The following is a 54,868-nucleotide window of genomic DNA, read 5'->3' as shown; positions in this document are numbered from 1 at the left end:
ATATCGGTCGGTTGGAATAATTGTGACCCGCAGCATTGATTCTGTAGTCTGTGCATTTGCCGGGTCAGCGGCTACGGTGGCGGAGCGTTTGCCGAGATAGAATGGCGTGTTTCGCAGCTCTGCAAACAAACCGAATTTAGCTGTATCCGATGCTCCGTAGTCCTCCCACGTAGCGCCCCCATCGTTGCTGTACTCAACTGTGATAGCTTCAGCAGGCAGTCCGAACGTCTTGTTGCTGGCCGCAGACCCTACCATCGCTGCTGCAATCGGGTCAAGCCCGGCTGCGGTGTACCCCTCGCGCACGATGTCTGACGGTGTGGGTTTCCATGTGCTGGGCCTGCTCGCCGCCTTTGCTTCTACAGCAGCATCGTCCGCATACTTAAATATGTCTCGGGACTTCCCGGCGGGGTCGTACACGCTGGCTGCCATGTCGCCGCTGCCCTCTCCGTCCCTGCCGTTGTACACCGCAAAGGTGGACGTGCTCCCGTCGCTCAGGGTAATGGTGTAGGTGTCCGTGGTCCCCGCTGCTCCGTTGCCGGCAGTCCGCTGGATGGACGAGATGGACACGCCCCGGTCGCCCGTGCTGCCCTTGTCACCCTTCGCGCCCTGCGGGATTGAGAATTTCAGCGTCACCGTTCCGTCTGACGCGACGACCTTTTCCACCGCCACCTGACTGCCTGCCGCCAGCGTTACACCCTGCACGCCCAGCGCCTCGATAGCCTGTCGGGCCTGTTCCGCAGCGTCCGCGCTCAGCCCTGCCGCCGTCTCGCTCTTCTTGGCGTTGGTCTCGGAGGTCTTGGCCGCTCCTGCGGATGTGGATGCTTCCCCTGCCTTTGCAATGGCGGTTTGAGCGCTGGCGGCGGCTGTTGTGGCGCTGGTACCGGCAGCGGTGGAGGAATCCGCGGCGTCTGCCGCGCTAACCCCTGCCGCATCCCGTGCGGCCTCCGCTTTACCTTGCGCAGTCTGCGCGGCGGTCTTGGCCGTCTCACTGGCTGTCCTTGCCGACTCAGCTTCGGTCTTTGCTGTCTGCGCCGCTGTCTTCGCGGCCTCTGCGTCTGTTTTGGACTTCGCCGCCGCCGCCGCAGACCCTGCCGCCGCCGTAGCAGAATTGCCCGCTTCTGTTGCTTTTTGGCCGGCCTCTGCGGCCTTGCCCCCGGCAAGGGTGGCCGAGGACTCGGCAGCCGTTTTTGCCGACTCTGCGGCCCGCTGCGCGGCCTGGGCGTCAGTCTTGGACTTGTCCGCAGCCGTGGCGGACCCGGCGGCATTGGTCTCGGATTTTCCTGCCGCCGTCTTGCTGGCCTGGGCGTCTGCCGCTGACTTCTGCGCTGCTGTAGCGCTCCCGGCGGCGGCAGTCTTGGACGCATCTGCGGCAGTTGCCGCACCCTGGGCAGTTGCCGCGTTCCCTGCTGACTGAGTGGCCGACTGCCCCGCCTGCTCCGCGTAAGCCTCCACGCCCTCGCGGGCTGCCTTCGCTGCGGCGGCGCTGACAGCCGCCTCATCAGCTGACTGTTTCGCCCCATCCACATACTGCCTTACGGAATCCTTAGCGTACTGCTTGATAAGCGCGCCCTCGATGCTCTTGGTCTCGCCGCCCTGATACACCGGCAGCAGCGCGTCGTCGGTCATCTGCTGAGCGATGCCGAGTTCAACAATCGATTTGTCCGCCATCTTCCTCCTCCTTCCCCGCCTCTGCGATAATCTGACTGGCTGTGCGGTAAATGCCGCTGAGCTGGACCCGGTTGTGCTCACCGGCCACGGTGATGCTCTCCGATGCCAGCATAATTTGCGTGGCTAACTGAGTAATTTTCTGCTTGTCCATAGTTCCTCCTTACGGGACGCTGTTCAAAAAGTCTTTCAGGCTGTTGAAATAGTCCGCTGTGATGGGGTCGCCGGGGTTGATGTACTTGGGCCGGGCGGCTGTCGTTATCGGCCCGATCGCCGCCCGCACCTCGTTTACGATTGCCGCAGATATCACCGTACCCTTGGAGACAGGCTTGTACAGCCCCCAGGCCCCTTGACCGGCGTAGATGCGGAATGCGTCGATACGGTCATAGAACGCCTTCCACTCATCCGCGCTGATGCTGATGGGCTTCCCTGCGGCTACCGCAGACCACCAGGACCAGTCTGCGGGCCTTGACTTGCCGCCCGTGGTAAATGTCTTTGCGCCGGCCCATTTGTCGGAGGTATTTCCAATCACGCCGCAGACATTGACCGTGTATTCCGTCTTTGGCTCAAGGCTGTCCATCTCGGCTGTAAATGCGGTGGTTTCGCTAAATGTCCAGTCATAGGACACATCATCCGGGTCGCTAGTCAACCGCGCAAACACCCGGTATCTGGTGTAGCCCGTGCCAGGACTTACATTGATATCGGCTCCGGTCTCCGTGATGTTGGTAATGGTGAATGTCGGGGCGGTGTAAACCGTCTGAGAGGATGACTCGCAGGAACCGCACTGAGAGCATCCCTGGGAACAGCTCTGCTTGCATTCAGACACTGTGCACTGACTGCCGCATGACTGCCCGCAGGTTTGCCCGCATTCCATATCGGCGGTCTCGCAGGCTACCTCCGCGCAGAAGTCGCACATCGGCATAATGCCGTAATCGCCCGTCTCCTCCGCCAGGAATGCCGGTATTCTTATCAGTTCATCGGACATATCCGGCCCACCTCGCTTTGAAACGCTCGTTCTCTTCCCCACCAAGGGTCTCCATGATGTAGACCGCCTCTCCAAACAGCATCCGGCTCCACTCGCAATAGATGCCGGGCACCTTGTGGACATCTCCGTTCAGAAGGTAGTTGTTCGCCACACACCCGCCGTCGCAGATACGGTCCAAGGGGCAGGACGCGCAGTCATCCCCTACCGCCGGGGCGCTGTCGTACTCCGATGCCAGCTTGACGCGGAGGTCATCGCGCACGCCGGTGTAGATGCTGCCAATGGCAGAGAATCCGTCACAGTGGGAAAACAGCTCCTGGCAGGCCACGATATCCCCATTGATGTTGATGCCCGCATACTTCCCGGCTCCCAGGCCGCACTTGCCGCAGGCGGCGCAGCTCGCGGATACCCGCCGTTCCTCCCGCTGGATTGCGGTATTGCGCAGAAGTATCTTGCGAAAATACTTTTCAAGCTGGGAGAAATAGATAGGGTCCCGTTCCCGCCGCATGAAATCTATGTAGTGCTCCGAGTACCGCCGAAGCTGTTCCCGCAAGGTGCTGGTATCCGTCCAGGGTTCAAAGCAATTCGGCATGGTGAAGAACTCTTTAAAGCCCTTCTCTTCCGCATACAGGATGTCGTGATAGAGGCTCTGGGCCGTGTCCTCCGTCACCGTGGAGCGGAACATCACGCCGGGGAAATACTCAAGGATGACAGGTATCTTCTCCTCCAGCGCATCGAAGCTGGACGCGCCGCTTCTCATGGGCCTGTTGTGCTCCTGGGTGGCCCTGCCGCCGTCCATGGAGAACAGCAGACCGATTCCATTGCCGCGCATAAACTCCGCTCTCTCGCGGTCCAGAAGTGTGCCGTTGCTGGTCATGGAGAGCTGAAACCCATCGCCGTATTTCTCATGGACATAGAGCGTCAGCGGAACAATAATTTCGTCCCACATCAGCATCGGTTCCCCGCCGAAGAAGTTGATGGAGGCTTGTCCATTCCCGGCCAGGAAGTCCGCCGCGTCCTTCGCGGTCTGGAGTGTCATAAACTCCGGCTTCTGCTCCACGAAGCAGTACCGGCAGGTGAGATTGCAGGAGTTGGTCAGGTTGAGAAATGCAGATGTGATTTTAGGCAGTTCCATGCGGAGTTCCTTTCATTGTGAAATGGGAAATTGTGTGTTATACTCTGCTCAAAGATAATAAGGAGGTCTCCCAATGAAACGGATTCCAACCTTCGTCGCGGGTATGCTCACCGCCGCAGTAATCGGCGGGCTCGGTGTCGGCGCCCTCGCCGCCTCCGGCGCTGTCACCTTCAACGCCTCGAACCTCATGTTCAACGGTACTCAGATATCCGCCAAGGGTGAGGGCTACACCCTCGATAACGGGTGTCAGGCCCCCGCCAGCATCACCTATACCGATGAGAAGGGCGGTGGTACCACCTACCTCCCCGTGCGCCGCATTTCGGAACTGCTGGACGTAGAGACCGGATGGGATGGGGCTACCGGGTCCGTGACAGTGGGTAAGACCGCTGATACCACCGCTGTCCCCGCAGGAAACTCTGAGTTAAATGTCAGTGATTATCAAACACCAGCCTTTGTCGGAGACATCTACACTTCCTATGTAAATCCACAAGCCTCTTTTGACGGGGAGAAAATTGTAGTTAATGAATACGACGCGAAGTATGACGCTGGCATGATTACAAGCAAGTCTGGAAAATACTCTAATATGGGTACAAATTATCTATTATCAGATATGATATTTACAGAGTTTCCCCAGTTCAAAGATGAGCTGATTTCGGAAATAAAAAATGGGTATATTAGTTGCATCAGCTACAACGGTTCAGTGTATATTGATGCAGTGAACGCTATCCAATTTTTTAGAAGCAAAGATATTGAAATATATGGTTCTGGAGGATATTTCTACGAGGTCCCAAACAACTAATTTATTTGAACACAGCCGTCAATCCATTTGTCTCAACGCCTGTAAAGTCCCAAATTCCCTTCGGCTTCACCGTACCGCGTCCATCGTAGAAGAGTACAGTATCTCCTGTACAAACAACCTCTACTTCTCCCAATCCATTGTCTGAAACTGAAAAGTAAGGGACATCCCCATAAAACAAGTTGTACAGGCGGAATACTCCGTACCTTCCGGCACTCCCCATCTCCATCCGATGTGTCTGGTCCGTATTCCAATATTCACCGCCGAAAATCTTCGACCCATACAGGTTCATGGTCACCATCCACTCGTCCGTGACAAGAGAATTGAACTTCGCGGAATCCGTATACGCCTTTACCCATGCGGGAACATTGGCCGCGCTCCCCTGTGGGCCGGTCTCTCCCTGTGCCCCGTCCTTGCCCTGGGCAAGCATGGGCTGTGTCCAGTTCTGACCGCCGTTGTAGGAATAGATAACCCACACCTGGGTTGAAGTATTGTCCCACGCGCTGTCCCACGCCTCCTGCCATTGACTTGGTATGGAGGCGTTTTTATTTGTGGAATACCGTGTTTGGAGCCAATTGGCGGAACCGTTCATAATCAGGCTGCCATTGATGGTCATACTGCCATTGGAGACCACATTCCCCAGCTTATCCACGATGAAGTTATCATTGACGTTCAGCGCCCCCCGGAACTTATAGACGCCCTCCGCCGGGTCGAAGTAAAGCTGTTCCTGCCCGGACCCGTCGTAGAACGCCAGCTTCTCGGCGTTCAGGACCACCCTGGCCTCCACGCTGTCCCCGTCGGTCTTCTCGATGACCAGCCCTTCCCGCCGGGAGATTTTGGTGCCGTAGTACTTCTGCTCCAGGCTCACCTTACGCCTGAGCTCCCGGCCCTGGGGGCTTTGGTAGGGGTACTCGTGGTCGACCTCCTCGTCGGCGGGCGCCGAAATATCGGAGAGGCACAGCGCGTCGAAATTGGTATCCATAGTTGCGAGCATGGAGTATACGCCGTTGACGGTGACGGCGTCGCCCAGCTCCGCCGCCGGGTCCAGCAAGGCCCCGGTACCGCTGAACGGCCGGTACACAAACCCGGAAACCGACGCCAGGATATTTTCCGCCATGGCCTGGGTCGCCCAGGGACAGGTGAGCTCCAGCACGCGCCCGCCGTCGTCGCCTGCGGCATAGGAACTCTCGTCGTCATACCAAAGGATTACCTTGGTGACCGGCTCGAAGGCCGGGCTGCTCTCAAACTCACCCAGCTTTCGGCCCACGTATACTCTGTCAGACAAGAAGCCTCACCTCCCCCAATAAAATAGCGCCGCCTGTTTCGCTCTCCACCAGAAAATTTGTCTCCGCCGGGAGCGCCGCGGTGGTGTGCAGCAGCAGCCTGCCCGCGTCGGTGATAATAAAGTTGCCGCCGTGTGCCGCCGCGATGAAGCCCAGCGCCTCCCGCATGGTGTAGTCGTTGGGGTACTCAACCGTATACGGGAGGATGGAGGTGCGCGGGTCCACCTCCACCCCCATGCGCGCGGCAATCCGGTTCACGGCGGTGCGCATGGCCATAGGCCACTCACCCGCGTCCTGAGTCGGGTCCAGCCAGACGGCCTCGGCCTTCAGCATGGCGTCGTAGCCGTGCAGCGTCAGCATATGGCTGACCGCCTCCTCGGCCCGGGTGTCGATGTAGAAGACGCCCGCAGGCAGCCATTCGCTTGCCCGCCCGCTCAGGGTCAGCCGCAGATACAGCCGTATTTCGCCCATGCGGGGGATATCTCCCAGCGGCGCCAGCTTGAGCTGAAGCTCCCGCGCCACGGCTCCGCCGATGGACCATCCGCTCTCCGCGAACAGTCCCCCGGTGACGCAGCAGGACGCGATCCGATCCTGGCCGTACTCCCTGCCCGCGATGACCGCCTTGATTTCCGTTGCATGGTTTTTGTCGGCCAGCAGGGATTTGTATAGTGCCGATGTGGCTTTCATACCGTCACCTCTCGATTAGGTCAAAGGCGGTGGACGACCAGTGGGTCTCACCGTCGATATAGACCAGCGTGGCCGCCTCCACGGCGGAGCCGTAGAAGGTTCTGGTGGTTACGCCGTCGATTGCGTCCAGGTATTTCACCTGGATAAAGGCCGGGAGCAGAGCGGCGTTCAGCGTCATCAGCTGCTCCGTCGTCATGCGCAGGCACGTGACAGACAGCTTCCGTTTGATTCCGATGCGGCTGCGCTGCATGGCTCCGTCCAGGGTGCGGCCGCTCTTGTCCGAGTCCAGGTCGTTTCTGGACCACTTGATGCCGCCCTCTTCGATGAGCCACGAAAAGTCCTTCCCGTCAATTTCAAAAACAGGTCTCATTTGTTCCTCCTATCATACGGGAATGACCGCCGCGCCTCTGGCCCGGGACTGGCTGGTCATGGCTCTGGAAACCACCCTGGCCAGGGTCTGCTCGCCCACCATCATCACCTTGCCCTCCCGGACGGCGGCCAGGATTTCCCGCAGTTCGGCGACGATCTCGTAGGAGCCTGCCTCCTCACGGGCTATTTGCCGCAGCAGGCGCTCCGGCGCCTCAATGTTGTTTCCGTGCCGCTGGTCGCCCAACACCGCCATGAATTCCCGGTTGGGCGGGATCACCGCGCCGGCGGCAAGACGGGGCAGTGAAATCTCCGAAATCTGAGGGATATGAAAGCCGACATGTGCCCCGCCCAAAACGTCCGGCAGTTTAAAGCCGATACTGTTAATTCCGCTGATAATGGAGTTGATGCCGCGAATGAAGAAGTTAATAAAGGATTCAACGCCCCTTATGAGGCCATTGATAAAGTCCTTGAAACCCGTCCTGACGGGGGAAATCACGTGCTCGTCAAACCAGGCTGCAACGGCCTGAAAGGTCTCCTTGATTCCGTCCCAGGCGCCGCTGGCGGCATTGCCGATATCCTCCCATAAGCCGGAGAAAAATGTGGCCACCGGCTGAACAACGTTAAGGTCAAACCATTCCGATACCGTTTCCCATACCCCGCAGATCGTGTCCCACACTGAGGATGCCGCGCTGCTGATGCCGTCCCAGAGATCGGAGAAAAAGGTGGATACCGGCTGGATCACGTTTGTATCAAACCATTCGGACACGGCCGCCCATACTCCGCAGATAGCGTCCCAGACCGAGGATGCCGCGCCGCTGATTCCCTCCCAGAGCCCGGAGAAGAACGTGGTCAACGGCTGAATAACATTGAGATCAAACCACTCGGATACGGCTGTCCACACCCCGCAGACTGTCTCCCAGGCAAGGCCTGCTGCGCCGCTGATGGTCTCCCACAGCCCGGTAAAAAAATCAACAATCGGTGCGATGACATTTTCGCTGAACCATTGGCTTACCACACCCCAAACCTCAACAATTTTATCCCAGCAGGCGAGAGCTGCGGCTTTGATTTCTTCCCAGTGGGTGACTAAAAGGACTACGATTGCAATAAGCGCTCCAATCGCGAGGAGCACGATGCCGATTGGCGAGGTCAAAAATGCAACAGCCGCACCAAAGGCAGTCGTGACTGCAGACGCAACCGTACAGACCACATTCCACGCAGCCGTTGCGGCGGTCATCGCTGCCTGTGCTACAGTATTGGCGATTTTTGCCGCAGTAGATGCAATCCATGCGGCGGCTTCTTTCGCTAGATTTACAATATTTTTGGCAAGGGACACCGCAAAGTCTTTGGCATACATGGCAACAAGCTTCACTGTCTCAGCGTTGTCCTTGAGTTTGGCCAAAGTTGCGTCATTGATGCTTTTGGTAAGAGACTTGAGCATGGAGGCAACGCCGCCTGCATTGATTACGAATTTGCCAAGCTCCACCGCAGCCCAAGCTGCTGCGAATACGCCCACGGCGATTGCCATCGCCCGGACGGCAGGCTCGTTTTTGCTGCACCAGTCTGCAACGTTGTCTAACACGTCAATAAGGCCCTCCAGCACGCTGATGACCACGCCGCCGGTCCATTCCACAATGGGCTCAAAGAAATTATCCCATAGCCAAATCAGGCCCGGCTGTATTTTGTCGACCACTTCAGCGAGTTTAGTCAGTGCCTGAATAACGGTGTCCACACAGGGCAAGGCCTCTCCCAGTGCAGGAATCAGGGCATTGCCGAACGTAGTCTGAAGCCCGAGAAAAGCGGTATTTAAATCAGCAATCTGAGTGGCGTATACGTCAGCGGCCCCCGCCGCAGTCAGCGATTCTTTTCCGAAGTCAACGAGATTTTTCCATGAAAAAGCGGAGCTGATGGACTTACCTAAGCTCTTTACGACCTTCTCCAGGCCGCCCAATGCGCCGGAGGCCTCTTTGGACTGCTTTTTTGCCGTATCTGCATTTACTTTTGTATCAACATTGATTGATCCATCTGCCATACTTCATCTTCTCTCTTTGTGCTTATTCGCCCAAACGCCGCTTCAGCCGCTCCTGCTCCTCCCGCTCCTCGTCGGTATACCTCTTTTTAAAATCCACCATTTCCCGGTGCTCCTGATAGAATTCCCGCTCCCATGCCTCCAGCTTTTTACCCCTTCTGCGCTTTTCCCGGATGGAGACCACCGTGGAGAGCTGCCCCTCCCCGATCCCCTGGAACCACGCAAGGAAGGTCCACCAGTGACAAAACTGCAGCGAGCGCACCTCGCACCCGGCCACCCGATTCACGTCCGCCACGATGAGACTGCCGTCCTGCTCCCAGTCGATGACCTTGGGCTGCGGACGGGCGGGGGCCTCGTCCCTGCCCCCGTTGATAAACCAGAACATCCGCCGGACAGCCTCCCCGTAGTCCTCCTGCGGCATCTGCGCCAAATCCTCGTAAAAGAGGGCCAGCGCGATATAGAGGCGGGTGCGTTCGTCCTCCTCCGGGCCGTTCAGCCGGGCCATCAGGTCCAGAATATCCCGGTAGTCGGCATTGACGCGGTATGCCCGCCCTCCGACTTCAAGCGAGAGCGGCAGATCCCACGCGGTCAAGTATGTTCCCCGCGCTGAACCCGGCGGGCCTTGGCCTCTGCCACCGCGCGATCCGCGGCCTCCTTGCGGTGCTGCGCCACGCCCTCCTCCAGGATGGGCTGCAGGGCGGTGATGACATTGGTCACGATACGCTCCCCGTTTTTACCCACGGCCATCAGGTTCACGCCGCCGACAATGCGGTCAAAGTCGTTTTCCGCCCCGAATACATAGGACAGCCGCTCCTTAATTTTCGCGTCGAAGGCGCGCATAACCCTCAGCGCCTCGCCCGCGCCGGCAAAGCCGTCCTCGCCCACCGGCCCGGGCGTCTCCCTTGTGGCCGCCATATACTCCCGCTCCAGGGCGGGCAGTTCCTCGGCGACCTCAAAAAATCGGTGGTACACGTTGAGATCGGTGGGATTAAAACGCAGCAGCTCCCGGCCGTTTACCTCGAATTCTTTTACGCCGTCGTCAAATACCAGTTTTTCCGCCATGATAAACCTCCTGTTTTAATTGGCGCGGGGGGCTTGCCCCCGCGCCGCTGTGTGCCGCGCCCGGGCGCGGCCTTACTTGGCGGGACTGACGGCCGCGGTAAAGGCCTTGGTGCTGGGATTGAAGGTGCCGTTTTCCTTCTCGCCGGTGTAGTGGATGTTGAAGGGAATTTGATAGCCGGTGTTGTCGCCGCCGTAGCTGGAGACCTCAATGACGGCCTTCTCCCGGGTGGCGGGAAATGCGCCGGAGGTCTCGGCCTCCCAGAGCTTGACCTCCACAACGTCGGTATTGCAGTCGTCCAGGACCAGCCCGCCGTCAATGATGGCCTGGAGCCGCTCAAAGAGGGGGTCGCCCTTCTCGGCGTAGTAGGGCTCCACGGTGCCGCTCTTCTCGTACTTGGTCACCAGGACCGAGGTCTCGCCCAGGATGTTGCCCTTCTTCTCCACGTTTGCGGCCAGCTCGGGGCTGTACTCCTCCAGATCCCTGCCCAGCCGCACGTAGGCGGCCTCGCCGTCAGTGGATGCGTTGATGTAGTGCGCCAGATACTTTCTCTCGATTTTTGCCATAATTACACCTCATACCTTTTTTTGAATTTTATGGTGAGCGCCACCTCGTAGGTAGCGGTCCCATCCTCCGAATTCTGGGACAGCGCGCCCTTCTCAGCCCTTGCCGTCCCCTGCTGCGTTCCCTCGCCGCCGAGCTGCGCCGCCGTCCCCCGGGCGCTCTGTTCCTGCACCCAGTCCTGAAACGCCAGCACCCACTGCGCATTCGCCTCCGCGCCGCCGCCATCCGGCGTCCTGCCGAATACGCAGCGGAGGGAAAATCGGTACTCGTTCAGGACCTCCACATTTCCCAGAATGTCCTCTCTGCGCTCCACCTCGGTCAGCCCCTGGGGAAACAGCCCCCCGCAGTCCGCCGCCGTCCCCAGCTCGTCCACCTCAAAGCCGGACAGCCGCGCCATCCCCGGATAGGTCTCCAGCCACTCCCGGACCCGTTCCAACATTGCCATCGCTTATCTCCGTTTCTGCTTTTCCAGCATCCCCATTCCGGTCCCATCTGGCCGCGTAATGCTCCCAATTTGGGATGCTGATGGGCAAAAAACTAACCTCCTTCAATATAATAGTTGACTTTAGTTAGCTATCGGGGTACAATGGGTGTACAACAAGAGGAGAGCCCGACTGCTGGTAAAGCCGGTAGACAGACCGGATAAGATAACTTGGGTTAGCCACAAATACAGTATAGCGTATTATAGTTAGTTGTGCAAGGGGAAAAGATAACTAAAGTTAGAATACATGTTTTGTACAAAAAGGAGAGTGGGTAATTGTGTTCTTTGACGTCTTTAAGACGCTGTGCGAGAAGAAGGGCGTCAGCTGCAAGCGGGCTGCGGAGGACATGGGCCTGAGCAATTCGATTGCAACAAAGTGGAAGAAGACAGGGGCTATGCCCCAGGGAGAGACCCTCAACAAAATCGCAGCCTATTTCGGCGTCAGTGTGGACTATCTGCTCGGCGACGAGCAGGCGGGCCTCTATGATGAGCGCGGGATTGAAAATACCGATATCCGCATGATTGCCCGGGCCGGCAGGAAGATGACCCCCGAGCAGGCGGAAAATCTGCGAAAATATGCCCAGTATATGTTTCCCGAGGCCTTCGGCAATGACGACGCCTGAGCGCCGGCAGCAGCTCTACTCGGAGATGCTCCGCTTCATGCGGGCCAACCGGGTGAACACGGTCCCCCTGGACATTGGGGCGCTGTGCGCCAGGGCGGGGGTGGAGCTTGTGCCCCTCTCCCAAATCGTACGGGAGACCGGCCTTACGGAGCAGGAGGTCTTTTCCATCTGGGGCAACAGGGACGGCGCGGTGAATGCCCACGGAGACCGCCACCGCATCGCTTATCACGACGGACTCCCCGCGGGCCGCGTCCGCTTCACTATCTGCGAGGAGCTGGCGCACATGGTCTACGGCCATACCGCCGACGCGGCTTTTAATATCTTCTCCCAGGCCTATGACGCGGAGAAATACGCCCAATATGACGAGGAGGCCCGCCTGGGCGCGGGCCTTCTCGTCTGCCCCCCCAAATTTTACTATACCTACGAGCGGTTTCTGACGCCCCGGAGTCTGGCTGAGATCTGCCAAATCACGCTGCCCTGCGCCAGGGTGCGGCAGGAGGTATTCATCAAATACCGGGATGAGATTGAGCGGAATATGGCCTATCAATTCGCCCCCCTGCCACAGTCCCGGACCAATCTGCGCGCCTATGAGGCGGCCTGGCGGCGCGGACAGAAGGCCGCAACGTCCCGGCAGGACGGATAATGGGTCAATCCTTAAAAGAGCGCGGAGAGAGTGGACGTCCACTCTCTCCGCGCTCTTGTTTATGAACCGATTAACAATTTTCAAACAAATCTTTAACAATCGCCCAACAAAGACCCTGTATAATATCGGTAAAAACGAAGCGGGGGATTGGGGACGTGGACGGGGGAAAGCGGCTTCCGGGGGCGGCAAGGCACATGAGCCGCAGGGCGGCAGAGCGGGCGGGCCGGTCCATCCACATCACCGGCGCTGCCTGCCTGGGGAACACGGCTGTGGGCGTGGGAAAGCTGGCCATGGGGCTCTCGTCCCTGTCCCTGTTCCCCTGTGTCAGCGCGCTTTATACCTTCGGGATGGTGACGGCCAAATGCGTCGCCCTGGCCGGCATTGTAAAATCGGAGTCGGACCGGGAGCAGTACCGGTACTACAAGGCTTCGGGCGTCATTCTCATTGTGTCCAGCGTGCTGTATGCAGTCTACTCGGCCCGGCTCTTTTTTTATCCCGAGTCCGGCAGCTACCACGCGTATATCGCGCTGGGGATCGCCGCGGTTACCTTTGCCGAATTGACGCTGAACATCCGGGGCGTTATCATAGAGAGGAAAAACCACACGCAGTTGGTCCACGCGATCAAAATGCTCAACCTGGCCTCGTCCCTCATCTGCCTTGTGCTGACGCAGACGGCAATCCTATCCTTCGCATCGGGACGGGCGAAGATCCATCCGGCGGCCAACGGCCTGCTGGGCGTGCTGATGGGTGGGGCGGCCACGCTTCTGGGCGCGGCGATGATTGTCCGGATTCTGCGGATTGAAAAGAAGGGGGCGCGAGCATGACTCACATTCTCGTCGTGGAGGATGACGCCGGGCTCAACCGGAGCGTCTGTACCTACCTAAACGACTGCGGCTTCCACGCCAAAGGCTGCCTCAACGCCAACGCAGCCTATGATGAGATGTATAACCACCTTTACGAGCTGATTATCTCCGACATTATGATGCCGGAGATTGACGGCTTTGAATTTGCCCGGACCGTGCGGCAGATGAACCGGCAAATCCCGATCCTGTTTATGTCCGCCCGGGACGACCTGCCCGCCAAGCAGAAGGGCTTCCGCCTGGGGATTGACGACTACATGGTCAAGCCCGTGGAGCTGGACGAGCTGCTGCTGCGGGTCCGGGCCCTGCTGCGCCGGGCCAATATCGAATCGGAGCGGAAGCTCGCCGTGGGCAGTCTGGTGCTGGACGCCGACGCCATGACGGCTGCGGCGGACGGGGCGGAGATCCCCGTGACCACCCGGGAGTTCAATATTCTCTATAAGCTTCTCTCCTACCCGAACAAGACCTTCTCCCGGGCCCAGCTCATGGACGAGTTCTGGGGCGTGGAGAGCGATACCGGCCTGCGGGCGGTGGACGTCTATGTCACAAAGCTGCGGGACAAGTTCTCCGCCTGCCGGGGATTCCAAATCGTGACCGTCCGGGGTCTGGGGTACAAGGCGGTGCTGCTGTGAGAAGGAAGGCCGTCTCCGGGGACCAGCGGATCAAGACCGGGGTTTTCCCCCTGTCCGTCTTCGCCATCACGTTCGTGGTCTTTGCCCTTTGCACTACTCTCCAGATGCAGCTCGTCGGCGACTACGTGGATATCGCAGCCCTGCCTGCGGGGCTGTACGTGGGGGTGGTGGTGTTCTGGGGCGCGGTCTCCGCCGCGTTTACCCTGTGGACGCGCTACCAGATTAACAGCCGCTACCAAAAACCGATGGAGATGTTCGCCCAGGCGGCGCACAGGGTGGCCAACGGCGATTTTTCCGTCTATGTGCCGCCCCGCCACACCGCGGACCGGATGGACCATCTGGACGTCATACTGACCGACTTCAACAAGATGGTGGAGGAGCTGGGCAGCATTGAGACCCTGAAGACCGACTTTTTCTCCAACGTATCCCATGAGATCAAGACCCCCCTGGCGGTCATCCAGAATTACGCGGAGCTGCTGCAGCAAGAGAACCTCCCCGGAGAACGGCGGAGGGAGTACGCGGATGCCATTTTACAGTCCTCCCGGCGGCTCTCCAGCCTCATTACCAACATGCTCAAGCTGAACAAGCTGGAAAAGCAGGCGATTCAGCCCGTGCCGGAGCCCTTTGACCTGTGCCGCCAGCTCTGCGAGTGCGCGCTGCAGTTTGAGGAGGCTTGGGAGAAGAAGGGGATCACGTTCGCGGCGGAGATCGAGGACCGGGCGGTCATCGACGCCGACCCCGGCCTGCTGGAGCTGGTGTGGACCAATCTGCTCTCCAATGCGGTGAAATTCACGCCCACCGGCGGGACCGTCACCCTCACCCAGACCTCTGCGGAAGACGAGGTGACGGTGACCGTGGCCGATACCGGCTGCGGCATGGGCGAGGGGACCCTGACGCATATTTTCGACCAGTTCTACCAGGGGGACACCTCCCACGCCGCCGAGGGCAACGGGCTGGGCCTGGCCCTGGTACGGCGCATCCTGGAGCTCTCCGAGGGGACCATTACCGTCCGCAGCGCCGCCGGGGCGGGGAGCTCCTTTACCGTCCAGCTCCCGATCCGTCGGCGGGGGGAGGGGGAGCTGCCGTGAGTGAATTGAAAAAATCCGCCGCCGGCTTCGTGGGCTGTGAATACCTGGAGGTGGCTGCCGGGGGCGAGGCGTCCCGGTACCTGGACTGCTACCGGAGCTTCGGCTGGGTCCCGGACGAAAACCGCTCCTCAGCGGAGGTGCGCCAGGGGAAACTCCACCTCAAGCGGGATCGGAAGATCGCCAACAAGGCGGAGCTGACCCGCCTCCAGCGGCATTTTGAGGCCTGCGCCGGGGAGATTCGGGCGCTGGAGCGGGCCAAGACCGCCTCCGCCTCTGCCTGGGCGCTGGGGGTGGGGCTGGCGGGCACCGCTTTCATGGCGGGCTCCACCTTTGCCGTCACCCACGAGCCGCCGGTTGTCTGGCTGTGCGTCCTGCTGGCCGTACCCGGTCTTTTGGGGTGGATTCTCCCCTATTTTCTCCATCGGCGGCTGGTTGCGCGGGAAACGGCCCGTATAACGCCCCTGATTGAGGTAAAATACGATGAAATCTACGAAATCTGCGAAAAAGGCGTAAAGCTGCTCTGAAAACACGGGCATAAAGACCCGGCGGCCTTCATAGGCCGCCGGGTTTTTATACCCCCGCCGTCTCAGGCGGTTTTATGAGTTATTAAATTAATATGGCGGAAACACAACCCAAGCAATCCGCAAACAAAGACGCGGTAGAATCACATCATGAACCGGGGCAAACGCTCCAAACAGAGAATAAAGGAGAATCTATAATGAACGATTGTAACGCCGCCGCCCAGGACCAAAAAAGGGCGGAGAGCATCCGCCGCCAGTACATCCGCCGGGAGGACAACAAGATTGATAAGCTGCGCAGGCTGGACAGCAAGGTAAAGGCGCCCGGCAAGATAACTGCCAGCGTCCTGGGCGTTGTGGGTGCGCTGGTGATGGGTGCGGGTATGGCCCAGGTCATGGTGTGGGGCAATATGGCCCCGGGGCTGGCCCTGGGCATCCCCGGCCTGGCCGCGGCCCTGCTCGCGTACCCCGTCTACGCCCTGATCACCAATGCACGCAAAAAGAAGTACGCCGCCGAAATTATGCGCCTGAGCGGCGATTTGATGAGAGAATAAGGAGGAAGACGCGATGAGTGAGCATTTTGTGGGCTATGAGTATCAGGACATTACAGTCAAGCGCAGCATGGCGGCGGTCTATATCGACGGCTATGAAAACTTTGGGTGGAAGCTGGACGGCACCCGTGATCCGGCGGGCAAGCCGGACGCGGTGACGCTGAGCTTCAAGCGGGACCGCAAGTTCCGCGGCAAGGCGGAACTGACCCGCCTGCAGGGCCAGTTCGACGCCTGCATGAGCGAAATCCTGTCCCTGGAGGCGTCGAAGGTCGTCAAGGCCTCCGCGGCGGCCTATACGGTGGGCGTGGCCGGCACTGCGTTCATGGCTGCGTCCGTGTTTGCCTATACCGCCGGCCTGCTGCCGCTGAGCATCGTCCTGGCCGTTCCGGGCCTGGCGGGCTGGGTAATCCCCTACCTGCTCTTCTCCAAAATCCGCAGGGACAGGAGCGCCCGGGCCGCGCCGCTGATCGACGGGAAGTACGACGAGGCCTACGCCGTCTGCGAGCGGGCCAGCGGCCTGCTGGCCGGATGAGGGGGCCGCGGAAGATTCTCCCGGCCGCCGCCCTCCTGCGGCGTTCCCGCCCAGGCAGAGCGCATTTGCTGAAGAATGGATGAAAGGAGAGGGAGAATGCTCAAGCTGCTGATTCTGGCCGCCCTGGCCGCCGCCGCTGTTTTCGGTGTGGCCGCCGCGGAATCCAAAAAGTACGATTCCCGGCCTTAATACCGTATTTCAGGCCTTTCCGGCGCCGAATGCCCGCGGCTGAGCTGAGCCGCGGGCACTTTTGCGCTTGCCCGCTCCGCCGGAATGGGGTATACTTCTTGAGACAGTCATTCACGACCACGGTGGGAGGCGGACAGCATGGCCGAGACGGCCCCCATGAAAATCATTGCCCGGATTCATACGGACTTCTCCACCAAATTCGGTATTCCCCGGCAGAGCGGCCTGGTGGACGAGCTGGAGGGGACCGTGGTCTTCGCCCCGGAGTACCGCGTGCCCGAGGCCCTGCGGGGGCTGGAGGGCTTCTCCCACATCTGGCTTCTGTGGCAGTTCTCCCGTGCCGTCCGGGAGGACTGGTCCCCCACGGTCCGCCCGCCCCGCCTGGGCGGGAACGAGCGGATGGGGGTCTTCGCCACCCGCTCCCCCTTCCGGCCCAACGCCATCGGCCTCTCCTGCGTGCGCCTGGCGGGCGTCGACCTCCGCACGCCCCGGGGGCCGGTGCTCCGGGTGGCCGGGGCGGATTTGATGGACGGCACCCCTATTTTCGACATTAAGCCCTACCTGCCCTACGCCGACTGCCGTCCGGACGCCGTGGGCGGCTTCGCCTCCGCCCCGGCGGGAGAGCGGCTGCGGGTGGTCTTCGCCCCCGGCTGCCTGGAGCGGGTGCCCGCGGGGCGGGGGGAGGCCCTGCGGGGGGTTCTGGCATGCGACCCCAGACCCGGCTACCAAAGCGATCCCGGACGGGTCTACGGCCTGAGCTTCGGCGGCGTGGACGTCCGCTTCACCGTGGCGGGGGAGACCCTCACCGTGGTGGACGTGGTCCCCGGCGGCGGAGAAATGAGATAGGAGGAGGCAGAACAGATGCAGACGCTGAGTATCCGGCCCATTGGGGCCATCCGAATTGGGGAGGAGGGGCCCTATGTGGAGCTGGAGCCCCCCTATCTGCCCGCGCTCAAGGGGCTGGAGTACTACAGCCATGTCCATATCCTCTGGTGGTTCAGCCGCCGGGACAACCCCGCGGACCGGGGCGTGACCCAGGTGCATCCCGCCCACGGCGCCGCGCCGGGACCCATGGGGGTCTTCGCCAGCCGCTCCCCCTGCAGGCCAAACCCCATCGCCCTCTCCACCGCGGAGATCACCTTTGTCGACGCCGGCCGGGGCCGCATCGGCCTGGACTGGACCGACGCGGAGGACGGCACGCCGGTGGTGGATATCAAGCCCTATTCCCCCGGCCTGGACCGGGTGGAGGACTGCCGCGAGCCCGCGTGGCATGGGGATTGGCCCGGGAGTTACGAGGCGTCCCGGGCGGCTGGAAACAAGTACTAAGCCGCCCGGACCCCTTGCCCTCCGGGCGCTCTACCGCTGGTTTACCGCCGGAAGCGCAGCGGTTCCTTGCCTTTCGTCCCCTGCCAAGGTACAATGAGCTGGAAAGGACGTGGCAGTGTGGACCAACAGAAGACCGGCTCCTTCATCTGCGGGATGCGGAAGGAACGGGGCCTGACCCAGCGGGAGCTGGCGGAGCAGTTGAACGTGACGGATAAGGCCGTCTCCAAATGGGAGCGGGGGCTGAGCTACCCGGATATTACCATCCTGTCGGACCTGGCCCGGGCGCTGGGCGTCACCGAGCGGGAGCTGCTGACCGGGGCGCGGGAAAGCGCGGCCGGGGCGGAGTGTCCGGCCCCCGAGCGGGTGGTGCAGGACACCCTGGAATATGCACAGAAGGCGGAGAAGCAGCGGCGCTTCCGGGCCGCCTCGGTGGTGATGGCGATCTACACGGCTGCGCTGGCAGTGGCGGTCTTCGTCTGTGCGCTTTGCGATGGCATTCTCAGCGGCGGCTTTACCTGGTCCCTTATCGTGCTGGTGAGCTGTCTGCTGGGCTGGGGCGTGGGCTTCTCCTTCCTCTGCCTCAAAAGGCGGCGGGTGTTCTGGGCCGCGGCGGCCGCCACCGTACTGACGCCCCTGCTGCTGTGGACCATCCAGGCGGTGATCCCGGACAGCGCGCTCTGGTACCCCGCGCCCGCCATGCCCATACTGGGCGTGGCTCTGACCTGGGTCTGGGTGCCGACGCTGCTGCACACCTTTACCCGGATGAGCAAGTGGTTTGTGGGCGCAGCGGCCGCCATCCTCGGCGCACCGCTGAATATTCTGATCAACGGCCTGTCCAGCAATCTGCCCATCCCCCTAATCTATCCCGACTACTGGATTCCCAAGAACGATGCGATTCAGGCGGTCAGCAACGTGAGCAGCTGCGCGGCGCTGCTGGCTCTGGGCGTCCTCTTCCTCTGGCTGGGCCGGCGCAGCGGGAAAAAACACAAAATGTCCCTGGAGCAGGGGGCTGAAGCCCTTTTGGGCGAGGCATGGGACCATGGCAACGATGCGGTGTTATAATAACCGCGGCAGAAAAAATCCGGTGGAACACAGTGTTCCACCGGATTTTCATATTTTAGAGGCCCATGCCCGCCTTGATTGCCAGAATGACCTCCAGGGGGAACGTGGTGCGCTCCGCCGTCTCCTCGGGGGTCATGCCCTGGGCCAGGAAACGGCCGGCCACATAGTCCATAGCCTCGCTCAGCTCAATGATATGGCCGTCGGGGTCGTAGAAGCGGAAGACCCGCTGGCCCCAGGGGTACTCCCGGATCTCGTGGAGCACCTCCACCCCGGCGTCCTTGATGCGCGCCGCGTCCTCGTCCAGTGCGTTGGTCTCGAAATAGAGCTCCGTATTGTGGGCGCGGTAGACGGTCTGCTCCTCAGGAAAGCCCGCCAGCTCGAAAAAGCGCTCCTGAAGGGTGGGGCCGCCCTCAAACACCAGGTTCGCGCCCAGGTCCATGGCCACCTTGCGGCCCATTACGGTCTCATAAAAATTGCGGGAGACAGCCATGTCCCGCACAGCGAACAGTACGCCTTCAAATTTCATAGGGTAAATCTCCTTTGTGATTTGTGTTACGCCTTCTGACTGCAGAAGGCCAGCTCCCGGGTCAGAAGGGCTTCAATGGTTGGGTTGTTCTCCTCGCACACCGGGATTAGGAAGGCGCTGTAGCGGCACTTCTGCAGGCGCTGGTCCTGTAGGATGAAATCGTAGCCCATGGCGCACTTGGAGTTGCAGGCTGCGGTGTTCAAAAGCCGCTTGCAGTCCGGCGCCGCCCGCAGCTGAGCGGTCAGAGCGACGGGCAGCGACTCCAAAAGCTCCATGTATCCGGCGATGTGGCCGGCGTAGATGCGCGCCAGCAGGCCCTTTCTGCGGAACACGTAGTTCATCACCGTCTTCCTGTTGAGAAGATAGGAGACCACGTAGCCGCTTTTTGCCTCCTTGATTTCAAGCTTGCATCCGTGCTCCGTGAAGATGCCGTGCAGCGCCCGGACGAAGTCCCTGGAGCCGCTGTCCACCGTGCCGATAAAGTCCTCAAAACCGGGTTTTTGCTGCGCCATAGCACATAAGCCTCCTGTATCTGACGATATGGAACAGATTAACTCAAAATTTCAGCGGCTCATTGTAAAAACCGGCCATACGCTCCAGATAGGCCGAGGGGGGTACACCGCAGACCGCGCGGAAATCGTGAATGAAGTGGGGCTGGTCGTAGTACCCCAGATCCTGGGCCAGGGCGGTCAGGCTGGGGGCCGCGGGCAGGCGGCGCACCGCCTCGTTGATGCGCAGAACCCGGGAGAAGGCCTTTGCGGAGAGGCCGGAGCCCTCCCGGAACAGGCGGCTCAGGTGCCGCTGGCTGTACCCGGCGTCCGCCGCAAGGTCCGCCGCCGAGGCGGGAGCAAAATGCCCCGCCAGGTGCCGCAGCATGGGCAGAATGGGAGCCGGCCCGGTGTGAAGGGCGGCCAGACGGAGGTCCACCCCCCGGACGAACTCGTCCAGATCGGCTTCGTGCCCGAAGAGGGAGCGGACCAGCGCCAGGAGGGGCGGGGCAGCATCCTCCAAAAGACAGACCTTGTCGGCCAGTTCGTGCTGGGGGATGGGGGTAAAGGAACTCAGCCCGCCGGGCCGGAACTCCACGAAAAAGCGGAAGGGGCAGCTCTCAAAGTCGGCTTCCACCGTCACCACCTTCGTGGTGGGGCCGTACATCCGGCCGTCCAGCTCCCCGCCGGGGAGCAGGGTGTAGACCAGGCAGCCCGCCGCGTCGGGAATCAGGTCCAGCGCGCCCGCGTCGGCGGCGCCCGGCGCGGGGAGGCAGAGCGTGTAGTGGGCCACCACGTCCCGGAGGGCGGGGTGGGGGAGCAGGTAGATGTGGGTGGGCGTCCGGGCGACCTGGACCCCATACCGGTTTTTAAAGTGCAGTCGCAAGCTCCCACCTCCCAAATAGCGCCCCTTAAAAAAGGAAAACGCCCGTAAATGCGGCTGTTCCCGCCGAAATCCGCCGATAATTCTACGCTCCGCCCGAAACCAGCGCGCACCCGGGCGAAAACAGCCTGCGCCTATCTGCGCTTTACCGCTTGTCAGAGACGCCCGCGCCTTTTTCTATCCTACCACGGACAGGAAAAGACAGCAAGCGCGTTGCGCTTTTTGGATGCATCTGGTATAGTGGGTGCGTGTGGGACAAGGCCGGTCTGCTCCGGCTGCCCTCCCGCCGCAGATACGTGACCAAAGGAGGCGGCAAGATGAACCGCTATGAATGGCTGGACCGATTTTTGCTCTCGCAGCCGGGAGCGGAAAAGGACTTCAAACTGGAGTGGCAGTGGCACCGCTACCTTGTGGCGGGCAAGATGTTTGCCGCAACCTGCCAGCCAGACCCCAAATACCGGCCCCACGCCGGGCGGGAGATGGTGCTGCTCAAGTGCGACCCCCGTCTGGCGGAGGCATTCCGGGAGACCTACCCCGACGTGGTGCCCGGTTTCTATTGCGATAAGCGCAGCTGGAACAGCGTCTACCTGGACGGCGCGGTCCCCGACGACGTGCTGCGGGAGATGTGCGCCCAGTCCTATGAGCTGATCTTCTCCAAGCTGACCAGGAAGGCCCAGCGGGAGATTCTGGGGGATGAGGGGTGAACGAGAGGTGAACGAGATCATTGAGAGCCTGCACGCCCGCAAGTCCGTCCGGGCCTTTACCGGCGCCGCCGTGCCCCCGGAGCTGAAGCGGGCCATCCTGGAGGCCGCCGCCCAGGCCCCGTCCGCGGGCTGCCAGCAGCTATACACCATTCTGGATATCACCGATCCGGCCCTGAAGGACAGGCTGGCCGAGACCTGTGACCACCAGCCCTTCATCGCCGGGGCGGAAATGGTGCTCATCTTCTGCGCCGACTGCCGCCGGTGGTTCGACGCATATGTGGAGGCGGGGTGCACGCCCCGCCGTCCCGGCGCGGGGGACCTGCTGCTGGCTGTGGACGACGCGGTTATCGCCGCCCAGAACGCGGTGACCGCCGCCGAGAGCCTGGGGCTGGGCTCCTGCTATATCGGAGACATTATGGAGCAGTATGAGGAGCACCGGCGCCTCCTGAATCTGCCGGACTGGGTCTTTCCCGCGGCCATGCTGGTCATCGGCTGGCCCACGCAGCAGCAGAAGGACCGAAAGAAGCCGGAGCGCTTCGACATGAGGCATATCGTCCACGAGAATGGCTACCGCCGCGGGGACGGGGCCGAGCTGCGGGAGATGTTTGCCGGACGCACGGGGGCGCGGAGCTTTGAGGACTATCTAAAGGCTTTCTGCGCCCGGAAGTACAACTCGGACTTTTCCAGGGAAATGACGCGCTCCGTAGAGGCGTATCTGCGGGACTTTGAGGAGGAATCCATATGATCCATATCTATTGCGGCGACGGAAAAGGAAAGACCACCTGCGCCTTCGGACTGGCCCTCCGGGCGGCAGGACGGGGGAACCGGGTGATTATCGCCCAGTTTCTCAAGGGCGCGGACAGCGGGGAGCGCCTTTCCATCGCCAAAGTCCCCGGTGTGACGCTGCTGGAGGTGCCCGAAGAGGTCAAGTTCTCCTTCATGATGAACGACGAGGAGAAGGCCCGGGCCAGCTCCCGTTTCGAGCGGGAGCTGGACGAGGCGGCCCGGGCCGCCAGGGCGGGGGAGTGCGAGCTGGTGGTGCTGGACGAGTGCTGTGCCGCCGTGTCCACGGGCCTGCTGCCCATCAAGAGGGTCACCGACTTTCTGGACGGCTGCCCCCGGGAGCTGGAGGTGGTCTTGACCGGGCGGGACCCCGCACCGGAGCTGGTGGAGCGGGCAGACTACATCACCGAGATGAGGAAGGTCAAGCACCCCTTCGATCAGGGCGTCCCCGCCCGGAAGGGCATTGAGTGGTAAAAGGGCCGCGCGCAGGCCGCCCCCTCCAAACCGGTTTTTCGGCGGGGCAAAGGACAAATTTGCCGCTAAACCGCGCATTAATCTTTTATAAGCGGACTTTTGACCGAAAATAAAGATGGAATTTCATCAATTGCCGGGGTTATATCTGCCTTACCCGCCGCTAAGGACCTCATGACGATAAAAAAGATGCCCAATTGCGTACAGAAACCTTGCAATGCAGGGTGAAAATGATATAATGGATTCCATAATGGGACAGTTTGGTCGACAAACTGCCCGCCCGTCTTTAAAAGGCGGGCGAGTGTTCCCCACAAGGGGACACGTCAATGTGCTGCACATCCCAAACCTTTTAAGGAGGAAGTATACACATGGCTAATGCACACAAGTACGTCTACCTGTTTTCCGAGGGCAACGGCTCCATGAAGGAACTGCTGGGCGGCAAGGGCGCCAATCTGGCCGAGATGAGCAATCTGGGCATGCCCGTGCCCCAGGGCTTCACCGTCAGCACCGAGGCCTGCACCCAGTACTACAACGACGGCCGCGCCATCAACGCCGACATCCAGGCCGAGATCATGGAGTACCTGACCAAGCTGGAGGAGATCACCGGCAAGAAGTTCGGCGATCCCAAGAACCCCCTGCTGGTCTCCGTCCGCTCCGGCGCCCGGGCCTCCATGCCCGGCATGATGGACACCATTTTGAACCTGGGCCTGAACGACACCGTGGTGGAGGGCTTTGCGGAGATCACCAACAACCCCCGCTTTGCTTACGACTCCTACCGCCGCTTTATCCAGATGTTCTCCGACGTGGTCATGGAGCTCTCCAAGAAGCGTTTTGAGGAGATCATCGACGCCAAGAAGGCCGAGCGGGGCATCAAGCTGGACACCGAGATGACCACCGAGGATCTGAAGGACCTGGTGATCCGCTTCAAGAAGTTTTATAAGGATGAGAAGGGCGTGGACTTCCCCACCGACCCCAAGACCCAGCTCATGGAGGCCGTTAAGGCCGTGTTCCGCTCCTGGGACAATCCCCGCGCCAACGTCTACCGCCGCATGAACGAGATCCCCTACGACTGGGGCACCGCCGTCAACGTCCAGTCCATGGTCTTCGGCAACTCCGGCGACAATTCCGGCACCGGCGTGGCGTTTACCCGCAACCCCGCCACCGGTGAGAAGGCCCTCTTCGGCGAGTACCTCATCAACGCCCAGGGCGAGGACGTGGTCGCCGGCGTGCGCACTCCCTCCCCCATCTCCAAGCTCCACGAGGAGATGCCCGAGGTGTACGACCAGTTTGCCGCAATCGCCACCAAGCTGGAGCAGCACTATAAGGACATGCAGGACATGGAGTTCACCATTGAGAACGGCAAGCTCTACATGCTCCAGACCCGCAACGGCAAGCGAACCGCCGCCGCCGCCCTGAAGGTGGCCGTGGACCTGGTGGACGAGGGTATGATCTCCGAGAAGGAGGCCGTCCTGCGCGTGGAGCCCAAGCAGCTGGACTCTCTGCTCCATCCCCAGTTCGACCCCGCCGCCCTGAAGAAGGCCGAGGTCATCGGCAAGGGCCTGGCCGCCTCCCCCGGCGCCGCCTGCGGCAAGGTGGTCTTCACCGCCGAGGACGCCAAGGCCTGGCATGAGCGGGGCGAGAAGGTCGTCTTGGTCCGCCTGGAGACCTCTCCCGAGGATATCGAGGGCATGCAGGTCGCCCAGGGCATCCTGACCGTCCGCGGCGGCATGACCTCCCACGCCGCCGTCGTGGCCCGCGGCATGGGCACCTGCTGCGTCTCCGGCTGCGGCGACATCGTGGTGGACTATGCCGCCAAGAAGTTCTCCCTCTCCGGCAAGGACTACCATGAGGGCGACTTTATCTCCATCGACGGCTCCACCGGCAACATCTACGGCGAGGCCATCGCCACCGTGCCCGCCGACGTGGGCAGCGGCGACTTCGGCCGCCTGATGGCCTGGGCCGACGAGTACCGTCAGCTGGAGGTCTACACCAACGCCGACACCCCCAAGGACGCCGCCCAGGGCCGCTCCTTCGGCGCCCAGGGCATCGGCCTGTGCCGCACCGAGCATATGTTCTTCGAGGGCGAGCGCATCAAGGCCATGCGCGAGATGATCGTGGCCGACAATGTGGATGACCGCAAGAAGGCCCTTGCCAAGATTATGCCCTATCAGCAGGGCGACTTCGAGGGGCTCTATGAGGCCATGGAGGGCCACCCTGTGGTCATCCGTTTCCTCGATCCCCCGCTGCATGAGTTCCTGCCCACCAAGGAGGAGGACATCAAGGAGATCGCCGGCGAGATCGGCGTCACCGTGGAGAAGCTGAAGAACGTCATCGAGTCCCTCCACGAGTTCAACCCCATGATGGGCCACCGCGGCTGCCGCCTGGCAGTCTCCTACCCCGAGATCGCCGAGATGCAGACCACCGCTGTCATCAACGCCGCCATCGCCGTCACCAAGCGCGGCAGGTACAGCATTGAGCCCAATATCATGATCCCCCTGGTGGGCGAGGTGAAGGAGCTCAAATACGTCAAGGACGTGGTCACCGCCACCGCCGATAAGATCATCGCCGAGTCCGGCGTCTCCATGAAGTACCAGGTCGGCACCATGATCGAGATCCCCCGCGCCGCCCTGACCGCCGACGAGATCGCCAAGGAGGCCGAGTTCTTCTCCTTCGGCACCAACGACCTGACTCAGATGACCTTTGGCTTCTCCCGCGACGACGCCGGGAAGTTCCTGGACTATTACTACGAGAAGAAGATCTACGAGTCCGACCCCTTCGCCCATCTGGATCAGACCGGCGTGGGCAAGCTGGTGGAGATGGCCGTCACCCTGGGCCGCAAGACCCGGCCCGAGATCCATCTGGGCATCTGCGGCGAGCACGGCGGAGACCCCTCCAGCGTGGAGTTCTGCCACAAGGTGGGCCTGGACTATGTGTCCTGCTCCCCCTTCCGTGTGCCCATTGCCCGCCTGGCCGCCGCTCAGGCCGCCATTAAGAACCCCCGCTAACCGGCACTGAATCAAATAGGCCGCCCCCGGTTCCGGCAGGAGCCGGGGGCGGCTATTCCATAGAGAGAAGGTGAATCCACGGGACAGATTATGAAGCGCTTCTCCGACGGCTCCTTTCTGGAATACGACGAGGGGAGCTTTGACCGCTGGTGCGTCTACCTGACCCGGCCGGGCGGCCCCACAAAGCTGGCGGTAAAGGACGCCCAGTATTTCAAAGCGCTGCGCCGGGACAGCGCCCTCTTCGGCGCCGATAGGCTGTACGCCGATTTCGTCACGGTCTACGACATGGTGGATGAGACCTTCCGGGAGCCGGACATGGAGCGCATCACTGCGCTGACCCAAAAGTACGGGGAGCGGGACCCCGACAAAGCCGTGGATTTGGATATTATTTTTTCCATCCTCTATATGGGCATGGTGGCCGAGGAGCGGAAAGAGCACGCCGTTTTGAAAAAGCGGGTGAAACGGCTGGGTGTTTATCAGGTGCTGATGTTGGGCATGGACCCGGAGGAGGCCGCCGGATTCTCCAGGGGCAAGCCCTGGCGGGAGCTGAATGAGCTCTGCGCTCAGTACGGCTTCGGCCTGGAGAGATAGCAAGACAGCCCGCCGATAGGCGGGCTGTCTTGCTGTTTATCCCTCTCTGTCATTCCTGGGCGCCGCCGGGCGGTGAGAGGGGCGCCCGCATGGCCCGGAGAAACTGGAGGAGAAACCCCAGCCCCGCCCCCATGAGAGAGGCGCCGAGCCCGGCGTAAAAGGTCCCCAGCCAGAGAGGCGGAACGAGACGGGAGGAGCGCAGGAGGATGCCGAAGGTCATCATAAAGGCCATGAGGAGGTAGCTCTTTTTGTCAAAGAAATATAGGACCATCACCCGCCGCGCCTCATAGGCAAGAATCCGGGCGGTGTGCTTCGTGACAAGCCGCCGGAAAATTGCCAGGAAGAAAATCAGGAAAACCGCCAGGGCACAGAGGAGGGGGAGCAGGGGACTTCCCCAGTGGGAAGCCATGTCCGGCGCGCCCAGACGAAAAATATTGACGCCCGCTGCCAGCCACACCAGGCCGGCAGCCAGCAGAAGGCCCCGTGGGGGCACCGTCGGCAGCTTCCCGCCGACGGTGCGGAAAAAGGCCGTTAACCGCTCCATGCGCATTCAGCCCTTCCGGTTTCCGCGGTACTCGGAGAAGCCCATCCACACCACCCATACATAGGCCAGGGTCTTGGGTATCATCAGCATCCCAATGAGGGGGATGGCGTCGGCAAAGAGGACCACGGGGATATAGAACCCAAAGGAGAGGACGATGGCGAGCCACATCCAGCGGAACGCAGAATCTCCGGTCCGTCTGGCCTCCTGAAAGAAGAGCACAATGATAATCAGGCCCATGACGGCAAAGGGGATGTTGCGCAGCACGCCCCAGAACAGGGGCTGGCGATAGCTGAGCCAGGCGTTCTGGGGGAAGAGACAGAGAATAATGCGGGCGGCGGCCAACAGGTATACGGCGGCCGTCAGGCCGGTTCTGCCCGCGACACGGTAGCGCCGGCGCCAGATATGGTAGAGAAGCACGTAGAAGAGCGTCATGGTGATGGAGGTGATGAATTTTCCCACGCCCAGGGCTGCGGCGTGGGCTTCCAGTCCGGTGGTGCAGAGGGCGAAGGCCCGGGGAACCAGATGGAACGCGTCGCCGCAGCCCAGAAGCACCGCCATCAGGCCGAAGAGGGTAAACTGCCTGTTCACTCCGGCCCCGCGGAGCATCAGAACGCCCAGTGTGATAACGGTGCAGAGGTATACCGCGTCAAAAATTGTTTCAACCATTGCCTGTGCCATAAAATCAATCTCCTTTTCAATATGAACTATGTTCAGTTAAAGGGAAAAGGGATTCCGCCCCGCCGCCCCTTCCTATGGACAAGATATCGTACCGGCAAGATTCTTCCAATAAAGCCTCTCGCCTGTCCGGCACCTCGCCCGGATAAAGACACGCCTGGCGGATTACCCGTTTCTGCTGTAATGCGGGAGCGTGGGCGCTATACCTTGTATGAAAAAGATCAGCACGGCCAATCGGCGGGCCTTTTTCCGCCCGGACGGCCCAGTTTTTCCTTGAAATCCGTCGGGATTCCTGCAAAGGAACTGCTTGCCCGGACGAAAAAAACCCACGCCGCTGGGCATATCGCCATGTATCAGACAAGGCCTAAAGCAGCGCCTCCAGAATCTGCTGAAAGTAGGTGCAGTCACTATCGCCCCGGCGGAGCAGGAGGAGCAGATTGCGAAAGACGAAGTCCACGAAGGCGCTCCGGCCTTCCGCATCCGCCAGCAGGGGGGAGGCGGAGGGGCAGCCCTCCAGCGCGTGGAGCAGACCGCGCTTAATGTGCTCAAAGCATTTTTCCTCCAGCGCCCGGCCCTTCTGCCGCTCGTCGGCCCCCAGGGCGGCGATCTGGGACAGCCACCCGGACTGAAACGCGGACAAATTCCGGCGCAGCTCGCTGTAAAGCCGCCCGACGTAGGCGGGAAAGGGCTCCCCAGGACCGGGTACGCAGGACTCCATATGGGCGGCCTGGCGCCAGAAGTCCTCTATCACCGCGGCGATGAGGTCCGCCTTGGTGGGGAAGTAGTTGTAGATGGACCCCACCGCAACGCCGCATTTGGACGCCACGGCACGGATATTCACCTGTGAGAGTCCCTGGCCGTAGGCAATCTCCTTGGCGGCGGCCAGGAGCTGCTCGCGGCTGGTGACGGTTCGGTTCATACGTCGCCCTCCAATCTGAACAATGTTCATTATAGCGCTATTAAAATTTTTGTCAAGGGGGTAGCGGCAGAAAAAGCCGGTGCAGGACGCGCCAGTCTGCACCGCTCCGAAACCTGGACGGCCAATGTCAGTAAATCACTCAGAATCGCTTTACGGAGGAGATATTATGAATCGGGAAAAAACTTCGCTGGATGTTCTGTATGAGTCGTGCACGCCGTTTGATGAGGGAGAGATCGCCAAGACCCAGGCCTACCGCAAGCTTCTCGCGCGGATCGCGGATTTGGAGGTTCAGCTCGCCCAGTGTGTGGATCCCGCGCAGGTGGATTTTGACGAATATCAGGACTGCACCTCCTGCGATATTGAGTGCGAGCGGCGGCATTACTTTATGCAGGGCTTCCGTATGGGGTACGAGGCGGGCAGGGGGGAGATCCACAGCCTCCTGGAGAACACAGAACTTCCGGGGATATGAGGGGTTTTTTCTGGCTTTCCGCATGGACCGCCGCCGGCGAAGGGCGCACGGTGTCCGCCGGGGCAGGGCTGAATGGATGGCGCGGAGAGGGGCGCGGGCGGCAAAACTGCCGCCCGCGCCCTTTTGCCGCCCAAGAAGGTGAAAACGTCACATAATTCTGTTATGTGACTGAAAACGGCTGATTTCAAGACCTTTTGCTCTTTACAGCTTTTCTTTCTATGTGGTATAATAGTTTTAAAATTTTATGTCATCATTTTTAAAACTATGAGAGGAGCGCGCCATGGAAGAAATTGCGGAACTCAAACGCCGTCTGGCCGAAGAACGGCCCCAGGCGTGGGACGCCTTTCCCGATATTGGCCTGTACATGGACCAGATCATCTCCTATATGCCCCGCCAGCTCATCCACTTCGACGAGGGGGAGAGCCTCACATCAGCCATGGTGAACAATTACATTAAGGACGGTATGCTCCCCCGGGCCGAGGGCAAGCGCTACCACCGCACCCACCTGGCTTACCTCACCGCTATCTGCGCGCTGAAGCAGGTTCTCTCCGTGAAGGATGCCAGCAGCCTCATCGCCGCAGGCACCAGCGTCCCGGACAAGGACGCTGAGGCCCTCTACGCCCACTTCTGCCGTGAGCTGGACGCGGCGCTCAACGAGACCGCCCAGAGCCTCGCTGAGGACGTGGGGGAGGAGGAACTGCCCAGGCTGGCCCTGGCCCTCGCCCTGCGCAGCTATGCGGACAAGCTGGCCTGCCAGCGGGTGCTGGAGATTCTCCAGGAGCGCCGCCCCCTGCTGGAGAAGAGTAAGGAAAAGACCAAGAAATGCCCCAAGAGCGAAAACGAATAGAAATATTCGGATAAAATAATACCGTGCGTTGTGGACAAAAACCCGGCGCATGACCAATGGAGGTTCCACATGAGCGAATTTGTCATCGTCACCGACTCGTCCGCCGACCTGCCCGCAGCCCTGGTGAAGGAGCTTGGGGTGGAGGTCCTGCCCCTCTCCTTTACGCTCCAGGGCATCACCCGCCACAACTATCCCGACGACAGGGAGATGGACCCCAAGGAGTTTTACAGGGTGCTCCGCGCCGGTGAGATGGCCACCACCGCCGCCGTCAACGTGGCGGACTACACCGATCTCATCGACCCCATCCTTGCCGCGGGGAAGGATGTGCTGGTCCTTGCTTTCTCCTCCGGCCTCTCCGCCACCTACCAGTCCTCCACCATGGCCGTGGCCGAGCTGCGTGAGAAGTACCCGGAGCGAAAGATCTTCACCGTGGACACCCTCTGCGCCTCTCTGGGTCAGGGCCTCCTGATCTGGCACGCCGCGGAGCAGAAGAAGGCGGGCAAGAGCATTGAGGAGGTCCGGGACTGGACCGAGCAGAACAAGCTTCACCTCTGCCACTGGTTCACCGTGGACGACCTCCACTTCCTCAAGCGGGGCGGCCGGGTCAGCGCCGCCACCGCCGTTCTGGGCTCCATGCTCCATATCAAGCCCGTGCTCCATGTGGATGACGAGGGCCATCTCATCAACGTGGGCAAGGCCCGGGGCCGCGCCGCCTCCCTCACCGCCCTGGTGGACCATATGGAGGAGACCGCCATCGATCCCGGCAGCCAGATTGTCTTCATCAGCCACGGCGACTGCCTGGCGGAGGCCGAGCAGGTGGCCGCCGATGTGAAGAAGCGCTTTGGTGTGAAAAAGGTCGTCATCAACAACGTGGGCCCCGTCATCGGCGCCCACTCCGGCCCCGGCACCATGGCGCTGTTTTTCCTGGGGACAAAGCGGTAAAACTGTGATACAATCATACCGCCCCGCCTGAATGGGCGGGGCGGTACCTCTATCCTGAAAGGAACATTCAATATGGACGATAAATGGCTGGAAGTATCCATCGACACCACCGATGCCGGGCTGGACGAGCTGTCCGCCTATCTCACCCGCTTCGATACGGGCGGCCTGGTGATCGAGGGCGAGGCGGAGTTTCAGGCCTTTCTGGAACAGAACCGGCAGTACTGGGACTACGTGGACGAGGACCTGCTGGAGCGGATGCGGGGCGTGGCCCGGGTGAAGTTCTATGTCACCGACGACTCCAACGGGCACGGGAAGCTGGCGCAGATTACCGATGGTCTTGAGGCGTTCCGTACACGGGCTAAGGCCCCCGGCACCCTGCAGGTGCGCACAGCCTCCCTCTGTGAGGAGGACTGGGCCAACAACTGGAAGCAGTACTACAAGCCCCTCAGCGTGGGAGAGCGGCTTTACATCGTCCCCGAGTGGGAAAAGGAAAGCGGGGAGGTTCCGGCGGGCCGCACCGCCCTCTACCTGAACCCCGGCCTGATTTTCGGCACCGGGTCCCACGCCTCCACCCAGCTCTGCCTGGAGGGCGTGGAGGCGTGCACCAGGCCCGGCGACGCCGTGCTGGATCTGGGCTGCGGCAGCGGTATCCTCTCCATCGCCGCCCTCCGCCTGGGCGGCGTGTCCGCCGTGGGGGTGGACATCGACCCCAAGGCCGTGGGCGTGGCCTACGAGAACGCAGGGATGAACGGCATCGGCCGGGACAGATACACCGTCCGGGCCGGGGACGTGCTGTCCGACAAGGCCCTGGCCGCAGAGCTGGCCGAGCGGAGATATGAGCTGGTCCTGGCCAATATTGTGGCTGACGTCATCATCCCCCTCTCCGCCCAGGTGCCCGGCCTGCTGGCTGAGGGCGGCACCTTTATCTGCTCCGGCATCATCGACAGCCGGGCCGACGAGGTCCGAGCCGCCATCGAGAGCCGGGGACTGTCCGTCGTGGAGAAGAAAGAGAAAAACGGCTGGGTGGCGTTTGTGGCAAAGGGCCGGTAATCGCACGGGTCAACACAAGCGCGGCGAGTACCGCGGAGCCTGGCGGAATTGACTTCCGTCAGGCGATAAATAAAAAATGAGGGGTCCCCACAAAAGACTCGTCTTTCGTGGGGCGAAAAACGGCTGGGTGGCGTTTGTGGCAAAGGGCCGGTAATCGTATGGATAAACGCGAGCGGGGCATTGAGGAGGAAAAATACGATGCTGATTGACTTTGACAGCATGGAGGAGACCGTGATTCCCCATTTTAAAGGCGGGGAAAGGGAGCTTGCGGCCCGGATGTATATGGACGGGCGGAATAAAATTTTGCGCGGCAGACTGGTTTCCGGTGCGTCCATCGGCGGGCACACCCACGATACCAGCAGCGAAATTATCTTTGTTCTCTCCGGCACGGGCCGGGTGCTGTACGACGGCGGGGAGGAGACCGTGACAGCGGGGCAGTGTCATTACTGCCCCAAGGGCCACACCCACAGCCTCATCAACGACGGCCCGGAGGACCTGACGTTCTTTGCCGTGGTGCCCGAGCAATAATTTCTCCCGGCACATAAGAGCACCGGTAGAAAGCCGGCCGCGCTTTTGCGCGGCCGGCTTTTACTTTTAACCCTATCTGTGATAGAATAGGCCATCAATCACGAAAATAGAGCGAGGTCACGACCATGCTGAAAGCCAAAGTCATACGAATGAACCTGCCCGCCGACCGGCGCGTCCTGGCGGTGAGCGATATCCACGGCACCCCGGACTACCTCAAGGCCGTGCTGGCCAAGGCGGGCTTCTGCCGGGACGATATCCTCTTTGTCCTGGGCGATATGCTGGAGAAGGGGGAACGGAGCCTGGAGACCCTGCGCCTCCTGATGGACCTGAGCGCCACCCACACCGTCCACACCCTCTGCGGCAACTGCGACGACCTGGTGGTGGGCTTCGTGGACGGCCGGGAGGAGCTGAGCTGGGAATTCTTTGACTACTATTTGCGCCACTTTGGCCGCCGCTGCACCTTGGTGCAGATGGGGATGGAGGCGGGCCTCACCGAGGAGGCGTGCATGGACCAGGAGCGGCTGCGCGCCGCCGTCGCCGGGCCGTTCGAGCGGGAGTTTCGTTTTCTGCGGGAGCTTCCCACCATCATAGACACCCAGGATATCATCTTTGTCCACGGCGGCGTACCCTCCGCGGAGCATATGGAGGAGCTGGAGTCCTGGCGCTGCATGAAAAACGACGATTTTCTCTCCCAGGACACCCACCTGGAGAAGTGGTGCGTGGTGGGCCACTGGCCCGTCACACTCTACCGGGAGAAAATCCCCTGCGCCAACCCGCTTATCAGCCGGGAGAAGCACATTATCAGTATCGACGGCGGCTGTGCCCTCAAGCGGGACTGCCAGCTCAATCTGCTGATCATCCCCGGCGGACCCGGCGGGGACTTCTCGTTCATCTCCTATGATGACCTGCCCGCCGTCACCGCTCTGGACGGCCAGGCCGGGAGCACGGACTCCATCAATATCCGCTGGGGCAAAAACGCGCTGGAGGTTCTGGAGCGGGGAGAGGAGTTCTCACGCTGCCGCCACCTGGAGAGCGGCCGGGTGCTGGACGTGCTGACCGCCTACCTCTGGGAGGACCGGGGGGAGGTGCGCTGCGAGGACTCCACCGACTACCGCCTTCCCGTGGAGCCAGGGGACGTGCTCAAGGTGGTGGAGCGTACCTCGCGCGGCATCCTGGCCAAAAAGGACGGAGTCACCGGCTGGTATTTTGGCCGGGTACGGGATTAAAGGAGGGGCCTATGCGCCTTGGAGCCTATCAGTTTCCGGGCGGCGGAGATCTGGAGCGAAATTTTGCCCATATCCTGCGGGGTCAAAAGGCGGTCCCTCCGTCTGCTCCTGCCGCGTCCACGCGCCGCCACAGGCCGCAAGACCCTGCGTTTCGGAGCGAACCGCAAAAAATACGGAAAAGTAAGGCGGTATCCCTTGACTTTCCACTTTTTCGCTGATATACTACTAAAGCCGCTTTGAATGGGCCATAAATGAAGTAGTGGGCGTGTTTCACGCTCCGAAGCCTCTGCGACGGACCATAAAGGCTCCACTCCGCCGAAAACACCGCCAGTCTGCGCACTGGCCCGCTTTCCGGTCTGTGTGGTCCCTTTTGCCGCTGCTCCCGGCTTCTCCGCGCTTCTGCCCCCGACAGCGAGCCCGTAATGAAGGAGTGAAACAGAATGCACGCAATTATTGAGACCGGCGGCAAGCAGTTCAAGGTGGCCGAGGGCGATACCCTCTTCATCGAGAAGCTGCCCGTGGAGGCCGGCGACAACGTGACCTTCGACAAGGTCCTCGCCATCCTGGACGGCGACAAGGCCACTTTCGGCGCTCCCGTCGTGGACGGCGCCAAGGTTGAGGCCAGCGTCGTGAAGAACGGCAAGGGCAAGAAGATCCGCATCTTCAAGTATAACCCCAAGAAGGGCTACCGGAAGCGTCAGGGTCACCGTCAGCCGTACACCAAAGTGACCATCGGCAAGATCTCCGTGTAATGACGACCGTTGCGTTCCATATGGACGCGGGCCGCATTGTGGGCTTCACCGTGAAGGGACACAGCGGTTACGCGGAAGAGGGCAGCGACATCGTCTGCGCCGCCGTTACCAGCGCCGTCCGGCTCTGCGAGTGCACCGTCAACGACGTGCTCGGGCTGGAGGCCTCGGTCAGGGTGAAGGGCGATACCATCTCCCTCAAGCTCCCCGGCGCTCTGGGCCAGACCAATGAGAGCACCTGTCAGGCGCTTCTGACGGCGCTTATGGTCTATTTTGCCGAACTCCACGAGGAGTACCCCGAAAATATCATCGTTGTGGAGGAGGATTGAATCCTCTCCACTCAAACTTATTGCACACTGTTTGGAGGTGTACGACAATGCTGAAAATCGGTCTTCAGTTCTTCGCCCACAAGAAGGGTGTCGGCTCCACCCGCAACGGCCGCGACTCCGAGTCCAAGCGCCTTGGCGTGAAGCGTGGCGACGGCCAGTTCGTCCTGGCCGGCAATATTCTGGTCCGTCAGCGCGGGACCCATATTCATCCCGGCGTTAACGTGGGCAAGGGCAGCGACGATACCCTGTTCGCCCTCAAGGACGGCAAGGTCAAGTTCGAGCGGCTCGGCAAGGACCGCAAGCAGGTCTCTATTGTGGAGATCGCGCAGTAAGCCAATTTATTGGTTATACTAAAGGCCTCGGACGGAAACCCGTTCGGGGCCTTTTCTTTCCATGCGGTCTGATGCCAAGTGAAGCGGCGGAGCGCATGAATGCGCTCCCTACAGGAATGTGGGCTGTAGGGAGCGGATTCATCCGCTCCGCACGGCTCAATTGTAGGGGCGGCCATTGCCCGCCCATGTACCCAGGAGGTAAAAATGCCTAATTTTATTGATACAGCCAGAATCACCGTCAAATCCGGCGCGGGCGGCAACGGCGTGGTCTCGTTCCACCGGGAGAAGTACGTGGCCGCCGGCGGCCCGGACGGCGGCGACGGCGGCCGCGGCGGCGACGTGATCATCAGGGTGGACCGCCACATGTCCACCCTGATGGACTTTCGCTACAAGCGTAAATACGTGGCTGAGAACGGCGCGGACGGTCAGGGCAAGCGCTGCTCCGGCCGGGACGGTCAGCCCCTGGTCATCAAGGTGCCTCTGGGCACCGTGGTCCGGGATGCCGAGACGAGGGAGATCATCTGCGATATGTCCGGGGACGAGCCTTTCGTCCTCTGCCGGGGCGGCAACGGCGGCTGGGGCAACAAGCATTTCGCCACGCCCACCCGCCAGGTGCCACGCTTTGCTAAGGCAGGCCTGCCCGGCCAGGAGCGCTCTGTGTTGCTGGAGCTGAAGCTCCTGGCCGACGTGGGCCTGGTGGGCTTCCCCAACGTGGGCAAATCCACCCTGCTGAGCGTGGTGTCCAAGGCCCAGCCCAAAATCGCCAACTACCACTTCACCACGCTCTACCCCAACCTGGGCGTGGTTTATGTGGAGGAGGGCGTCTCCTTCGTCCTGGCCGACATCCCCGGCATTATCGAGGGGGCCAGCGAGGGCGTGGGCCTGGGCCACGACTTCCTGCGCCATGTGGACCGCTGCCGCCTGCTGATCCATGTGGTGGATGTCTCCGGCAGCGAGGGCCGGGACCCGGTGGCAGACTTCGAGGCCATCAACGAGGAGCTGAAGCAGTACTCACCCGAGCTGGCCTCCCGGCCCATGCTGGTGGCGGGCAACAAGGTGGATATCGCTGAGGACCGCACCCTGGTGGAAACCCTTAAGGCCCATGTGGAGGCCGAGGGGATGCCCTTTTTCGAGCTCTCCGCCGCGGCCCATCTGGGCACCCGTGAACTGATGCTCGCCGCCGCCGGAAAGCTGCGGGAGCTGCCCCCCGTCACGGTCTACGAGCCCACCTACGTCCAGCGCCCCCCACAGGTGGACACCTCCGAGCCCCTCACCATCACCCACGAGGACGACGTCTGGATTGTGGAGGGACCCTGGCTCCAGAAGACCATGGCCAACGTCAATTTTGGGGATTACGAGTCCCGCAACTGGTTTGACAGGATGCTTCGGGAGTCCGGCCTCTTCGACCAGCTGGAGGAGATGGGCATTCAGGACGGGGATACCGTCTCTCTCTACAATCTGGAATTTGAGTATCAAAAATAAGCCAAAGCGCCGCCGGCTCTCACCGGCGGCGCTTTTTGCCGCCCCGGAAACTATGTTTGTGCAACAATTCCTTCCGCTGCGGGGTATTATGGTCAGAGAGACGAAAGAGGGTGAGGAATCATGCAGGAATCGGCTGACTGGGTGGTGGATACCTATGCCGCCATGGTGTACAGGCTCGCCGTCGCACAGATGCACTCGCGCAGCGACGCGGACGACGTGTTCCAGGAGGTGTTTTTGCGCTATGCACGCAAGGCCCCGGCGTTTGAGAGTGAGGAGCACCGCAGGGCCTGGCTGCTCCGGGTGACCGTCAACTGCTGCCGAAAGGCGCACACATCCCCCTGGAGAAAGCGCACTGAACCGCTGTCGGAGACAATGCCTTACAGTCAGCCGGACGGCGACAGCGGTTTCTTCGAGCTGCTCCGCCTGCTCCCGGCAAAGTACCGGGCGGTCATTCACCTCTTCTATTACGAGGGGTATTCCGCCCAGGAGATAGGCGCCATGCTCCGCCGCAAGCCCGCCACGGTGCGCAGCCAGTTGGCCAGGGGCAGGGATATTCTGCGCAGACAATTGGAGGATTGAAAGGAGCGGATAAGAGATGAATGATACTGAGTACACCCGCGGCTTCGATCGGATTGTACCCGCCCCGGAGCTGTTGGAGCGGACAAAGCAGACGATGCATGAAAAGAACCGTCCGGCGCGGCCTGCGGGACGGCGCTGGCTGGAGCGGACGGCGCTGGCATGTGCAATCCTGTGCGCCCTGAGCGTCGGCGCGCTGGCGGCCGTCGTGGCGGAGCGGAGAATCGATCCCGACCAGGTACGACTCACTCAGCGCGGATCGGCGGCAAACGCAGTGCCGGTCGGAGCTTCCGACTCCAGCCTGGGATGGACGATTACGGTGGATGAGGTATATGGAGACCGGTGGTACGCGGGGCTGAACTGCACGCTGTCCCGGGATGACGGCAAGGTGCTCACCCAGGGTGAATACGGCTTTCGGGGCTGGGACTTTGGCCTGGAAGAGCTGAACTGGAGCGGCGGCATCTTATGGTTTGCCGACGACAATGTACTGGACAATCAAATTCAGTTCGGCTTTACGATTGCCAACGACCACGGGTGGGACTTGGCGGGGCGCACCCTGCATTTGGAGATCCAGGGCCTGAACAGCGCCAATTACGACGAGAGCCTGGGTCTCTTTCTGCGCGGCGGCGGGGCATGGTCGCTGGACGTGCCCCTCAATTACGCCCCGGCGGAGATGACGGAGTATGCGCCCAAGCTGTCCCTGAGCATCGACGGCAGGCAGGGGACGCTGGACACCCTCTATTTCTCCCCCACAACCATATGGGGGGAGGGGAGCAGCGGAGAGGGCGCCTTTAACGCATTGAACGGAACCCTGGAGGGCTATGATCCCGCCGACAGCACGGCCTGGCTCATCCTGACGGACGGTACCCGGATTAAGGGCGGCGCCGGCGGCGGAAGCGGGGACGGAAGCCGCATCATTGTTGAGTTTTACCTGGAAGAGCACGGTCCAATCACGCCGGGAGAAGTCTGCGGCATCGTGATAGCCCAGGAGGAGTATCCGCTGGCACTGGAAGAGCAGCGATGAATGGAACAGGCCCCGGCGGTTTGCCGCCGGGGCCTGTTCCATAATAATACGGTCACGGAAAAATACAAAAAAACGACTGACACAAAATAATTTTACAAATATTGTAACCCATATTGCTATCCAACAAAGAATGTGGTATAAGAAGTAGTATCAGAAGTGTGCAGAATGCGTACGCATTCTGTGCGTTTTGCTGTACAGCAAAACGCAATAACACTTTAATACAGGAGGAAGAGAAATGAAGCGGGTGTGGAAAAAGTGGATATCCCTGACCCTGGCGGCAGCCCTGACCGTGGGGCTGTGTATGATTCCGGCGGCGGCAGACGCCCCTGAATTTGCGGGAGGGGAGGGGACCGAGGCGGCGCCCTATGTCATCGAAAACGCTGAGCAGCTCAAGGCGGTGGCCAATCATCTGAATGCATATTTTGTCCTGAACGCGGACATTGCACTCACCGGGGAGAACTGGACGCCCCTGGGGAGCGGCGTCCGTTCCGGCAACAAACTGGCTGACGGCGCAGCGCCGTTTACCGGCAGCTTTGACGGCGGCGGACATACCGTCAGTGGACTTAAAATCTCCTCTACCGACTCGGCCGATGCCGCCGTGGGTCTGTTTGGGGCCGTCAGCGGCGGTGCGGTTTCAAATGTCAAGCTCACCGGCGTGGAAATCAATGTGCCGGACAGTGAATTGGTCGGCGCGGTGTGCGGCGTTTTGCTGGAAAACGGTCTGGTAGAGGACTGTGAGGTGTCCGGCGTTATGACGGTGGGCGACGGCGGCGGCATTGCCGGCCGTATTCTGGCGTCGGGCACCATCAGCGGCTGTTCCAATCACGCATCCGTCACCAGTGGGAACGGCAAGGCCGCAGTGGCGGGAATCGTCAGCAAGGCCTACTATACCGAGCCCGGCAAAGAGATGAATATTATCGGCTGTTCCAATGACGGAGCAATCTCCGGGGTGTACTGCGCCGGCGGCATTGCGGGCCTCTCCGCGGCCAACGTGGCCGACAACACCAATTCCGGCGCCGTTACCGCCAGTGGGAACGAGGCCGGCGGCATTGTGGGCGAACAGACCAACTGGGGGACACTATCCGGCAACACCAACGCGGCAAACGTGACGGCCGGCGAAATTGCCGGCGGAATTGTCGGCTGGGTACGTTATCAGAAAAACGCCAGCTATACCAATAATGCGCCGGTTGTGATTCAAAACAATCAGAATTCCGGCGCAATTGCAGCCACCGGCGACGCGGGCCTCGGCTCCGGGGGCATTGTGGGAAACATCTACAATGCTGCTGTGGTAACGGGCAATGAGAACCGTGGAGCTTCTATCAAGGGAGGAACATTTGCCGCCGGCGTGGTGGGCGCGCTGCAGGCCTCGAATGAGAACTGTTTCTATGACGAGCGGGCCGTGGAGGTGAGGGACAATGTCTCCACCACCGACCGGGCGCAGATAACTGCGAAATGCACCGACCTGTATGCCTATAATAACGACAGCGTTAAATTTGTGGTCCGGGACAACGGCGGCGCCTGGGCGGCGGGCATTGGCGAGAACCGCTATACCAGCCTGTCCAGCGCCCTGTCTGCCGCAAAAACCGGGGAAACCGTCACCCTCCTGCAGAATGTGGATTTGAGCGCGGCGGAGAATCTGACCATCGACAAGAACATCACCATTGCAGGCGCCAACGCGGGCAAGGCTTGGGACGCGGAGGACCGCGGCGAGGAGACCGTCATTACCGTGTACGCCGGTCAGGATAAGGGCAACGAGGGCGGCAGGATCGTCATCGCGGACGGCGCGGAGGTGACCTTTGACGGCGTATCCCTTGAGGCGACCTATGCTGCGGACGTGGCGGCGCCCATGATCTGCACCAGAGGGACCGCGCAGCTCTCCCTGCTCAACTCCAAAGTGGCCAATCAGGGAACGCGGTTTGCCTCCGGCTATGGTCTGATTAACACCATGGCCGCCACCCAGGGCGGCAGGCTCACCATCCATAACAGCAAGCTCATCGGCATGCTCGGCAGCGAGGAGGGGGCGGCTCCCGCCACCTACTACATCCTGGGCGGCGGAGGCACCGTTGAGCTGGATGTGACCGACAACTGCTTTGAAAACGGGCGCTGGGCGCTGTTCGAGACGGCGGCCAGCGGTACCTTCAGCCGCAACATTCTCGCCCGGAACGCGGAGGCCCTCACCGGCGGCGTCATCAACAGCACCAATCTGAAGGGACTGATCATTGAGGGTAACGTATTTAAGTCCAACCTGTCGGGCACCAGATTTGTCATCGGCGGGTCCTACACCATTCGGGACAATCTGTTTGAGGATCTGAAAAACGACCTGGCCCTCTATATCTGCACCGAAGGCGCCGCGGAGATTACGGGCAATACCTTTGAAATGGGCGAGGGATCCTATGGCATCCGTCTGGTCGGAAAGGACTCCGTCAGCTGGTGCCAAAACGGAGACGCCTCCAAAGTCCATGTGACCGGCAACCATTTTACCGGCCAGGGCGTCTGTGCCATCCGGAATAACGACGGCTGGACAGGCAGCGTCCGGGCCGAGAAAAACTACTATGGCGGCGGCCCCCTCCGTACCGACTACGTGTACGAGGGAAAGACCTACGAGATCGGCGAGGTGACAGCGCAGCCCTATCTCATCAAGGTGACGCTGGACACTGCGGGCGGAGCGACCGAGAGCGAAACCACGCTTTACGCCGATACAGAGAACGGCATCACCCTTCCCTCTGCGGCGCAGTCCGGCTACAGCTTCCTGGGCTGGAGCGACGGCGTAACTACTCATCCGGCCGGGGCTGTGTTTAAGGGCGCGGCGGACGTGACCCTCACCGCCGGCTGGCAGTCCAACTATGTGCCCCCCTCCACGCCGTCCAAGCCCAGCACCGATACGCAGACAAAGACGGAGGGCGACACGACCACCACAACCACCACGACCACCACCAAGAACCCGGACGGGTCCATCACCACCGGCACGACTGAGACCGCAGTTAATAGCTCCACCGGTGAAAAGACCGAGACCAAGGTCACCGAAACCGTGGCCAAGGACGGATCCGTGACCAAGGAGGAGGTCAAGTCCTCCACCGCGGCGGACGGGACCAAGACCGAGGAGAAGAACGTGTCCATCAGCGATAAGGCCACAGGTACGTCCACCACCGCGCAGGTGGTGACCGACGGGAACGGCCGGTGCACCGCTGCCGCGGTCACGGAGACCAGGACGGAGGCCGCAGTGAAGGACGGCGCGGCCACCGCCGCCGTGGACGCGAAGACGGCGGATAAGCTGGTAGAGCAGGCCAAGGCGGCGGCCAAGGCAGCCGCCGGAGCGGACAGCGTGAAGGCGGAGGTCGTGATTGCCGCCCAGGTCCCGGCGGGGCAGGACGTGACCTCCGCGGCTGTGGAGCTGCCGAAGAGCGCCGTGGGGGCGCTGGCCGGCGAGACCGCAGCGGACGTGACGGTGAGCACCCCGGTGGCAGAAGTGACCCTGCCCAATGCCGCGCTGGCGCAGCTGGCGGATCAGCCGGGTAAGACCGTGGCGGTCAGGGCCGGGCGGACGGCGGACGGCGCCGTCACGGTTGCCGTCACCGTGGATGGCGCCGCGGCGGAGAACCTGCCCGGCGGGCTCAAGGCGTCCATCCCCGTGGAGAAAGCGGCCCCCGGCATCGTGGCCGTACTGGTACGCCCGGACGGAAGCGAAGAGCTGATCCGCAAGACCGTGATGGCCGGCGGCGCAGCCCTGATGCCGCTGGACGGCTGCGCCACCGTGAAGCTGGTGGACAACAGCAGGCGGTTTGAAGACACCGCCCAGGCCGGATGGGCCGCGGAGGCGATGACGTTCGTCGCTGCCAGGGAGCTCTTCCAGGGCGTGAGCGAGACCAGCTTCGCCCCGTCGCTGCCCATGAACCGGGGCATGCTGGTGACGGTGCTCAGCCGGCTGGAGAACGAGCCGGAGGGGACGAAGGCCGGCAGCTTTGCCGACGTGCCCGGCGACGCCTATTTTGCAGGCGCGGTGGACTGGGCCGCCGGGCAGGGGATTGTGACGGGCACGGGCGATGGCTTCGCCCCCGACGCAAATGTCACCCGCGAGCAGCTTGCGGTCTTCCTGTGCCGCTACCTGAAGGCTGTGGGTGTGGAGACCGGTACGGCCTCCGGCGGCATCGGCGGCTACGCCGACGGCGCGGCCGTGTCCAACTGGGCAAGGGAGAGCATGGAGTGGGCCGTGGGCGCGGGGATTATCACCGGCCGCGACAGCGGCGCTCTGGACCCCGCCGGAACGGCCACCCGGGCCGAGGTAGCCGTCATGCTCCAGCGGCTGGTGGAGTATATGGCGTAGCATAGAGTCAAAAAGAGGGTTCCTCCCGACGGGAGAAACCCTCTTTTTGACTCAGCTTGTCAAAGAAGTCCCGAGGGTCTTCTTTGACGGAGCACTGTATGCCGGAAGGGGCTGGATCTCTTGGAAAAACGTCGCCCCGTCCGTCATGAGAAGTGTCATATCTCAGGCACATGTCCCCGGGAATGACGGATGTTCATTTGATTTCGTCGTCTGCGGACGGCGGAACTCTGGGAGGCCTGCGCTGCGGAGGGTTTTTGACTGTAACGGTCCGCAGGACGGCACACATTGCCGTTATCGGGCGATCTCAAACTCCTGGGTGCCCATATATCCGGGGGCAATCTCGTACTTCTCAAAGAGCACCACGGGGTTGCCGCCCTCGTTGATATAGAAGAGCTGGCCGTCGGTGACGGACTGGAAGCCCTCCACGCCGTCGGTGCCGTCGAAGTAGCCCGCGCCCTCCTCCCGGATCCGGCGGTCAATCTCCGTGCGGACGGCGGCGTTGGCGATCTCCCGATAGCCGGGGCCCAGTACGTCCTGGAGGGTCAGTTCCTTTCCGGTCTCCAGGTCGATGTTATAGCAGTAGATCTCCGTGTAGGCGCTGGCGATGGTCTCGGTCTTGGTGAGGATAAAGGAGAGGCAGCGTTCGTTCTGGCATTTGATCTCGTAGTCCACCGAGATGATGATGGGGATAAAGTCCTCCTCCACGCCGCCGGTGGCCATATAGGCCTCCCGGGTCTGCCTGGCGCGATCCTCGGCCTCGGCCAGCACGCCGTTGATTCGGGTCTGGATCTCCAGGTTGATCCGCTGCTCCAGGTCAGTGTTTCCCGTGTTTTCCAGGGCGGGCAGGCGCACGTCGATCAGGTGGTCCTTGTCCTCGATGGCGTACTGCGTCACAGTGACCACCCGGGCCAGGCTGCCCAGCACGGGCATCTCGTACACGGCTCGGGCGAAGACGGGACTCACGTTCACCAGCAGCACAAAGCAGGCGCAGCAGGAGGCCAGTGTGGCCAGGGAGCGGCGGACCACCCTGCGGCGCTTCCGCTCCCGCCCCCCGGCCCGGACGGCGGCGGCCACGGCGAAATTGAGCTCCTCCGGTACGGGGGCCGCCTCATAGCGGGCTCTGGCCCCGCTCCATTTCTCATTCATCATCGTACAGCTCCTCTCCGGTCAGATCCCTGAGCTTTTTCAGGGATTTGTAAAGACGGGATTTCACAGTGTTCAGGTTGGTGCCGGTGGCCCGGGCGATCTCCTCCAGCTTCAAATCCTCAAAGAAGCGCAGCCGGATGACGGTCTGCTCCTGGGGGCTGAGGCGCTCAATGGCGTCGTACAGATCCAGCCGCTCCCCCGGGTCCGGGCAGGGGGCGGGGCGGTCGTCCAGCGCCTCGTCGAAGGAGAGAAGGCCCCGGCTCCTTCGGAAATAATTCATGCTCTCATTGAGAAGAATGCGGTAAAACCAGGTTTTCAGATAGGCCGGCTCCCGCAGGGAGTCGGCCTTGGAGAGCGCCTTGACCACGGCCTCCTGCACCACATCCAGCGCCGCGTCCCGGTTTTTGACATAGCTGAACGCCAGGCGATAAAAATCGGCCTGGCCCGAGACGATATGGTCTACCAGCAGCTGGTAGGTGCTCCGGGTCGGTTTCTCCAAAGAGGACAATCTCCTTGTCTCAGCTTTAATGTGGGGGGATAAGATACCCCGCCCCGTCACGCCGCGGCATGGGTGGTCAGATACTCCAGCCAGAGGGCGTAACGGCTCTTGGTCAGGTGGATGCCGTCGGTGCTCCATAATTCGTCCAGGGCCCCGTCCTCCCCCGCAAAGACACTGTAGGGGTCCAGCAGGTAGACCCGCTTCTCCGCCGCCAGCCGGGCGATAAGGCCGTTAAAGCGCACAATTCCGTCGTTGGTGACATAGCCGCCGCTCTCCGACTTCTCCGTCGTCACGGGCAGGAGGGTCTGCAGGTAAATGTCCGCCTCCGGCTGGAGGGAGCGCACCGTGTCAATCAGGGCGGCATAGTGGTCAAAATACTTGTCGTCGTCGTACCAGCCCAGCTCGTTGACGCCCAGGGAGAGGTAGACCTTCCCATAGCTTCGCCCCTCCAGCGCCTCCACCGGGGTGAGCTTTTCCCCGTCCCGGCTGAGGACCTTTTTGGTGGAGACCGTCAGCACGTTGAGGGCGCGGTAGGCCAGGCAGTCCGCCCCCCGGGCACGCAGGTCGGTGTAGAGCAGCAGCCCCTCCGTAAGGGAGTCACCCAGAAAGGCGGCGTCGGAAAACCAGCCCTCCTCCACGCCGGAGCAGAGTGGGACGGGGGCGCCGTAGTCGTACCCCGGGTCATAGTCCTCGGGGTCGCCGCCGGGGGGCGGGACCACCTCGGGCACCCAGGCCGCCGGGCCAGCCGGCGGCCCGGGAGGCGCGGAGGCGCAGGCCGGGGCGGCCGCCCCGGGACGGGCGAAGACGATGGCGGTCAGGGCCAGCAGGGCCATGAATACGAGGGCGGACAGCGCTTGAAGCAGCCTGGCGGCCCGGGCGCGGGCGCGGGAAGCGGTCTGGCGCATGGGGGATACCTGCCTTTTTCTCTTTCTCTCTGCCTGTTAGACGCGCAGGGGCGCCGAAAAGTTGGAGGGTGATTTAAGCAATTGAAAAAACCTCAGGCGCTTATTTCAACCTGAGCTCCAGCATGGCGGCATAGTGCTTAATGAGGAATTCTTCGGGGGCGACTGCCTCCAGCATCAGCCGGTGCTCCCGCTCCCAGGCTGCAATCTCTCCGGGGGAAAGGGACGCGCCCACACCCCGGCAGGCCTTCATCCTCCCGTTCCAGGTCTCCCTTGTAAAGGGCACGGAGACCTCGTACTCCTCGTGGTATACGGGCTTAAACGCGTCATAGACGCAGTCGGGCACAGCGATAGGGTGCTTTTTTTCCCCGGCGCCCGACCAGCCCGGACTGTATTTCAGCACCAGTTTCTCGCTGGCTCCGGCAATTTCGTCCTCATAGGGCAGCCAGGCCATATACAAGACCAGCAGCGTCCCGCCCTCCTTCAGCATCCGGGCCAGCCTGGGCATTACCCGGGCGTGGTCAAAGTACCAGAAGCACTGGCAGGCGGTGACGACGTCAAACGTGCGGCCGGGGAAGTCAATCTCCTCCGTAGCCGCCGCAATGTATCGGATCTTCTGGCCCAATTCCTCCGCCAGCCGTCTGGCCTGGTCAATCTGGGGCCGGGCGATATCGACGCCGGTCCAATCGGCGCCGAACCGGTACATATTTCTGGGCAGCACACCTGTCCCCGTGCCCAGATCCAGGATTCTCTGCCCGGCTGTACACAGGCCCCGGGCCGCAATTTTTTCATAGAAGACCGGGGGATAGATATCCCGGTATCGCGCATAGTCGGCGGAGGTCTTTCCCCAGTCAAACGCCTTTCCGGCGTCTATCCTCCGGTCTGTGATGTCCATCTCAAACAGCTCCCCCTGTCAGTGCGCCGCGCTGCCCCACGCCGGCTGGCGCGGCGGTCTTTCCATCCTAAATTCTAGAGTCTGCCCGCATAAATGTCAAACGGATCAGGGCGCATGACGGCCGTTTGCCTGCGCTTTTGCGTAAAGCAGCCGCAAAATTGCGAAAAGAGGCCGGAAAGCCTGTCCAGCAGACGTTCCCGGCCTCTTTTCACACGGTCAGAATGTACACAAATTAGCCCAGGCCGTCCACGGCGCTCTGGGCCTTGGCTGCGTCATTGGGGACCACCAGCAGCACGGACGCGCCCCGCTGCTCCAGGATGGCGGCGTCCAGCTTGGGCACCTCGGCGGGGGCGTAGTCCTTGTAGGAGTCCTTCATGTCGGAAAGGTACTGCTCCAGGAAGGCCTTCACCTGTCCGGCGGCATCCTCATCCTTGCACACCAGGACAGCCACCTGCTCGGTAAAGCCTGAGGCGGAGTACGCCTTGGAGGCGGTCACCGCGCCGTCGTCCACGCCGTAGCCCTGGAAATCGTAGAGCAGGGAGGCGTCCAGCTCGTCCAGCTCCACCGAGAAGCACCCCGAGTCCAGAACGGCCCTGGCGGCGTTCTCCGGATCGAAGGCCTTGGCGGAGTCTCCGCCGCAGGCGGAAAGCAGCAGACAGAGGGCGGCCAACAGGGGAAGCAGCTTCATTTGCTTATTCATCATCCATTCTCTCCTTCTTCGGTCGTCTGGGCCGCCCAATAGAGGTCCGGATCGACGGTATGGCTGAGCAGATATTCGTGCCATTTCACGCAGTAGGCTTTGGAGAAGTGGACGCCGTCGCCGGTGCCCTCCCGGGGCAGGACGCCGGTCTCGTCGATGAGGCCCGCGTTCACATCCACCAGAAATACCTTTTTATCCTCGGCAATCTGGGCGATATACTCGTTGTACCGGTCGATGGTCTCGTTGGTCACATAGTAGGGGATGTCGTTGGCCTTGGCCCGCTCCGGATTGATGCGCACCAGGGTCTGGAGGTAGATGACAGCCCCGGGCTGAATCTCCCGAATACGGTCCACCATGGCGGCGTAGGCCACCTGGAAGGCCTTGTCGTTAAAGTAGCCCAGCTCGTTGACGCCCAGCATCACGTAGACCTTGCCGTACTGCTTCAGGCCCAGGGCCTCCATTACCGTGTAGCTCTTGCCGCCGGACTTGATGACCTTCTTGGCCGCGTCGTCCACCTCGAAGACCATGATACCCGTGTGCTGAATGAAGTCCGCGCCCTCGATCCCGCCGTAGAGCCGCAGACCGTCGGTGCGGGAGTCGCCGATGAAGACAGCGTCCGAGAACCACGCCTCCTCCGCGCCCTCCGACTCGGGCACACACTGGCTGAAGTCGTAGGCATCGGCCTCCGGAGCTTGGGGGGCGCTCTCCGTGGGCAGGGCGGGGGGCACCAGGGCTATGTCGTCCGGCGGGGCGACGTCCTCACCCTGGTCCCCGGCCTCCGACTGCGTGGGGGTCGATGTCGGGGTAGGGTTCGGAGCCGGGGTGGACGGTACCGCCTGAGACTGGGAGGGCGTGGGCGAGGGAGTAGACGCCGGGGCGGGGCTGTTCAAACGCACCAAAACCAGTGCGGCGAGAATGACGGCCAGGACAAATAAGGCAGCGGCCAGAAGGGGGCCGCGGTAATCGGGCCTGCGGCGGCGCCTATTGCGCTGGACGCGCGCGCCGCCCGGGCGGTTTCCGGGGGTTTCGGTGGACATGGGTGAAAGCTCCTCTATTTTTAAAAATTAGGTACCCTGATCTTACCAAATTCGACTCTGCGGGGAAAAAAGAAAGGCCTTAGCCCAAAATCAGGGAGGCCACCTGCTCATAGCTGTGGGCCTCGTAGGTGGGCGCTGCGTCCGGATGCCCGGGGAGGGCGCCTGGGTTATACCAAATGGAATCCAGGCCGGCATTGATTGCTCCGAGTATATCCGCCGCAAGGCTGTCGCCCACCACGACGGCCCGGCCGGGGTCGGGGATGGACATCTCCCGCAGGACCTCGTCGAAGAACTCCCGCTGGGGCTTCTGATAGCCCAACTCCTCCGAGATGAAGAGAAAGGGGAAACAGTCGCGCACCGCTGAGCGGTGAAAGCGGCCCCGCTGGGCCATGGCGACTCCATTGGTGACAATGGCAAGCGTGCAGCTTGGGACCAGCAACCGGCACAGCGCCTCCGCGCCGGGGAGCAGATAGGCCCCCTCGCCCAGGCGGGAGAGGTAGAAGTGATTCATCTCCTCGGGGACATTGTTGCCGCCCAGCTCCCGCTGAAGGGCGGCAAAGCGCTCCACCACCAGCCACTCACGGCGCACCTCGCCCCGGTCGAAACGGGCCCAGAGATCCCGGTTGATGGCGAGATAGCGCTCGCGGACCGCCCGGGTCACGGGGAGGCTGTAGTGCTCCAGAGTCTTCCGGAGGGCCTCCTCCTCCGCGCGGTCAAAGTCGAAGAGGGTGTTGTCCGCGTCAAAGAGGACATAGTCGTATCTGGGCATATCGAACTTCCTTTCGGGAAAAACCGTAGTCTCAAAGACAGCCGTGGGGCGCCGCCGCGGCCGGCGCCCTCACCGCGCCGCATTCCGCCGGACATGTCGTCTCCGCTGGGCGATGTTCAAAAGCCGCACCACGGAGGACACCAGCAGCACGCCCACGGCCAGGGAACCGGCCACTCCCAGCGTGTGGAGCAGCACGTCGAGAAAGAGCTCGGTTTCGCCGTTGATGGCGTGTTCCATGGCATAGTAGATGCCCCCGCCGGGGACCAGCGGGAAGAATGCCACCAGCAGATAGCCCGTCACCGGACACTTGCGGATGCGGGCCATGGTCTCCGAGTAGGCGGAGATAAAGAGAGCGGCCACAAAGGACTGCAGAATATCGCTCTGGAAGACGGGGCCGCAGAACAGATAGACCAGCCAGCCCAGCGCGCCGCCCAGGGCGCAGATGAGAATGCCCGTATGAATGTTGAAGAGCACACAGAAGGCGATACAGGCCACGAAGGAGTAAAAGCAGGGCAGAAAATACTGGAGAAAAGCATCCATCAGACCACACCTCCCCAGATGAGCCGCGCCAGCCACAGCGCCACGCCGGTACCCAGGGCGATGGCCGCGCCGATGAGCAGGGCCTCGGCGGTCTTGGTGATGCCCGACATGGTGTCCCCGGCCATAATGTCCCGCATGGCGTTGGTAAAGATGAGGCCGGGCACCAGCAGCATCAGCGCGCCGATGGTGATAAAATCCACGTTTTTTCCCAGCCCGATCAGAGAGAGGCCCAGGGCCAGCAGGGCCGATACCGCGCCGCCCGCGACCGTCTTGAAGAAGAGGTTGGTCCTCAGCCGGGTCAGGAAGGTGAGGCAGAGCGCAATGGACAGGCCGCAAAGCCCGCCGCACAGGGCGTCCAGCACCGTCCCGCCGAAGAAGAGGGTAAAGAAGGCCGCGCCCAGGAAGTAGGCGCCCAGCTCCACCCAGAAGGGGTAGGCCCTCCGCCTGCCCCGGATGGCGCCGCACCGGGCCTCCGCCTCGTCCATGGAGGGGGTCTCCACGCAGAGGTGGCGGCACAGGTCGTTGTACAGCTCCAGAAGGTCGATATCCGTACCGTGGGTGGGCATCCGCCGCACACGGGTCAGGGCCTTGCCCTCAGGTGTCACCAGGCTGACGGTGATGCAGTTGGGGATGGCGAACACCTCGCCGGTGGTGAGGCCGTAGGCCAGAAGAATGCGCTGGATGGACTCCTCCACCCGGTAGATCTCCGCGCCGCTCTCCAAAAGGCCGTAACCGATCTCGGTGGAGAGGTTTAAAAGACGGTCGTATTCCAAAGGCGTCCCCTCGTTCGTCGGAAGATGTGGAACAGTCCCGGCTCCGGACGGCGGCGTTTCGACAATTGGACGCGGCCGGACGCCGGAAAGTTTTCGGGATAAAAAATTTATCTGCCGCCCATGGCCTCGTGCTCGCGCTCCAGCTCCGCGCAGAGGTCGCGGAAGGTCCAGGAGACGTTGGTGGGGGTGAGGACGGCCTTCCAGCCAATTTTGGGTACGCCCGCCTTGCGTAGGGCGGTCAGCAGCGCGTCCAGCCGGGCGTTGGTGAAGCCGGAGAGAACCAGCACCGGTTGGGCCGGCGCCGGTGCGGGGGCCGCGCCCGGGGTCTCGTCAAAGCCCCTGATGCCGAAGAGACAGCCAACGGTCTGGCCCGTCCGGGCCGGGTCCACGGCCTTGATTTTAATACCCATGGTGAGAAAGACCTTTTTTGCGGCGGCGCTCATCGCGCTGTCGGGACAGTACCAGAGGACGGCTTCGTTGGAGGCGGGCATGGGCGATCATCCTTTTTTCAGCATTTAAAGCGCACCCTGCGGGCTTTTGTCCGTCCGCCTGCGGCGCTCGTTTTCATAGCTTGTCCAAAAGTAAATAAACCATGAAAAGCCCCCCGATTCCGCACTTGGGGACCAATTACGAATTAAGTGTAATCGGTCTCACGGCAATTGTCAATCGAAGGGGGTGCAAATGGCAAAGACTTTTAGAAACGCCATAAAGCACGGGCTAAAACCGGCCTGAGATGTCAAAAATGACTGCCTTTTGCAAGACAAAAAGCGGCGCTCCGCGGGGAGCGCCGCTTTGGCTTCGGGATCGGCGGACGGGGATAATAACCACTCAGTCGCCCCCGGAGGAGCATTTGGCGGCGTCGATGGCCAGGACGATCATCAAGCAGAGCAGAGCGTCCTCCTCCCGGGCGATGTCCAGCACGTAGGTATCCGCCCAGTGGAACAGCTCCTTTCCCGCGTGCATCACGTATCCGCCGGAGGAATCCGTCACGTCGTAATCCCACTCCAGCCAATCGCCCCGCACCTCCCAGCCGTTGCAGTCCAGGTGAAACACGGGCGTAAAGAAGGAAAACTCCTTCTTAATCTGACCGATGTAAGCTTCGCCCGCATAGAGGGCGAAGCGGGGCAGGAGGGTGAGGAGCTCCTCTTTCACGGTGCCCACATTTTCGCCCCCGGGGCCAAAAATCTCCAGACAGTGCCCCCAGGAGAGCCTGCCCTGGACGGTGAAGACGGTCTCACCGTCCTCGCCGTAGATATCGTAGCTGTCAAACCAGGAAAACACCCGCTGCTTGAATAGGAGCTTCATAAATTCCTCCCCTCCGCCGCGCTGCTGCGGACCGCCCCGTCTGTCCGGGGTAAAAAATAAAACTGGTTCTTCCCCTGCTTTTTTGCGGCGTAGAGCGCCGCATCCGCCTGCTCATAGAGCTGGCGGTAGGTGGTATCCGTCCGCACCTTTGCCGCAGCGCCTACCGAGTAGCCATATATCCGGCCCTTTAAAATCTCCCTGGCGCCCGCCCGGTAGTCCTCGTACATCCGCGTCAGGCGGGCCTCGGTCTCCGTCCTGCCGCCGCAGTCATTCTGGCACACGGCAAACTCATCGCCGCCGAGTCGCCCGATCACCGCATGGTCGGGGAAGTGCTTTCGCAGTATGTCGGCCATAAACTTCAAAAGCGTGTCCCCGGTCCCATGGCCGTAGGTGTCGTTGACGGACTTAAAGTCATCCAAGTCGATGATATAGAGGTAGAGGGCCTCCCGCTCCGCCAGCATCTTTTCCACCATGCGCTGGAAGGAGGCGTGATTGAGAACGCCGGTCATCAGGTCCATCTCGGACTTCTTTTTGAAGACGGCTACCAGCTCCAGGGCCTCTTTCACCTTGGCGGAGAGCTCCTTGGGGTAGTACTCCCCCGCACCCTGGTCGAAATAGGGCATGGAGTGGTGGATATGCACCATTTTCCACTCCCCTGAGGCCTCCCGCTCATAGACGATGCTGAACCGGGTATCCATCTCCACCAGCGCATCGGCAGGGTGCGCCGCCTTTTCCCGCACCCAGACGCCCCCGAAGACAATGCCGATGTCCGCGCGGATCATCCGCGCCTCGTACCACTCGTCCAGAATCTCGAACCGGATGCTGGTCGCTTCCCTCTGGTTTTCGGCCATGCTTTGAATCGCGGTCTCCGCGCAGCCGTATATCTCGTGCTTTCCTGTCCCTATCAGGCTGAACGGCTCCGCCCAGGAGGAGACGATCTTGCTGTAGTTCTCTTCTGTCGGCTCGATTAGGTAGCGGTAGAACATCTGCTTGGTCAGGTCACACAAATACTGCTCAGTTTCCATGTTGACGTGCTCAGCACCTTCCTGTTGTTCTCACTGGCGCGGAAGCGGCCTCTATTTCGTCCGAGTCAGGAGACAGACGGTCTCCACGTGGGCGGTACGGGGGAAGAGGTCCACCGCCTCAGCTTTCCGGAGCGCGTAGCCTTGGGCGGCAAAGAGCTTCACATCCCGGGCCAGGGTGCCGGGATCGCAGGAGACGTAGACCACACGGTCCGGGGCCATGGCGGCGATGATGTCGATCACGCCGCCGGCCAGTCCCTTCCGGGGCGGGTCCACACAGACTGCGTCAATTTTCACGCCGCTCTCGGCCAGGCTGCGGGCGGCCTCTCCAGCGTCGGCGCAGAGGAATTCCGCGTTTGCTATGCCGTTGCGCGCCGCGTTGCCCCTGGCATCCTCCACCGCCTGGGGAACCACCTCGGCGCCGATGACCCGCAGCGCCCGCCGGGCCATGACCAGGCTGATGGTGCCGATGCCGCAGTAGAGGTCCAGCACGGTCTCGCTCCCCGTGAGGCCTGCCAAGTCCAGCGCGCGGCGGTAGAGCACCTCAGCTTGGGGGGCGTTGACCTGATAGAAGGAGGGGACAGAGAGGCGGAAGGAGAGACCGCAGAGAACGTCCTCCAGATAATCCCGGCCCCAGAGGGTGCGGTAGCGGTCTCCCAGGATGACGTTGTTCCTCTTCTCGTTGACGCCCAGCACCACGCCCGCCAGCCCCGGCTCGGCGGCGCGGAGGGCGGCGGCCAGCTCGGCCTCATGGGGAACCTGCCTGCCGTTGACCAGCAGACAGAAGAGGGAATCCCCCGCCCGGTTCACCCGGACATAGAAGTGCCGCACCAGGCCGCTGCCGGTGCGCTCGTCGTAGGCGGGGACCTTGTACTGCTCCATCCACTTCAGCGCCGCGGCCCGGAGTCTGCCTGCCGGCTCGGGCTGGAGGAGGCAGTCCTCCACATCGATGACGCTGTGGGTCCGCTGCCGGTAGAACCCGGCCAGCGGGCCGTCCTGTCCCGCCTGGACGGGGAACTGGACCTTGTTGCGGTAGCGGCGGGTGTCCTGCGCGCCGTGGATGACATCCACCCGCACGTCCGCCCCGCCGATACGGCGCAGGGAGTCCTCCACCCGGATGCGTTTGGCCTCCAGTTCCTCGGCGTAGTTCATATGGCGCAGCTGGCAGCCGCCGCACTTGGTATAGTGCAGGCACTGGGGCACAATGCGGGCGGGGGAGGGGACCACCGCCCGGGTTACCCGGCCCCAGACGGCGCTTCGGCCCACCTTCTCAATGAGCACATCGCACTCCTCGCCCCGGACGCCGCCCTTGGCGAAGACCACCACGCCGTCCAGCCGGGCCACGCCCGCGCCGTCGGCGGCATAGCCCTCGATGAGCAGGCGGTAGGTCTGGTTTTCTCTGATAGTTATCTTGGTCATCTAGCCAATCAGTCCTTTGACGGTTCGTGTTTTGAATTTAATTCCAGTCCACCAGCAGGCCGCCCAGAGCGGTAAAGGAGACGGAACCCTCCGCCGCGCCGGCGGCGTGAGGGGTGTCCTGGTCGGGCTGGGTAAAGAAGACCATGGCGTCGTCCGTGAGATAGAAGTTCTCCCGCTTGAAGGATGTCAACAGGGCATTCAGCCGGACGGCCTCATCGTCGTCCACACCGTGGTCGGCTGCGGTCTGGAGCGTGGAACGGATCAGCGTTTCCGCCTGATCGGGGTCGGTGAAGAAGTCGGCAAAGGTCAGTTTCTCCCCGGTGGTGAGGTCAAAATTATCCGAGAGATAGAGGAGGGTGGGATAGACTCCGCCTGTATAGCCGTAGTGGGTGCGCAGAACGCTCACCATGCGGGAGGTCTCCCGCTTGATTTCAAAGGTCTCCTCGTCGGAGTAGGGGGAGAAGGGGTAATCCATGGCCTTGGAGAGGGTGTAGTCCTCGGCGGCCTGGGGGGCGTTTGCCAGCGTGTCGCTGCGCAGCCCGGCGGAGAGGTCCAGATAGTAGTTGTTGATGGCCTCGTAGGCTGCCACGCCGCCGGCATTCTCAATGAGGGGCAGGCTGAACTTGCCCGAGACCAGGAGCACATCGCCCTCGGTCTCGTCGTAGCGGGAGCACTCGCTCACCTGCTCACCCCAGACGGGGGCGGGGGCTTGGGTGGGCGTGGGTGTGGGTTCCGGCGTCTGGGAGACGGTGGGGGCGGGGGTGACGCTGGGCGTGGGGGAAACGGTGGGCGCCGGGTCCTTGGGGGAGCAGGCGGCGAGCAGGAACAAAAGGGCCCCCAGCAGGGGGAGCATACGGCGTTTCATAGGTACCTCCATTTATCACTGGGCGGTAAGGACTCGTCAGTACAGGTCATATTTTAACACCTTGAGGTCCCGGCGTAAATGGTTTGCGCCAAATCGTAAAGGAATCGATAGAATTGTTGTTTTTTTGTAACTGCGGCCGAAAACTTGTGGTACAATATCCGCAAAGCGGATCGGACCCGCGTCTGTGTCAGGCACTATAGGGAGTCGGAGACAGGGGAATTTTTGCAGCTCGCCCTGACGTACGGCCTCAATGCCAAGGGCGCGCATGTCTTCCGCGCCCTTGGCATTGAGGCCGCGTTCGACTTTTGCGCGCTCCAGCGCTCTTTCGGCCGCTTTTGTTCATAATTTCTACTTTTTTATTCGGACGCTTTATGTTATACTGCTAACTTAGGAAATTATGGACGGAGAGACACCGCCCTCCGAGCCTTTGCCAGGAGCATTCGGTTTGATGAGAGAAATGCTT

Annotated in this window: 62 protein-coding genes (1 of these 62 cut by a window edge); 30 read left to right on the top strand and 32 right to left on the bottom strand. The window is 61.7% G+C overall.

From position 1 onward, the window contains the following. The 4 genes in view from H8S62_RS08735 to H8S62_RS08720 are tightly spaced (at most 9 nt apart) and all read right to left on the bottom strand, a layout consistent with a single transcriptional unit that may run on beyond the window. Positions 1-1,668, bottom strand: the beginning of a protein-coding gene (locus H8S62_RS08735) for a cell envelope integrity protein TolA (RefSeq protein ID WP_186919043.1). It extends 2,190 nt beyond the left edge of the window; 1,668 of the gene's 3,858 nt are visible here — the first part of the coding sequence; its start codon is at positions 1,666-1,668; its stop codon lies beyond the left edge, outside the window. After that, positions 1,646-1,819 (bottom strand): hypothetical protein, encoded by a 174-nt coding sequence (locus H8S62_RS08730; RefSeq protein ID WP_155152138.1) that lies wholly within the window; start codon positions 1,817-1,819, stop codon positions 1,646-1,648. The genes H8S62_RS08735 and H8S62_RS08730 overlap by 23 nt, the downstream gene beginning before the upstream one ends. Before the next feature lie 9 nt (positions 1,820-1,828). Further along, positions 1,829-2,650: a fibronectin type III domain-containing protein gene (locus H8S62_RS08725; protein WP_186919042.1), complete on the bottom strand. Its 822-nt coding sequence runs from the start codon at positions 2,648-2,650 to the stop codon at positions 1,829-1,831. Continuing rightward, positions 2,640-3,782 carry a radical SAM/SPASM domain-containing protein gene (locus H8S62_RS08720; protein ID WP_186919041.1) on the bottom strand — a complete coding sequence of 381 codons (1,143 nt, stop codon included), beginning with the start codon at positions 3,780-3,782 and terminating at the stop codon, positions 2,640-2,642. Before H8S62_RS08720 ends, H8S62_RS08725 begins: the two co-directional genes overlap by 11 nt. A 73-nt stretch (positions 3,783-3,855) precedes the next feature. On the opposite strand from H8S62_RS08720, the gene H8S62_RS08715 reads away from it, so the two are divergent. Next, positions 3,856-4,581: a stalk domain-containing protein gene (locus tag H8S62_RS08715; RefSeq protein ID WP_186919040.1), complete on the top strand. Its 726-nt coding sequence runs from the start codon at positions 3,856-3,858 to the stop codon at positions 4,579-4,581. Between the two features lies 1 nt (position 4,582). Here H8S62_RS08715 and H8S62_RS08710 read toward each other — a convergent pair whose 3' ends face one another. From H8S62_RS08710 to H8S62_RS08675, 8 genes are all read right to left on the bottom strand, one after another. Beyond that, on the bottom strand, positions 4,583-5,863 hold the full coding sequence (locus tag H8S62_RS08710; protein ID WP_186919039.1) for a hypothetical protein: 1,281 nt from the start codon (positions 5,861-5,863) through the stop codon (positions 4,583-4,585). After that, positions 5,856-6,548 carry a hypothetical protein gene (locus H8S62_RS08705; protein ID WP_186919038.1) on the bottom strand — a complete coding sequence of 231 codons (693 nt, stop codon included), beginning with the start codon at positions 6,546-6,548 and terminating at the stop codon, positions 5,856-5,858. The genes H8S62_RS08710 and H8S62_RS08705 overlap by 8 nt, the downstream gene beginning before the upstream one ends. A 4-nt stretch (positions 6,549-6,552) precedes the next feature. After that, positions 6,553-6,918: a hypothetical protein gene (locus H8S62_RS08700; RefSeq protein ID WP_186919037.1), complete on the bottom strand. Its 366-nt coding sequence runs from the start codon at positions 6,916-6,918 to the stop codon at positions 6,553-6,555. A 12-nt stretch (positions 6,919-6,930) separates the two neighbouring features. Beyond that, positions 6,931-8,946, bottom strand: a complete 2,016-nt coding sequence (locus H8S62_RS08695) for a phage tail protein (RefSeq protein ID WP_186919036.1) — start codon at positions 8,944-8,946, stop codon at positions 6,931-6,933. A 22-nt stretch (positions 8,947-8,968) separates the two neighbouring features. Beyond that, the gene (locus H8S62_RS08690) at positions 8,969-9,535 is read right to left on the bottom strand and encodes a Gp15 family bacteriophage protein (RefSeq protein WP_155151321.1); all 567 of its coding nucleotides are present in this window, start codon (positions 9,533-9,535) and stop codon (positions 8,969-8,971) included. Beyond that, complete coding sequence (locus H8S62_RS08685; protein ID WP_155151324.1) at positions 9,532-10,005, bottom strand: hypothetical protein; 474 nt, start codon at positions 10,003-10,005, stop codon at positions 9,532-9,534. Before H8S62_RS08685 ends, H8S62_RS08690 begins: the two co-directional genes overlap by 4 nt. Before the next feature lie 72 nt (positions 10,006-10,077). Continuing rightward, positions 10,078-10,569, bottom strand: a complete 492-nt coding sequence (locus H8S62_RS08680; RefSeq protein WP_155151327.1) for a hypothetical protein — start codon at positions 10,567-10,569, stop codon at positions 10,078-10,080. Positions 10,570-10,571: 2 nt separating this feature from the next. Continuing rightward, positions 10,572-11,012 carry a hypothetical protein gene (locus H8S62_RS08675; RefSeq protein WP_155151329.1) on the bottom strand — a complete coding sequence of 147 codons (441 nt, stop codon included), beginning with the start codon at positions 11,010-11,012 and terminating at the stop codon, positions 10,572-10,574. A 314-nt stretch (positions 11,013-11,326) separates the two neighbouring features. Between H8S62_RS08675 and H8S62_RS08670 the strand changes: the two genes are divergently transcribed. From H8S62_RS08670 to H8S62_RS08620, 11 genes are all read left to right on the top strand, one after another. Further along, entirely contained in the window at positions 11,327-11,671 is a 345-nt protein-coding gene (locus H8S62_RS08670; RefSeq protein WP_155151332.1) for a helix-turn-helix domain-containing protein, read from the top strand. Next, the gene (locus H8S62_RS08665) at positions 11,658-12,314 is read left to right on the top strand and encodes an ImmA/IrrE family metallo-endopeptidase (RefSeq protein WP_186919035.1); all 657 of its coding nucleotides are present in this window, start codon (positions 11,658-11,660) and stop codon (positions 12,312-12,314) included. The genes H8S62_RS08670 and H8S62_RS08665 overlap by 14 nt, the downstream gene beginning before the upstream one ends. Positions 12,315-12,508: 194 nt before the next feature. Then, entirely contained in the window at positions 12,509-13,138 is a 630-nt protein-coding gene (locus tag H8S62_RS08660) for a hypothetical protein (protein ID WP_186919034.1), read from the top strand. Continuing rightward, positions 13,135-13,806, top strand: a complete 672-nt coding sequence (locus H8S62_RS08655; RefSeq protein WP_186919033.1) for a response regulator transcription factor — start codon at positions 13,135-13,137, stop codon at positions 13,804-13,806. Before H8S62_RS08660 ends, H8S62_RS08655 begins: the two co-directional genes overlap by 4 nt. Next, on the top strand, positions 13,803-14,894 hold the full coding sequence (locus tag H8S62_RS08650) for a HAMP domain-containing sensor histidine kinase (protein ID WP_341481033.1): 1,092 nt from the start codon (positions 13,803-13,805) through the stop codon (positions 14,892-14,894). The genes H8S62_RS08655 and H8S62_RS08650 overlap by 4 nt, the downstream gene beginning before the upstream one ends. Further along, positions 14,891-15,418 carry a hypothetical protein gene (locus tag H8S62_RS08645; RefSeq protein WP_186919032.1) on the top strand — a complete coding sequence of 176 codons (528 nt, stop codon included), beginning with the start codon at positions 14,891-14,893 and terminating at the stop codon, positions 15,416-15,418. The genes H8S62_RS08650 and H8S62_RS08645 overlap by 4 nt, the downstream gene beginning before the upstream one ends. Positions 15,419-15,612: 194 nt before the next feature. Next, positions 15,613-15,966 carry a hypothetical protein gene (locus H8S62_RS08640; RefSeq protein ID WP_186919031.1) on the top strand — a complete coding sequence of 118 codons (354 nt, stop codon included), beginning with the start codon at positions 15,613-15,615 and terminating at the stop codon, positions 15,964-15,966. A gap of 13 nt (positions 15,967-15,979) precedes the next feature. Then, positions 15,980-16,495 carry a hypothetical protein gene (locus tag H8S62_RS08635; protein ID WP_186919030.1) on the top strand — a complete coding sequence of 172 codons (516 nt, stop codon included), beginning with the start codon at positions 15,980-15,982 and terminating at the stop codon, positions 16,493-16,495. 327 nt (positions 16,496-16,822) lie between these two features. Continuing rightward, a complete protein-coding gene (gene tsaA, locus H8S62_RS08630; protein ID WP_186919029.1) occupies positions 16,823-17,527 on the top strand; it encodes a tRNA (N6-threonylcarbamoyladenosine(37)-N6)-methyltransferase TrmO in 705 nt (234 codons plus the stop codon). Positions 17,528-17,542: 15 nt separating this feature from the next. Continuing rightward, positions 17,543-18,007, top strand: a complete 465-nt coding sequence (tsaA, locus tag H8S62_RS08625) for a tRNA (N6-threonylcarbamoyladenosine(37)-N6)-methyltransferase TrmO (protein ID WP_186919028.1) — start codon at positions 17,543-17,545, stop codon at positions 18,005-18,007. Positions 18,008-18,124: 117 nt separating this feature from the next. Continuing rightward, positions 18,125-19,069 (top strand): helix-turn-helix domain-containing protein, encoded by a 945-nt coding sequence (locus H8S62_RS08620; RefSeq protein ID WP_186919027.1) that lies wholly within the window; start codon positions 18,125-18,127, stop codon positions 19,067-19,069. Positions 19,070-19,124: 55 nt separating this feature from the next. Here H8S62_RS08620 and H8S62_RS08615 read toward each other — a convergent pair whose 3' ends face one another. The 3 genes from H8S62_RS08615 to H8S62_RS08605 are packed head-to-tail and all read right to left on the bottom strand — an operon-like array spanning position 19,125 to position 20,969. Further along, entirely contained in the window at positions 19,125-19,595 is a 471-nt protein-coding gene (locus H8S62_RS08615; protein WP_155151346.1) for a VOC family protein, read from the bottom strand. A gap of 26 nt (positions 19,596-19,621) precedes the next feature. Continuing rightward, complete coding sequence (locus H8S62_RS08610) at positions 19,622-20,107, bottom strand: hypothetical protein (RefSeq protein ID WP_155151349.1); 486 nt, start codon at positions 20,105-20,107, stop codon at positions 19,622-19,624. 43 nt (positions 20,108-20,150) lie between these two features. Next, positions 20,151-20,969 carry an AraC family transcriptional regulator gene (locus H8S62_RS08605; protein ID WP_186919026.1) on the bottom strand — a complete coding sequence of 273 codons (819 nt, stop codon included), beginning with the start codon at positions 20,967-20,969 and terminating at the stop codon, positions 20,151-20,153. A gap of 314 nt (positions 20,970-21,283) precedes the next feature. On the opposite strand from H8S62_RS08605, the gene H8S62_RS08600 reads away from it, so the two are divergent. From H8S62_RS08600 to H8S62_RS08580, 5 genes are all read left to right on the top strand, one after another. Further along, entirely contained in the window at positions 21,284-21,670 is a 387-nt protein-coding gene (locus H8S62_RS08600; protein ID WP_155151355.1) for an MmcQ/YjbR family DNA-binding protein, read from the top strand. After that, positions 21,660-22,415, top strand: coding sequence for a nitroreductase family protein (locus H8S62_RS08595; protein ID WP_207723485.1), 756 nt, complete (start codon positions 21,660-21,662; stop codon positions 22,413-22,415). Before H8S62_RS08600 ends, H8S62_RS08595 begins: the two co-directional genes overlap by 11 nt. Next, positions 22,412-22,927 (top strand): cob(I)yrinic acid a,c-diamide adenosyltransferase, encoded by a 516-nt coding sequence (locus H8S62_RS08590; RefSeq protein ID WP_186919025.1) that lies wholly within the window; start codon positions 22,412-22,414, stop codon positions 22,925-22,927. Before H8S62_RS08595 ends, H8S62_RS08590 begins: the two co-directional genes overlap by 4 nt. A gap of 365 nt (positions 22,928-23,292) precedes the next feature. Continuing rightward, complete coding sequence (ppdK, locus tag H8S62_RS08585) at positions 23,293-25,929, top strand: pyruvate, phosphate dikinase (protein ID WP_155151365.1); 2,637 nt, start codon at positions 23,293-23,295, stop codon at positions 25,927-25,929. 90 nt (positions 25,930-26,019) lie between these two features. Beyond that, a complete protein-coding gene (locus tag H8S62_RS08580) occupies positions 26,020-26,520 on the top strand; it encodes a DUF7004 family protein (RefSeq protein ID WP_155151369.1) in 501 nt (166 codons plus the stop codon). Between the two features lie 49 nt (positions 26,521-26,569). On the opposite strand, the gene H8S62_RS08575 is transcribed toward H8S62_RS08580, so the two are convergent. From H8S62_RS08575 to H8S62_RS08565, 3 genes are all read right to left on the bottom strand, one after another. Beyond that, positions 26,570-27,064: a hypothetical protein gene (locus H8S62_RS08575; RefSeq protein WP_243255508.1), complete on the bottom strand. Its 495-nt coding sequence runs from the start codon at positions 27,062-27,064 to the stop codon at positions 26,570-26,572. 6 nt (positions 27,065-27,070) lie between these two features. Next, positions 27,071-27,742: a hypothetical protein gene (locus H8S62_RS08570; RefSeq protein ID WP_155151372.1), complete on the bottom strand. Its 672-nt coding sequence runs from the start codon at positions 27,740-27,742 to the stop codon at positions 27,071-27,073. A 361-nt stretch (positions 27,743-28,103) separates the two neighbouring features. After that, complete coding sequence (locus H8S62_RS08565) at positions 28,104-28,658, bottom strand: TetR/AcrR family transcriptional regulator (RefSeq protein WP_173023499.1); 555 nt, start codon at positions 28,656-28,658, stop codon at positions 28,104-28,106. Positions 28,659-28,824: 166 nt separating this feature from the next. Between H8S62_RS08565 and H8S62_RS08560 the strand changes: the two genes are divergently transcribed. The 13 genes from H8S62_RS08560 (at position 28,825) to H8S62_RS08500 (ending at position 42,533) form a co-directional block, all read left to right on the top strand. Further along, positions 28,825-29,127, top strand: coding sequence for a DUF6809 family protein (locus H8S62_RS08560; protein ID WP_155151378.1), 303 nt, complete (start codon positions 28,825-28,827; stop codon positions 29,125-29,127). Between the two features lie 280 nt (positions 29,128-29,407). Next, positions 29,408-29,974, top strand: coding sequence for a DUF1836 domain-containing protein (locus tag H8S62_RS08555; protein WP_155151381.1), 567 nt, complete (start codon positions 29,408-29,410; stop codon positions 29,972-29,974). Positions 29,975-30,043: 69 nt separating this feature from the next. Beyond that, positions 30,044-30,916, top strand: coding sequence for a DegV family protein (locus H8S62_RS08550; protein ID WP_155151383.1), 873 nt, complete (start codon positions 30,044-30,046; stop codon positions 30,914-30,916). 72 nt (positions 30,917-30,988) lie between these two features. Continuing rightward, positions 30,989-31,966, top strand: coding sequence for a 50S ribosomal protein L11 methyltransferase (gene prmA / locus H8S62_RS08545; protein ID WP_186919024.1), 978 nt, complete (start codon positions 30,989-30,991; stop codon positions 31,964-31,966). 198 nt (positions 31,967-32,164) lie between these two features. Then, positions 32,165-32,494: a cupin domain-containing protein gene (locus tag H8S62_RS08540; protein WP_186919023.1), complete on the top strand. Its 330-nt coding sequence runs from the start codon at positions 32,165-32,167 to the stop codon at positions 32,492-32,494. Positions 32,495-32,619: 125 nt separating this feature from the next. Next, positions 32,620-33,720 (top strand): metallophosphoesterase family protein, encoded by a 1,101-nt coding sequence (locus H8S62_RS08535; protein WP_186919022.1) that lies wholly within the window; start codon positions 32,620-32,622, stop codon positions 33,718-33,720. Between the two features lie 440 nt (positions 33,721-34,160). Further along, positions 34,161-34,472, top strand: a complete 312-nt coding sequence (gene rplU, locus H8S62_RS08530; protein ID WP_155151400.1) for a 50S ribosomal protein L21 — start codon at positions 34,161-34,163, stop codon at positions 34,470-34,472. After that, positions 34,472-34,798: a ribosomal-processing cysteine protease Prp gene (locus tag H8S62_RS08525; RefSeq protein ID WP_186919021.1), complete on the top strand. Its 327-nt coding sequence runs from the start codon at positions 34,472-34,474 to the stop codon at positions 34,796-34,798. Before rplU ends, H8S62_RS08525 begins: the two co-directional genes overlap by 1 nt. A gap of 47 nt (positions 34,799-34,845) precedes the next feature. After that, positions 34,846-35,130 carry a 50S ribosomal protein L27 gene (gene rpmA, locus H8S62_RS08520; protein WP_101692346.1) on the top strand — a complete coding sequence of 95 codons (285 nt, stop codon included), beginning with the start codon at positions 34,846-34,848 and terminating at the stop codon, positions 35,128-35,130. A 204-nt stretch (positions 35,131-35,334) separates the two neighbouring features. Then, positions 35,335-36,612: a GTPase ObgE gene (gene obgE / locus H8S62_RS08515; protein WP_186919020.1), complete on the top strand. Its 1,278-nt coding sequence runs from the start codon at positions 35,335-35,337 to the stop codon at positions 36,610-36,612. A gap of 120 nt (positions 36,613-36,732) precedes the next feature. Then, a complete protein-coding gene (locus tag H8S62_RS08510; protein ID WP_155151410.1) occupies positions 36,733-37,191 on the top strand; it encodes an RNA polymerase sigma factor in 459 nt (152 codons plus the stop codon). A 16-nt stretch (positions 37,192-37,207) separates the two neighbouring features. Next, positions 37,208-38,212 carry a DUF4179 domain-containing protein gene (locus H8S62_RS08505; RefSeq protein WP_186919019.1) on the top strand — a complete coding sequence of 335 codons (1,005 nt, stop codon included), beginning with the start codon at positions 37,208-37,210 and terminating at the stop codon, positions 38,210-38,212. A gap of 235 nt (positions 38,213-38,447) precedes the next feature. Further along, positions 38,448-42,533 (top strand): S-layer homology domain-containing protein, encoded by a 4,086-nt coding sequence (locus H8S62_RS08500; protein WP_186919018.1) that lies wholly within the window; start codon positions 38,448-38,450, stop codon positions 42,531-42,533. A gap of 291 nt (positions 42,534-42,824) precedes the next feature. Here the strand turns inward: H8S62_RS08500 and H8S62_RS08495 are convergent, their stop codons facing one another. From H8S62_RS08495 to H8S62_RS08430, 14 genes are all read right to left on the bottom strand, one after another. Next, the gene (locus tag H8S62_RS08495; RefSeq protein WP_186919017.1) at positions 42,825-43,679 is read right to left on the bottom strand and encodes a DUF3298 and DUF4163 domain-containing protein; all 855 of its coding nucleotides are present in this window, start codon (positions 43,677-43,679) and stop codon (positions 42,825-42,827) included. After that, entirely contained in the window at positions 43,672-44,178 is a 507-nt protein-coding gene (locus H8S62_RS08490) for an RNA polymerase sigma factor (RefSeq protein WP_243255506.1), read from the bottom strand. The genes H8S62_RS08495 and H8S62_RS08490 overlap by 8 nt, the downstream gene beginning before the upstream one ends. 56 nt (positions 44,179-44,234) lie before the next feature. Beyond that, a complete protein-coding gene (locus H8S62_RS08485) occupies positions 44,235-45,083 on the bottom strand; it encodes a GDSL-type esterase/lipase family protein (protein ID WP_186919015.1) in 849 nt (282 codons plus the stop codon). 100 nt (positions 45,084-45,183) lie between these two features. Further along, complete coding sequence (locus tag H8S62_RS08480) at positions 45,184-45,975, bottom strand: class I SAM-dependent methyltransferase (RefSeq protein ID WP_186919014.1); 792 nt, start codon at positions 45,973-45,975, stop codon at positions 45,184-45,186. 232 nt (positions 45,976-46,207) lie between these two features. After that, complete coding sequence (locus H8S62_RS08475; protein WP_173023500.1) at positions 46,208-46,678, bottom strand: DUF4358 domain-containing protein; 471 nt, start codon at positions 46,676-46,678, stop codon at positions 46,208-46,210. Then, positions 46,675-47,712 (bottom strand): GDSL-type esterase/lipase family protein, encoded by a 1,038-nt coding sequence (locus H8S62_RS08470; protein WP_186919013.1) that lies wholly within the window; start codon positions 47,710-47,712, stop codon positions 46,675-46,677. The genes H8S62_RS08475 and H8S62_RS08470 overlap by 4 nt, the downstream gene beginning before the upstream one ends. A 79-nt stretch (positions 47,713-47,791) precedes the next feature. Next, complete coding sequence (locus tag H8S62_RS08465; protein WP_186919012.1) at positions 47,792-48,481, bottom strand: YjjG family noncanonical pyrimidine nucleotidase; 690 nt, start codon at positions 48,479-48,481, stop codon at positions 47,792-47,794. Positions 48,482-48,550: 69 nt separating this feature from the next. Beyond that, entirely contained in the window at positions 48,551-49,021 is a 471-nt protein-coding gene (locus tag H8S62_RS08460; RefSeq protein WP_155147475.1) for a threonine/serine exporter family protein, read from the bottom strand. Then, positions 49,021-49,794, bottom strand: coding sequence for a threonine/serine exporter family protein (locus H8S62_RS08455; protein ID WP_186919011.1), 774 nt, complete (start codon positions 49,792-49,794; stop codon positions 49,021-49,023). Before H8S62_RS08455 ends, H8S62_RS08460 begins: the two co-directional genes overlap by 1 nt. Before the next feature lie 107 nt (positions 49,795-49,901). Continuing rightward, positions 49,902-50,285: a DUF3783 domain-containing protein gene (locus tag H8S62_RS08450; RefSeq protein WP_155147478.1), complete on the bottom strand. Its 384-nt coding sequence runs from the start codon at positions 50,283-50,285 to the stop codon at positions 49,902-49,904. A 337-nt stretch (positions 50,286-50,622) separates the two neighbouring features. Beyond that, entirely contained in the window at positions 50,623-51,099 is a 477-nt protein-coding gene (locus H8S62_RS08445; protein ID WP_155147480.1) for an LURP-one-related/scramblase family protein, read from the bottom strand. Beyond that, complete coding sequence (locus tag H8S62_RS08440; protein ID WP_207723484.1) at positions 51,096-52,124, bottom strand: diguanylate cyclase domain-containing protein; 1,029 nt, start codon at positions 52,122-52,124, stop codon at positions 51,096-51,098. Before H8S62_RS08440 ends, H8S62_RS08445 begins: the two co-directional genes overlap by 4 nt. A 51-nt stretch (positions 52,125-52,175) precedes the next feature. Next, complete coding sequence (rlmD, locus tag H8S62_RS08435; protein ID WP_186919010.1) at positions 52,176-53,540, bottom strand: 23S rRNA (uracil(1939)-C(5))-methyltransferase RlmD; 1,365 nt, start codon at positions 53,538-53,540, stop codon at positions 52,176-52,178. A 37-nt stretch (positions 53,541-53,577) separates the two neighbouring features. Beyond that, on the bottom strand, positions 53,578-54,405 hold the full coding sequence (locus H8S62_RS08430; protein WP_173023501.1) for a DUF3298 and DUF4163 domain-containing protein: 828 nt from the start codon (positions 54,403-54,405) through the stop codon (positions 53,578-53,580). Between the last annotated feature and the right edge of the window lie 463 nt (positions 54,406-54,868).

It is taken from the genome of Lawsonibacter faecis (assembly GCF_014287675.1).
GTDB classification, from domain to species: Bacteria; Bacillota; Clostridia; order Oscillospirales; family Oscillospiraceae; genus Pseudoflavonifractor; species Pseudoflavonifractor faecis.
This window is presented reverse-complemented; position numbering and strand designations above follow the sequence as displayed.

Coding starts and splice junctions, on each gene's coding strand:
- H8S62_RS08505 (WP_186919019.1), top strand. CDS start 37,208: ATGAATGATACTGAGTACACCCGCGGCTTCGATCGGATTGTACCCGCC.
- H8S62_RS08570 (WP_155151372.1), bottom strand. CDS start 27,742: ATGGCACAGGCAATGGTTGAAACAATTTTTGACGCGGTATACCTCTGC.
- H8S62_RS08495 (WP_186919017.1), bottom strand. CDS start 43,679: ATGAATGAGAAATGGAGCGGGGCCAGAGCCCGCTATGAGGCGGCCCCC.
- H8S62_RS08590 (WP_186919025.1), top strand. CDS start 22,412: ATGATCCATATCTATTGCGGCGACGGAAAAGGAAAGACCACCTGCGCC.
- rlmD (WP_186919010.1), bottom strand. CDS start 53,540: ATGACCAAGATAACTATCAGAGAAAACCAGACCTACCGCCTGCTCATC.
- obgE (WP_186919020.1), top strand. CDS start 35,335: ATGCCTAATTTTATTGATACAGCCAGAATCACCGTCAAATCCGGCGCG.
- H8S62_RS08720 (WP_186919041.1), bottom strand. CDS start 3,782: ATGGAACTGCCTAAAATCACATCTGCATTTCTCAACCTGACCAACTCC.
- H8S62_RS08565 (WP_173023499.1), bottom strand. CDS start 28,658: ATGAACCGAACCGTCACCAGCCGCGAGCAGCTCCTGGCCGCCGCCAAG.
- ppdK (WP_155151365.1), top strand. CDS start 23,293: ATGGCTAATGCACACAAGTACGTCTACCTGTTTTCCGAGGGCAACGGC.
- H8S62_RS08705 (WP_186919038.1), bottom strand. CDS start 6,548: ATGAAAGCCACATCGGCACTATACAAATCCCTGCTGGCCGACAAAAAC.
- H8S62_RS08540 (WP_186919023.1), top strand. CDS start 32,165: ATGCTGATTGACTTTGACAGCATGGAGGAGACCGTGATTCCCCATTTT.
- H8S62_RS08685 (WP_155151324.1), bottom strand. CDS start 10,005: ATGGCGGAAAAACTGGTATTTGACGACGGCGTAAAAGAATTCGAGGTA.
- H8S62_RS08430 (WP_173023501.1), bottom strand. CDS start 54,405: ATGAAACGCCGTATGCTCCCCCTGCTGGGGGCCCTTTTGTTCCTGCTC.
- H8S62_RS08715 (WP_186919040.1), top strand. CDS start 3,856: ATGAAACGGATTCCAACCTTCGTCGCGGGTATGCTCACCGCCGCAGTA.
- H8S62_RS08460 (WP_155147475.1), bottom strand. CDS start 49,021: ATGGATGCTTTTCTCCAGTATTTTCTGCCCTGCTTTTACTCCTTCGTG.
- H8S62_RS08465 (WP_186919012.1), bottom strand. CDS start 48,481: ATGCCCAGATACGACTATGTCCTCTTTGACGCGGACAACACCCTCTTC.
- H8S62_RS08500 (WP_186919018.1), top strand. CDS start 38,448: ATGAAGCGGGTGTGGAAAAAGTGGATATCCCTGACCCTGGCGGCAGCC.
- H8S62_RS08595 (WP_207723485.1), top strand. CDS start 21,660: ATGAGGGGTGAACGAGAGGTGAACGAGATCATTGAGAGCCTGCACGCC.
- H8S62_RS08675 (WP_155151329.1), bottom strand. CDS start 11,012: ATGGCAATGTTGGAACGGGTCCGGGAGTGGCTGGAGACCTATCCGGGG.
- H8S62_RS08575 (WP_243255508.1), bottom strand. CDS start 27,064: ATGGAGCGGTTAACGGCCTTTTTCCGCACCGTCGGCGGGAAGCTGCCG.
- H8S62_RS08580 (WP_155151369.1), top strand. CDS start 26,020: ATGAAGCGCTTCTCCGACGGCTCCTTTCTGGAATACGACGAGGGGAGC.
- H8S62_RS08700 (WP_186919037.1), bottom strand. CDS start 6,918: ATGAGACCTGTTTTTGAAATTGACGGGAAGGACTTTTCGTGGCTCATC.
- H8S62_RS08665 (WP_186919035.1), top strand. CDS start 11,658: ATGACGACGCCTGAGCGCCGGCAGCAGCTCTACTCGGAGATGCTCCGC.
- H8S62_RS08480 (WP_186919014.1), bottom strand. CDS start 45,975: ATGGACATCACAGACCGGAGGATAGACGCCGGAAAGGCGTTTGACTGG.
- H8S62_RS08600 (WP_155151355.1), top strand. CDS start 21,284: ATGAACCGCTATGAATGGCTGGACCGATTTTTGCTCTCGCAGCCGGGA.
- H8S62_RS08510 (WP_155151410.1), top strand. CDS start 36,733: ATGCAGGAATCGGCTGACTGGGTGGTGGATACCTATGCCGCCATGGTG.
- H8S62_RS08635 (WP_186919030.1), top strand. CDS start 15,980: ATGAGTGAGCATTTTGTGGGCTATGAGTATCAGGACATTACAGTCAAG.
- H8S62_RS08450 (WP_155147478.1), bottom strand. CDS start 50,285: ATGCCCGCCTCCAACGAAGCCGTCCTCTGGTACTGTCCCGACAGCGCG.
- H8S62_RS08615 (WP_155151346.1), bottom strand. CDS start 19,595: ATGAAATTTGAAGGCGTACTGTTCGCTGTGCGGGACATGGCTGTCTCC.
- H8S62_RS08535 (WP_186919022.1), top strand. CDS start 32,620: ATGCTGAAAGCCAAAGTCATACGAATGAACCTGCCCGCCGACCGGCGC.
- H8S62_RS08525 (WP_186919021.1), top strand. CDS start 34,472: ATGACGACCGTTGCGTTCCATATGGACGCGGGCCGCATTGTGGGCTTC.
- tsaA (WP_186919029.1), top strand. CDS start 16,823: ATGGCCGAGACGGCCCCCATGAAAATCATTGCCCGGATTCATACGGAC.
- H8S62_RS08470 (WP_186919013.1), bottom strand. CDS start 47,712: ATGTCCACCGAAACCCCCGGAAACCGCCCGGGCGGCGCGCGCGTCCAG.
- H8S62_RS08440 (WP_207723484.1), bottom strand. CDS start 52,124: ATGGAAACTGAGCAGTATTTGTGTGACCTGACCAAGCAGATGTTCTAC.
- H8S62_RS08475 (WP_173023500.1), bottom strand. CDS start 46,678: ATGATGAATAAGCAAATGAAGCTGCTTCCCCTGTTGGCCGCCCTCTGT.
- H8S62_RS08610 (WP_155151349.1), bottom strand. CDS start 20,107: ATGGCGCAGCAAAAACCCGGTTTTGAGGACTTTATCGGCACGGTGGAC.
- H8S62_RS08730 (WP_155152138.1), bottom strand. CDS start 1,819: ATGGACAAGCAGAAAATTACTCAGTTAGCCACGCAAATTATGCTGGCA.
- H8S62_RS08485 (WP_186919015.1), bottom strand. CDS start 45,083: ATGCGCCAGACCGCTTCCCGCGCCCGCGCCCGGGCCGCCAGGCTGCTT.
- H8S62_RS08445 (WP_155147480.1), bottom strand. CDS start 51,099: ATGAAGCTCCTATTCAAGCAGCGGGTGTTTTCCTGGTTTGACAGCTAC.
- tsaA (WP_186919028.1), top strand. CDS start 17,543: ATGCAGACGCTGAGTATCCGGCCCATTGGGGCCATCCGAATTGGGGAG.
- rpmA (WP_101692346.1), top strand. CDS start 34,846: ATGCTGAAAATCGGTCTTCAGTTCTTCGCCCACAAGAAGGGTGTCGGC.
- H8S62_RS08640 (WP_186919031.1), top strand. CDS start 15,613: ATGAACGATTGTAACGCCGCCGCCCAGGACCAAAAAAGGGCGGAGAGC.
- H8S62_RS08680 (WP_155151327.1), bottom strand. CDS start 10,569: ATGGCAAAAATCGAGAGAAAGTATCTGGCGCACTACATCAACGCATCC.
- prmA (WP_186919024.1), top strand. CDS start 30,989: ATGGACGATAAATGGCTGGAAGTATCCATCGACACCACCGATGCCGGG.
- H8S62_RS08725 (WP_186919042.1), bottom strand. CDS start 2,650: ATGTCCGATGAACTGATAAGAATACCGGCATTCCTGGCGGAGGAGACG.
- H8S62_RS08555 (WP_155151381.1), top strand. CDS start 29,408: ATGGAAGAAATTGCGGAACTCAAACGCCGTCTGGCCGAAGAACGGCCC.
- rplU (WP_155151400.1), top strand. CDS start 34,161: ATGCACGCAATTATTGAGACCGGCGGCAAGCAGTTCAAGGTGGCCGAG.
- H8S62_RS08660 (WP_186919034.1), top strand. CDS start 12,509: ATGAGCCGCAGGGCGGCAGAGCGGGCGGGCCGGTCCATCCACATCACC.
- H8S62_RS08550 (WP_155151383.1), top strand. CDS start 30,044: ATGAGCGAATTTGTCATCGTCACCGACTCGTCCGCCGACCTGCCCGCA.
- H8S62_RS08695 (WP_186919036.1), bottom strand. CDS start 8,946: ATGGCAGATGGATCAATCAATGTTGATACAAAAGTAAATGCAGATACG.
- H8S62_RS08655 (WP_186919033.1), top strand. CDS start 13,135: ATGACTCACATTCTCGTCGTGGAGGATGACGCCGGGCTCAACCGGAGC.
- H8S62_RS08560 (WP_155151378.1), top strand. CDS start 28,825: ATGAATCGGGAAAAAACTTCGCTGGATGTTCTGTATGAGTCGTGCACG.